The 40,600-nt window shown below is 56.2% G+C and carries 37 protein-coding genes and 7 tRNA genes; 5 read left to right on the forward strand and 39 right to left on the reverse strand.

The window, feature by feature from the left end; genetic code table 11:
* The 9 genes from rnr to ACFSW5_RS23595 form a co-directional block, all read right to left on the reverse strand.
* Positions 1-2,317 (reverse strand): ribonuclease R (rnr, locus tag ACFSW5_RS23555; protein ID WP_379278852.1); only part of this gene is annotated, 2,317 nt, incomplete at its 3' end.
* 349 nt (positions 2,318-2,666) lie between these two features.
* Positions 2,667-2,900 (reverse strand): preprotein translocase subunit SecG, encoded by a 234-nt coding sequence (gene secG, locus ACFSW5_RS23560; protein ID WP_379278857.1) that lies wholly within the window; start codon positions 2,898-2,900, stop codon positions 2,667-2,669.
* Positions 2,901-2,979: 79 nt separating this feature from the next.
* Entirely contained in the window at positions 2,980-3,756 is a 777-nt protein-coding gene (locus ACFSW5_RS23565) for a sugar phosphate isomerase/epimerase family protein (protein ID WP_379278859.1), read from the reverse strand.
* Positions 3,757-3,973: 217 nt separating this feature from the next.
* Complete coding sequence (gene eno, locus ACFSW5_RS23570) at positions 3,974-5,266, reverse strand: phosphopyruvate hydratase (RefSeq protein ID WP_379278861.1); 1,293 nt, start codon at positions 5,264-5,266, stop codon at positions 3,974-3,976.
* A gap of 113 nt (positions 5,267-5,379) precedes the next feature.
* The gene (gpmI, locus tag ACFSW5_RS23575; RefSeq protein ID WP_379278863.1) at positions 5,380-6,912 is read right to left on the reverse strand and encodes a 2,3-bisphosphoglycerate-independent phosphoglycerate mutase; all 1,533 of its coding nucleotides are present in this window, start codon (positions 6,910-6,912) and stop codon (positions 5,380-5,382) included.
* Position 6,913: 1 nt separating this feature from the next.
* A complete protein-coding gene (gene tpiA / locus ACFSW5_RS23580; RefSeq protein WP_379278865.1) occupies positions 6,914-7,666 on the reverse strand; it encodes a triose-phosphate isomerase in 753 nt (250 codons plus the stop codon).
* Between the two features lie 82 nt (positions 7,667-7,748).
* Positions 7,749-8,930, reverse strand: coding sequence for a phosphoglycerate kinase (locus ACFSW5_RS23585; RefSeq protein ID WP_379278869.1), 1,182 nt, complete (start codon positions 8,928-8,930; stop codon positions 7,749-7,751).
* 387 nt (positions 8,931-9,317) lie between these two features.
* Entirely contained in the window at positions 9,318-10,322 is a 1,005-nt protein-coding gene (gene gap, locus ACFSW5_RS23590) for a type I glyceraldehyde-3-phosphate dehydrogenase (RefSeq protein ID WP_379278873.1), read from the reverse strand.
* A gap of 111 nt (positions 10,323-10,433) precedes the next feature.
* Positions 10,434-11,471, reverse strand: coding sequence for a sugar-binding transcriptional regulator (locus ACFSW5_RS23595; protein ID WP_379278876.1), 1,038 nt, complete (start codon positions 11,469-11,471; stop codon positions 10,434-10,436).
* A gap of 258 nt (positions 11,472-11,729) precedes the next feature.
* On the opposite strand from ACFSW5_RS23595, the gene ACFSW5_RS23600 reads away from it, so the two are divergent.
* From ACFSW5_RS23600 to ACFSW5_RS23615, 4 genes are all read left to right on the forward strand, one after another.
* A tRNA-Arg gene (locus ACFSW5_RS23600) sits at positions 11,730-11,804 on the forward strand.
* A gap of 585 nt (positions 11,805-12,389) precedes the next feature.
* Positions 12,390-14,072, forward strand: a complete 1,683-nt coding sequence (locus ACFSW5_RS23605) for a glutamine--tRNA ligase/YqeY domain fusion protein (RefSeq protein ID WP_379278879.1) — start codon at positions 12,390-12,392, stop codon at positions 14,070-14,072.
* Between the two features lie 101 nt (positions 14,073-14,173).
* On the forward strand, positions 14,174-14,767 hold the full coding sequence (gene clpP, locus ACFSW5_RS23610) for an ATP-dependent Clp endopeptidase proteolytic subunit ClpP (protein ID WP_379278941.1): 594 nt from the start codon (positions 14,174-14,176) through the stop codon (positions 14,765-14,767).
* Between the two features lie 116 nt (positions 14,768-14,883).
* On the forward strand, positions 14,884-15,459 hold the full coding sequence (locus tag ACFSW5_RS23615) for an LOG family protein (protein WP_379278882.1): 576 nt from the start codon (positions 14,884-14,886) through the stop codon (positions 15,457-15,459).
* A gap of 95 nt (positions 15,460-15,554) precedes the next feature.
* Here ACFSW5_RS23615 and ACFSW5_RS23620 read toward each other — a convergent pair whose 3' ends face one another.
* The 24 genes from ACFSW5_RS23620 to ACFSW5_RS23735 all read right to left on the reverse strand — a co-directional run bounded on the left by ACFSW5_RS23620 (position 15,555) and on the right by ACFSW5_RS23735 (position 38,674).
* A complete protein-coding gene (locus tag ACFSW5_RS23620; RefSeq protein ID WP_379278885.1) occupies positions 15,555-15,824 on the reverse strand; it encodes an HPr family phosphocarrier protein in 270 nt (89 codons plus the stop codon).
* 189 nt (positions 15,825-16,013) lie between these two features.
* The gene (whiA, locus tag ACFSW5_RS23625) at positions 16,014-16,943 is read right to left on the reverse strand and encodes a DNA-binding protein WhiA (protein ID WP_379278887.1); all 930 of its coding nucleotides are present in this window, start codon (positions 16,941-16,943) and stop codon (positions 16,014-16,016) included.
* Between the two features lie 3 nt (positions 16,944-16,946).
* Positions 16,947-17,921, reverse strand: coding sequence for a gluconeogenesis factor YvcK family protein (locus tag ACFSW5_RS23630; RefSeq protein WP_379278889.1), 975 nt, complete (start codon positions 17,919-17,921; stop codon positions 16,947-16,949).
* A gap of 24 nt (positions 17,922-17,945) precedes the next feature.
* Positions 17,946-18,833 (reverse strand): RNase adapter RapZ, encoded by an 888-nt coding sequence (gene rapZ / locus ACFSW5_RS23635; RefSeq protein ID WP_379278893.1) that lies wholly within the window; start codon positions 18,831-18,833, stop codon positions 17,946-17,948.
* 103 nt (positions 18,834-18,936) lie between these two features.
* Positions 18,937-19,893: an ROK family glucokinase gene (locus ACFSW5_RS23640; RefSeq protein ID WP_379278896.1), complete on the reverse strand. Its 957-nt coding sequence runs from the start codon at positions 19,891-19,893 to the stop codon at positions 18,937-18,939.
* A 295-nt stretch (positions 19,894-20,188) separates the two neighbouring features.
* Entirely contained in the window at positions 20,189-21,136 is a 948-nt protein-coding gene (trxB, locus tag ACFSW5_RS23645) for a thioredoxin-disulfide reductase (protein ID WP_379278899.1), read from the reverse strand.
* Positions 21,137-21,213: 77 nt separating this feature from the next.
* The gene (locus ACFSW5_RS23650) at positions 21,214-22,962 is read right to left on the reverse strand and encodes a tetratricopeptide repeat protein (RefSeq protein ID WP_379278902.1); all 1,749 of its coding nucleotides are present in this window, start codon (positions 22,960-22,962) and stop codon (positions 21,214-21,216) included.
* Between the two features lie 153 nt (positions 22,963-23,115).
* The gene (locus ACFSW5_RS23655; protein WP_379278904.1) at positions 23,116-24,057 is read right to left on the reverse strand and encodes a ribose-phosphate diphosphokinase; all 942 of its coding nucleotides are present in this window, start codon (positions 24,055-24,057) and stop codon (positions 23,116-23,118) included.
* Positions 24,058-24,332: 275 nt separating this feature from the next.
* A complete protein-coding gene (gene hisIE, locus ACFSW5_RS23660) occupies positions 24,333-25,025 on the reverse strand; it encodes a bifunctional phosphoribosyl-AMP cyclohydrolase/phosphoribosyl-ATP diphosphatase HisIE (RefSeq protein ID WP_379278907.1) in 693 nt (230 codons plus the stop codon).
* Entirely contained in the window at positions 25,022-25,780 is a 759-nt protein-coding gene (hisF, locus tag ACFSW5_RS23665) for an imidazole glycerol phosphate synthase subunit HisF (protein WP_379278909.1), read from the reverse strand. The genes hisIE and hisF overlap by 4 nt, the downstream gene beginning before the upstream one ends.
* Positions 25,781-25,967: 187 nt before the next feature.
* The gene (gene hisA, locus ACFSW5_RS23670; RefSeq protein WP_379278911.1) at positions 25,968-26,699 is read right to left on the reverse strand and encodes a 1-(5-phosphoribosyl)-5-[(5-phosphoribosylamino)methylideneamino]imidazole-4-carboxamide isomerase; all 732 of its coding nucleotides are present in this window, start codon (positions 26,697-26,699) and stop codon (positions 25,968-25,970) included.
* A gap of 17 nt (positions 26,700-26,716) precedes the next feature.
* Positions 26,717-27,337 (reverse strand): imidazole glycerol phosphate synthase subunit HisH, encoded by a 621-nt coding sequence (gene hisH, locus ACFSW5_RS23675; RefSeq protein WP_379278914.1) that lies wholly within the window; start codon positions 27,335-27,337, stop codon positions 26,717-26,719.
* Positions 27,338-27,937 carry an imidazoleglycerol-phosphate dehydratase HisB gene (hisB, locus tag ACFSW5_RS23680; RefSeq protein ID WP_379278916.1) on the reverse strand — a complete coding sequence of 200 codons (600 nt, stop codon included), beginning with the start codon at positions 27,935-27,937 and terminating at the stop codon, positions 27,338-27,340. It abuts the gene before it with no gap.
* Positions 27,938-27,977: 40 nt separating this feature from the next.
* Positions 27,978-29,267 (reverse strand): histidinol dehydrogenase, encoded by a 1,290-nt coding sequence (gene hisD, locus ACFSW5_RS23685; RefSeq protein ID WP_379278918.1) that lies wholly within the window; start codon positions 29,265-29,267, stop codon positions 27,978-27,980.
* 167 nt (positions 29,268-29,434) lie between these two features.
* A complete protein-coding gene (hisG, locus tag ACFSW5_RS23690; RefSeq protein WP_379278921.1) occupies positions 29,435-30,085 on the reverse strand; it encodes an ATP phosphoribosyltransferase in 651 nt (216 codons plus the stop codon).
* Positions 30,082-31,296, reverse strand: a complete 1,215-nt coding sequence (locus ACFSW5_RS23695) for an ATP phosphoribosyltransferase regulatory subunit (RefSeq protein ID WP_379278923.1) — start codon at positions 31,294-31,296, stop codon at positions 30,082-30,084. The genes hisG and ACFSW5_RS23695 overlap by 4 nt, the downstream gene beginning before the upstream one ends.
* A 201-nt stretch (positions 31,297-31,497) precedes the next feature.
* A complete protein-coding gene (locus ACFSW5_RS23700; protein WP_379278925.1) occupies positions 31,498-32,013 on the reverse strand; it encodes an acyltransferase in 516 nt (171 codons plus the stop codon).
* Complete coding sequence (gene ppaX / locus ACFSW5_RS23705; protein WP_379278943.1) at positions 32,006-32,668, reverse strand: pyrophosphatase PpaX; 663 nt, start codon at positions 32,666-32,668, stop codon at positions 32,006-32,008. Before ppaX ends, ACFSW5_RS23700 begins: the two co-directional genes overlap by 8 nt.
* 111 nt (positions 32,669-32,779) lie before the next feature.
* Positions 32,780-33,763, reverse strand: a complete 984-nt coding sequence (lgt, locus tag ACFSW5_RS23710) for a prolipoprotein diacylglyceryl transferase (protein WP_379278927.1) — start codon at positions 33,761-33,763, stop codon at positions 32,780-32,782.
* A 20-nt stretch (positions 33,764-33,783) separates the two neighbouring features.
* Complete coding sequence (gene hprK / locus ACFSW5_RS23715) at positions 33,784-34,722, reverse strand: HPr(Ser) kinase/phosphatase (protein ID WP_379278929.1); 939 nt, start codon at positions 34,720-34,722, stop codon at positions 33,784-33,786.
* Between the two features lie 180 nt (positions 34,723-34,902).
* The gene (locus tag ACFSW5_RS23720; RefSeq protein ID WP_379278931.1) at positions 34,903-35,157 is read right to left on the reverse strand and encodes a hypothetical protein; all 255 of its coding nucleotides are present in this window, start codon (positions 35,155-35,157) and stop codon (positions 34,903-34,905) included.
* Between the two features lie 163 nt (positions 35,158-35,320).
* On the reverse strand, positions 35,321-36,442 hold the full coding sequence (locus ACFSW5_RS23725) for an ABC transporter ATP-binding protein (RefSeq protein WP_379278933.1): 1,122 nt from the start codon (positions 36,440-36,442) through the stop codon (positions 35,321-35,323).
* A gap of 91 nt (positions 36,443-36,533) precedes the next feature.
* Positions 36,534-37,655, reverse strand: coding sequence for a PucR family transcriptional regulator (locus tag ACFSW5_RS23730; protein ID WP_379278935.1), 1,122 nt, complete (start codon positions 37,653-37,655; stop codon positions 36,534-36,536).
* 71 nt (positions 37,656-37,726) lie between these two features.
* Positions 37,727-38,674, reverse strand: a complete 948-nt coding sequence (locus tag ACFSW5_RS23735; RefSeq protein ID WP_379278937.1) for an MraY family glycosyltransferase — start codon at positions 38,672-38,674, stop codon at positions 37,727-37,729.
* A 382-nt stretch (positions 38,675-39,056) separates the two neighbouring features.
* On the opposite strand from ACFSW5_RS23735, the gene ssuE reads away from it, so the two are divergent.
* Positions 39,057-39,611: an NADPH-dependent FMN reductase gene (gene ssuE / locus ACFSW5_RS23740; protein ID WP_379278939.1), complete on the forward strand. Its 555-nt coding sequence runs from the start codon at positions 39,057-39,059 to the stop codon at positions 39,609-39,611.
* A 111-nt stretch (positions 39,612-39,722) separates the two neighbouring features.
* Here the strand turns inward: ssuE and ACFSW5_RS23745 are convergent.
* The 6 genes from ACFSW5_RS23745 to ACFSW5_RS23770 all read right to left on the reverse strand — a co-directional run bounded on the left by ACFSW5_RS23745 (position 39,723) and on the right by ACFSW5_RS23770 (position 40,287).
* Positions 39,723-39,798: transfer RNA gene (locus ACFSW5_RS23745), tRNA-Lys, on the reverse strand.
* A gap of 9 nt (positions 39,799-39,807) precedes the next feature.
* A tRNA-Tyr gene (locus ACFSW5_RS23750) sits at positions 39,808-39,892 on the reverse strand.
* 39 nt (positions 39,893-39,931) lie between these two features.
* Positions 39,932-40,007 (reverse strand) — tRNA-Phe (locus tag ACFSW5_RS23755).
* A 39-nt stretch (positions 40,008-40,046) separates the two neighbouring features.
* Positions 40,047-40,123: transfer RNA gene (locus tag ACFSW5_RS23760), tRNA-Asp, on the reverse strand.
* 5 nt (positions 40,124-40,128) lie between these two features.
* Positions 40,129-40,204 (reverse strand) — tRNA-Val (locus ACFSW5_RS23765).
* Between the two features lie 6 nt (positions 40,205-40,210).
* A tRNA-Met gene (locus ACFSW5_RS23770) sits at positions 40,211-40,287 on the reverse strand.
* Between the last annotated feature and the right edge of the window lie 313 nt (positions 40,288-40,600).

Below are 40,600 nucleotides of genomic sequence, written 5' to 3' on the forward strand. Positions count from 1 at the left end.
GGCCGGCGGCGCTGCGCTTCGCGCCACCCGCCGCAGCGGTGCCGCCGCGGCTGCGTCCGGCGCCCGCCGCTGCGCCCGGGCGCTCCTTCTCGGCGCGGAAGCCCCCGCGCCGCTTCTTGCGGCCGCCGTAGCCCGGGTCGGCCACGCCGCGGAAGCCGCTTCGCGGCTTCATGTCGACCATCTCGAAATCGATCGTATGGTCGTCCATGTTCACCCGCGCGACTCGGATTTTCACCTCGTCGCCGATCCGGTACACCTTCGAGGTGCGCTCGCCGATCAGCACCATATGCACCTCGTGGAAGTGATAATAATCGTCCGTCAGCTCGCTGAGACGAATGAGCCCTTCCACGGTGTTGTCCAGCTCCACGAACATGCCGAAGCTCGTCACGCTGCTAATGATGCCGTCGAACTCCTCGCCGACCTTATCGAGCATGTACTCGCATTTCTTCAGCCGTTCCGTGTCGCGCTCCGCGTCGACCGCCACGCGCTCGCGCTCGGACGAATGCTGCGCAATGTCCGGCATGCGCGCCGCCAGCGCGTCGTGGCGCGCCTCCGGCAGCATGCCGCCGTTCTCGAGCACCTCGCGGATCACCCGGTGGATGACAAGGTCGGGATAACGGCGGATCGGCGACGTGAAATGCGTATAGAACTCCGCGGCCAGCCCGAAATGCCCCAAGCTCTCTGCATCGTATTTCGCCTGCTTCATCGAACGGAGCATCATCGTCGAGATGACGGTCTCTTCCTTCGTGCCGCGGATTTCGTCCAGCAGCGTCTGCAGGGCGCGCGGATGAACCGAGTTGCCCTTGCCTTTGACGACATAACCGAAATTGGCCGCGAACTGCATGAAATGCATCAGCTTCTCGCTGTCCGGATCCTCGTGAATCCGGTACAGGAACGGGACGCGCAGCCAGTGGAAATGCTCCGCCACCGTCTCGTTGGCCGCCAGCATGAATTCCTCGATAATTTGCTCCGCGATGGACCGCTCGCGCTTCACGATGTCGACCGCTTTGCCTTCCTCGTCGACGATAACCTTCGCTTCCGTGAAATCGAAATCGACGGCGCCGCGTTTCATCCGCTTCCTGCGCAGCTTCATCGCCAGCTCTTCCATCAGCGCGAACATGTCCAGCAGCCCGGCGTAGCGCTCCTTCAGCTCGGTCTCCGGCTCTTCCTCCGTCGCGGTCAAGATTCGCCGCACGTTCGTATAGGTCATCCGCTCCGTCGTTCTTATGACGCTCGTAAAAATATCATGCCGCACCCGCTTCATCGTCTTCGGGTCAAATTCCATCTGGCAGGACAACGTCAGCCGGTCGACCCGCGGATTCAGCGAGCAGATGCCGTTCGAGAGCCGATGCGGCAGCATCGGGATGACCCGGTCCACCAGATACACGCTGGTGCCCCGCCGGAACGCCTCCTGGTCGAGAGCGGACTTCTCGCGCACATAATAGCCGACGTCGGCAATATGGACGCCAAGCAAATAATTGCCGTTCTCCAGCCGCTTCACGTGAACGGCGTCGTCGAGATCCTTTGCGTCTTCGCCGTCGATCGTCACGATCGTTTCGTTCCGCAGATCCCGGCGCCCCTGCTGTACGATTTCCTCTTCGCTGATCGAGTCCGGCGCCGCTTCCGCCTCGGCCATCACGTCGTCCGGGAACCCTTCCGGCAGCTGGTGCTTGCGGATAATGGACAGGATGTCGATGCCAGGATCGTCCTTATGACCGAGAATTTCGATAATTTCGCCTTCGGCGGCCGACCTTCCTTCCGGATAGGAGACGATCCGGACGACCACCTTCTGCCCCGTTACCGCCCCTTGAAAGCCATCCTTCGGTATAAAAATATCCCGGTTAATCCGCTTGTCGTCGGGCACCACGAAGCCGTAAGCCTCATGATTCTGGAACGTGCCGACCACCTGTTCCACCGCACGCTGGATAATGCGGACGACTTCGCCTTCCATCCGTCCGCCGCCCTCGCTTTTGGACGTGATGCGCACGAAGACGATATCGCCGTTCATCGCGCTTTTCAAATCGTTGGCATGAATGTAAACGTCGGGATGCTCCTTCTCGTCCGGGATGAGAAAAGCAAACCCTTTCGCATGGGCCTGCACCCGCCCGCGAAGCAGGTTCATCCGTTCGGGCACGCCGTAACGGTCGTTGCGGGTGCGCAAGATTTGCCCCGATTCCTCAAGCTCGTTCAATAATTTCAGAAACTGCTTAAACTCTTCCGCGTCCGCGATGCCGAAGCTTTGCTCCAGCTCGCTGTAGGTCATCGGTTTATAAGCGGTTTCCCGCATAAAATCAAGCAGCTCCTGCCCGCTAATCATATATTTGTTCCACCTCGATATCCGGGCCGCGCGAGCAATGCCTGTCTCTTGCATTCCTTGCATCCGGTTGATAGATTGTTATATACCATTTAGTATACACGAAAAAGTTTCCGTATATCCGCATTTCTCGTCCATTTTATAACCCGGCGGTCCAACCTGAAAATATACATAAAAAACCTGCCCTCAGCTTTTCGAAGATGTGCAGCCTTAAAAAGTTTGCAGAGCAAACTCGCTTCGAAAGCAGGGCAGGTTCGGTCTCCCATATCGTTCCGTTTCTCCCATTACGCGATTACCCGTATAACTTGCATATTAAAAAAAGCGGGAAACATCCCGCTTTCGGTATGGCGATTTATTTGACCAGATAAGCGACAATCAAGGCCAGGATAAAAAATCCGAAAGCCAGTCCGATCGTCAGGCGTTGCAAAAACAATTCCAAGCCGCGCGCCTTCGTTTTGCCGAACAGATGCTCCGCGCCGCCGCTGATAGCTCCCGACAAGCCTGCGCTTTTCCCTTTTTGCAAAAGAACTACGGCAATCAAACCAAGCGCAAAAATAATGAGCAAAATTTTCAGAGCGATTTCCACACATTCCACCTCCAACGACAGGAGTTCCGTCATAAACAGATAGTTTCAGTGTAACATATGCCCGTGCCCAATACAATAGTCAGCCTCTGGCATACCCCGCTCTTTGAAAGAAGGCGAAGCTTTTTTTGGCGCTTTCGATGGGGGTCCGGTCGAACTGCGTCTGCTTTACGATGATGTAAGGAATGTCGAGCTCCGCGACAAGCGGCAGCAGCTTGTCGTATCCGACGACGCCTTCCCCCACCTCCGTATCGATATGGCCCACCTTATAATCCCGGAAATGAACGATCGGCGCCCGCCCGGCATAACGGCCGAGCAGCTCTTCCATATCGACATCGGCATACTTCAGCCAGCCAAGATCAAACTCGATCACCATCTCCTCGGGAGAGGTTCGCTTCAGCACCTCTTCGAGAATCCTTTTGCCTTTGCCCAACGATTTCAGCTCGCCGTCCAGATGGCAAAAGCCGAACTGCAGCCCCGCTTCGCGTACCGCATCGCTGCATTGGCGCACAATGTCCACGTATTGGTCCACATCCGCCATAATCGGTTTTTTCGGAAGCGGAAACCAAGGGCTGATCATGTAAGGAATGCCGACTTCCGCCACGTAATCGGCTTGTTTTTTCAAATCGCTCACGATCTTTTTTTGATTCTCGTAATTGAGCGGCGTATGGGCGGAAATGCCGATAAGGCCGTAATCCTCCAAGGCGGCCTTCACCTTCTTCGCCTTCAGGCGGTAGAAGCCGTCAAATTCCACCGCTTCGTAGCCGATGTCTTTTATTTTCTTCAACGTGCCCAGAAAATCAATCTCCGCTTCGTTCCGAAGCATGCTCATTTGTATGCCGATCGTCGGGGTAACCATCCGTCATTCACCATCTTATCGTCAGTCTGGATCTATAAATGCCGTCACTTATTATTAGACGCAGCTTGGGCCCTTATACCAATCCGTTAAAAAAGCGCCTCGCCGGCGGAGCTCGCCATTCGTGTCCAAGCGATCTTCTAGTCTTTATCAAGAGACATGCAAAAAACAGCTCCCGTAGCCGATGCCCGGGAGCTGCCTGTCTCGTTATATGGAAAGCTTACTTGAAGCTTTTCAGGTTGTAGAACGCGGATTTGCCTGCATATTGAGCGGTCGAGCCCAATTGGTCCTCGATGCGGAGCAATTGGTTGTACTTCGCTACGCGGTCCGTACGGGAAGGAGCGCCCGTCTTGATCTGGCCCGCGTTCGTTGCCACGGCGATGTCCGCGATCGTGCTGTCTTCGCTTTCGCCCGAACGGTGGGAAATAACCGCCGTGTAGCCTGCGCGTTTCGCCATTTCGATCGCGTCGAACGTTTCCGTCAGCGTGCCGATCTGGTTCACTTTAACAAGGATCGAGTTGCCTACGCCCTTCTCGATGCCGTCCGCCAGACGGGCCGTATTCGTTACGAACAGGTCGTCGCCGACAAGCTGCACTTTGCCGCCCAGCTTCTCGGTGAGAAGCTTCCAGCCTTCCCAGTCGTCTTCGGAGCAGCCGTCTTCGATCGTGATGATCGGATATTTGTCAACCCACGAAGCGAGCAGGTCCACGAACTCTTCGGACGTGTACGATTTGCCTTCGCCTTCGAGGTGGTATTTGCCATCTTTGTAGAACTCGGTGGAAGCAACGTCCATGCCGAGGAATACGTCTTCGCCCGGCTTGTAGCCAGCGCGCTCGATAGCGGCAATGATCGTCGTGATTGCTTCTTCGTTCGAGCCGAGGTTCGGAGCGAAGCCGCCTTCGTCGCCAACTGCCGTGTTCAAGCCTTTGTCCTTCAGAACGGACTTCAGGTTGTGGAAGATTTCAGCGCCGATGCGAAGCGCTTCTTTAAACGTCGGAGCGCCGACCGGCAGAACCATGAATTCTTGCACGTCGACGTTGTTGTCGGCATGCGCGCCGCCGTTCACGATGTTCATCATCGGAACCGGAAGCGTCTTGGCGTTGAATCCGCCCAGGTAAGTATAAAGAGGCACGTCCAGCACGTCGGCTGCAGCGCGGGCAACGGCCATCGATACGGCCAGAATCGCGTTTGCGCCCAGCTTGCCTTTGTTCGGCGTGCCGTCGAGCTCGATCATTTTGCGGTCGATCGCCACTTGATCCAGCGCGTCGAGGCCGATCACTTCAGGAGCGATGATCGTGTTTACATTTTCTACCGCTTTCTCGACGCCTTTGCCGAGGTAACGGCCCTTGTCGCCGTCGCGCAGCTCAACCGCCTCGTATGCGCCGGTCGATGCGCCGGACGGAACGATAGCGCGGCCTTTGCCGCCGGATTCGGTCGTTACTTCTACTTCTACGGTCGGATTCCCGCGGGAATCGAGCACTTCGCGTGCGTAAACGTCAACGATGATAGACATTTAGGAACACTCCTTTTGATTTTCTTGGAATCTCGATTAGCCGATTGCATTAGCCGGTTTCGTCCCGAAACCGTGGCTTGTTACATGAGGTTGTGTCAAGCTGTTAAGCCCGATTACTTCTTGATCAGAGACGTACCTGTCATTTCGTCCGGCTTCGCCAGTCCCATCAAGTCCAGAACGGTAGGCGCCAGATCGGCCAAAATGCCGCCTTCGCGCAGCTCTACGCCTTGCTTGGTCACGATAACCGGCACCGGGTTCGTCGTATGCGCCGTGAACGGACGGCCTTGCTCGTCGATGACCATATCCGCGTTGCCGTGGTCGGCCGTAATGATGCAGACGCCGCCTTTGGCAAGCACCGCTTCCACGACCTGGCCGAGGCATTCGTCGGTCGCTTCGACCGCTTTGATCGTCGGCTCCAGCATGCCGGAGTGACCGACCATGTCCGGGTTCGCGAAGTTCAGAATGATGGCGTCATGGCGTTCCGCCTCGATCTCGGCCACCGCTGCGGCTGCCACTTCATATGCGCTCATCTCCGGCTTCAGATCGTACGTGGCGACCTTCGGCGAGTTGATCAGAATGCGCGTTTCGCCCGGAAGCTCGACGTCGCGTCCGCCGCTGAAGAAGAACGTGACGTGCGGATATTTCTCGGTTTCCGCAATGCGCAGCTGCTTTTTGCCGTTCTGAACGAGCACTTCGCCGAGCGTGTTGTCCAGGTTCTTAGGAGAATACGCAACGTAGCCTCCGATCGTTTCGCTGAACAATGTCATGCAGACGAAATGCAGATCTTTCGGTTGTTTCTCCCCACGGTCGAAGCCGCGGAAATCTTCGTTCGTAAACACTTGGCCCAGCTGAATGGCGCGGTCCGGACGGAAGTTGAAGAAAATAACCGCGTCACCCGATTCGACGAGGCCGACCGGCTTGCCGTCTTCGCCGACAATAACGGTCGGCATAACGAATTCATCATAAACCGATTTTTCGTACGATTCAACTACCGCTTGAATCGGATCGGCATATTGAGGGCCTTCGCCGTATACCATGGCGCGGTACGACTTCTCCGTACGCTCCCACCGCTTGTCGCGGTCCATCGCGTAGTAGCGGCCTTGAACGGTCGCGATTCGGCCTATGCCGAGCTCCTTGATTTTCGCTTGCAGCTGCTCGAGGTAGCCTTTCGCGCTGTCCGGCGCTACGTCCCGGCCGTCGAGGAACGCATGGACGTAAACCTCCGCCACGTTCTCCCGCTTCGCCAGCTCCAGCAGCGCGAACAGGTGGTCGATGTGACTGTGTACGCCGCCGTCGGACAGCAGGCCGTACAGGTGAAGCTTCTTGTTGTTCGCTTTGACATGATTGATCGCGCCGAGCAGCGTTTCGTTCTTAAAGAAGTCCTCGTCGCGGATCGATTTGCTGATCCGGGTCAGATCCTGGTAGACGATCCGGCCCGCGCCGATATTCAAGTGACCGACCTCGGAGTTGCCCATTTGCCCCTCCGGAAGCCCGACCGCTTCGCCGCATGCCGTAAGCGTCGAGTTCGGATACGAGGCCATATAACGGTCGTAGTTCGGCTTCTTCGCTTGCGCGACCGCGTTGCCGGTGACGTCGTTCCGAAGGCCGAAGCCGTCCAAAATGATTAATGCTACAGGTGATGCCATCTTACTTTGCCCCCTCAACCAGCGCAATGTAGGACGCCGGCTCCAGGCTGGCGCCGCCTACAAGCGCGCCGTCGATATCTGCTTCACGCATATATTCCGCTACATTGTTTGGTTTTACGCTGCCGCCGTATTGGATGCGTACCGCGCTTGCCGTCGTTTCCCCGTACAAGCTTGCCACGATGCCCCGGATATACCCGATTACATCCTGCGCGTCGGCCGCCGTGGACGATTTGCCCGTTCCGATCGCCCAGATCGGCTCATAAGCGATAACGACTTCAGCCGCTTGCTCTGCGGACAAGCCTTGGAACGCAGCTACCGTTTGCGTTTTGCATACGTCCTTCGTTTGACCCGCCTCGCGCTCCTCCAGCTTCTCGCCTACGCATACGATCGGCGTCAGGCCGTGCCGGAACGCGGCGTGAACCTTCTTGTTTACGATCTCGTCCGTCTCCGCGAAATAAGCGCGGCGTTCGGAATGACCGATAATGACGTATTTCACGCCAAGCTCCTTCAGCATGATACCGCTGACCTCTCCCGTGTAAGCTCCGCTGTCTTCGAAGTGAAGGTTCTGCGCGCCGATGGCGATCGACGTGCCCTTCGCCGCCTGCACAAGCGCGGGAAGCGCCGTAAAAGGAGCGCAGATTACGCTCTCCACGCCTTCGACCTCGGCTTTGCCCTTCACTTCGGAGAAGAACGATTCGGCTTCGGAAACCGTCTTGAACATTTTCCAGTTGCCTGCAATGATCGGCTTTCTCATCGTTATCCCTCCATAGTTTAACGTCCGTTATCTATGTTTGGTTCTCTCTACTCTTATCTCTTTGTATGGTTTTTATCTATAGTTATTTATCGTTAAGAGCCACGACGCCCGGGAGCGCTTTGCCTTCCATGAATTCAAGCGACGCGCCGCCGCCGGTGGAAATATGGTCCATCTTGTCCGCCAGGCCGAATTTCTCGGCCGCCGCTGCGGAGTCGCCGCCGCCGATGACGGTATAACCCGCCGTTTCCGCGCAGGCGCGGGCAACGGCTTGCGTGCCGTGGGAGAACGGTTCGATTTCGAATACGCCCATCGGTCCGTTCCATACGACCAGCTTGGAGTTTTTGATCACGTCGGCGTAAATTTCGCGCGTCTTCGGACCGATGTCGATGCCTTCCCAATCCGCAGGAATGCCGTCGATGCCTACCGCCTTCGTGTTGGCGTCTTTGCTGAAATCGTCGGTTACGATAACGTCAACCGGAAGCAGGAAGTTTTTGTTCAGATCCTTCGCTTTCTGAATAAAGCCGAGCGCCAGATCCAGCTTCTCGTTGTCGACCAGCGATTTGCCGATTTCATAGCCTTGCGCCTTGAAGAACGTGTAGGACAGGCCGCCCCCGATAATAATGTTGTCGGCGATTTCGAGCATTTTGTTGATGACGTCGATCTTGTCCTTAACCTTCGAGCCGCCTACGATCGCCGTAAACGGGCGCTCCGGATTGTTCAGCGCCTTGCCGAGCACGTCCAGCTCCTTCTCCATCAACAGGCCGGATACGGCCGGCAGATGATGCGTAATGCCTTCCGTCGACGCGTGCGCGCGGTGAGCGGCGCCGAATGCGTCGTTGACGTACAGGTCGGCCAGCTCGGCGAACGCCTTCGCCAGCTCCGGATCGTTCTTCTCTTCGCCCGGATAGAAGCGGACGTTCTCAAGCAGCAGCACGTCTCCGTCCTTCAGATCGGCTACTTGCGCTTTCACCGCGTCGCCGATCGCTTCATCGGCTTTCGCCACCGGCTTGCCGAGAAGCTCGGACAACCGCTGCGCAACGGGGGTAAGGCGCAGCTCTTCGACCACGGCGCCTTTCGGACGGCCAAGGTGGCTCGCCAGAATGACTTTCGCGCCTTTCTCGATCAAATGCTTAATGGTAGGCAACGTCTCGCGGATACGCGTGTCGTCGGTAATTGTGCCGTTCTCGAGCGGCACGTTGAAATCGACGCGGACAAATACCCTTTTGCCTGCAACTTCTACATCGCGAACGCTTTTTTTGTTCATCGGTAATCCTCCCGCAGCTTCTATATCTTGTACCCATTAAAGGATATCATATCCGTCAGAAAAGGGCGCTCCTTGTTACGGGAACGCCCTCTTCAAAAGGCTTCAAACGTCTCTCGCAAGCCGAATCGACTGCGCCGTCCTTATGGAAGGACAAACCGTTTCGGCAAGAAATATAAGGCGATGGATAAGCCGGGCTGAGAACCCCTTGTATTTCAAGCGGAATCCGGCCGCGCCGCCCTTCGGCGGCAAAAGCCCGCTCCCGCTGAAATATAAGAAGGTTTAAGCAATGGCTTAGACGTCCGTATATTTCGAATAACGCAGCCGGTCACGACTCGCGAAAGTCCGCTTATTCCGTACCAAGTCTGAGACGGTCAATTCGGGCTCGGCTTACAAGCCTTTGCTTGCGATGTAAGCGGCAAGGTCTACGACGCGGTTGGAGTAGCCCCACTCGTTGTCGTACCAGGAAACGACCTTCACCATGTTGCCTTCGACAACCATCGTCGACAGCGAGTCGATCGTCGAGGAAGCCGGATCGCCGTTGTAGTCGCTCGATACAAGCGGCTCTTCGGAGAAGTTCAGGATGCCTTTCAGCGGGCCTTCGGAAGCGGCTTTCAACGCCGCGTTCACTTCTTCGACCGTTACGTTTACTTTCAGCTCGGCCACGAGGTCCGTTACGGAAACGTTCTTCGTAGGTACGCGCATTGCCATGCCGTTCAGCTTGCCTTTCAGTTCAGGCAATACGAGGGCAACGGCTTTCGCTGCGCCCGTCGTCGAAGGAATGATGTTTTCGGCTGCAGCGCGGGCGCGGCGCAGGTCCTTGTGCGGCAGGTCAAGCACTTGCTGGTCGTTCGTGTACGAGTGAACCGTCGTCATCATGCCTTTTACGATGCCGAACTTGTCGTTCAGTACTTTAGCGAAAGGCGCAAGGCAGTTCGTCGTGCAGGAAGCGTTCGAGATGATCGTGTGCGCTGCCGGATCGTATTTGTCTTCGTTAACGCCCATAACGATCGTGATGTCTTCGTTCGTAGCCGGAGCGGAGATGATAACTTTCTTCGCGCCGCCTTTCAGGTGAAGCTCGGCTTTTTCTTTCGCGGTGAAGATGCCCGTCGATTCAACGACGATTTCAACGCCGTGAGCCGCCCAAGGCAGGTTCTCAGGGTTGCGCTCCGCAAATACTTTGATTTCGCGGCCGTTGACGATCAGCGCGCCTTCTTGCGCTTCAACCGTAGCAGCCAGTTTGCCGTGCGTCGTGTCGTATTTCAGCAGGTGAGCCAGCGTCTTCGTGTCGGTCAGGTCGTTGACAGCGACAACTTCCACGTTCGGGTTGTTCAGCGCTGCGCGGAATACGTTACGGCCGATGCGTCCAAAACCGTTAATACCAATTTTAACCATTGTTTAACTCCTCCTAAAAATTGAGATATGGAATATATGTTCAAGACAAAGCACGGCTTACAGGCTCCATGCCAAGCGTGCCTCATCAAGATGGCGTCTTCTTAGGGTCTGTCAAGCTTGACCGCCCTCGATCATCGCGACGATCTGCTGCGCGGCGGCCTCGTCGGTTACAAGCACGTCGTCATGGCCGAACCGCATGATGGCGGCGATCGCTTCGCCTTTGCTTTTGCCTCCGGCAATTCCGATAACAACCTCAGTGTTAACAATATCCTCCAGCCGTAACCCTACCGTTTGCATTTTGTGCACGACCGAGCCGTTCTTATCGAAATAAAAGCCGAATGCTTCCGCAAGCGCGCCGTCCTGGGTCATCGCGTCGATTTCCCGCCGGTCCAGCTTCCGCCGTCTCGCCATAACCGCCGCTTCTCCGATGCCGTGCACGACGATCCTTGCGCTGCGGATGACGTCCACGACCTCGCGGATGTTGGGCTCCTGCATAATCGAGGCGAACGCCTCTTCGCCCAGATGATCCGGAACGTGAAGCAGCCGGTAATTCGCTCCGGTGCGCTTGGCCATCGTCGAAGCAAGCGTGTTCGCTTGATAATCCAAGCTTTCGCCAAGCCCGCCTCTTGCCGGCACGAACAAGTTCGTCTTGAGCGGCTGCGGGGCCGTCAGCTGGTTGGCCACTTGCGCGATCGTCGATCCGCCGGTGACGGCGACGACATCGTTCGGCCGCAGCACTCTGCCGAGCACTTGGCTTCCCGCCTTGCCGAGCTCTTTCTTCGTTTGCGCGGAGCTGTCCGCATCGCCGGCTACGACAATCACTTGCTTTAAGCCGAAATGCGACCGGATTTTCTCTTCCAATTGCGACAGTCCGGTAAGCGATTTGTAGAAAGGCTCGAGCTTCTCTACCAGTTCCTTGCCCGCTTCGCTGATGCGCATGCCGTTCGGATATATTTCCAGCAAGCCCTGCGACTTCAGAAAATCCGTCTCGGCGCGCAGTACCCGCTCCGTCATTCCGAGTGCCGATGCGAGCGTCCGGCGGCCAATAAGATCGGAGAGCATAACCTGATGCAATATGGAATAGCGCTTCGACATGACATCCAACAGATCGGGCAGAAGCTGCTGCTGCAGTTCAAGGATCTGATGCATCTTTTCGTTTTCACTCCTGTTGGCCTGAAGGTTGGTCAGCCTCGGCATGTATGTACCGGGTCCGATTGCGCTTCAGTATTGGACGTTTTATGTCCCGGGGGAACATTTTAAGTCCCACATTTATCTTAGCTAAAATCGACAGGATGCGCAAGGGACTGAAAACGCTTGCCGTCACCTTTTATACAAAATTAATTTTTGAATTAGCCCTTGCTTTTTTCATTCCAAAGCTTTATAATAAATCTTGCTTTCGTTTTTTATGCGCCCGTGGTCCAATGGATATGACGTAGGCCTCCGGAGCCTGAGATCTAGGTTCGATTCCTAGCGGGCGCGCCATACATAGAAGAACACCGCCTTGATCCAAGGCGGTTTTTTTATTGCAACGGAAAAGAAGCCTTTCTGCCCATAACCTCAACCTTACATCGTCCGGCTATTCCTGCTTAACCGGCGGTGATGATTAGGTCGAGCGGATGCGCGTTATAAGGTCCTATCGGCCCGCGAACGGCATAACCATAATTGGGCTTGACTTCGGCCGGTCGTTCGTTTAAATTAATTGAAATATTCCAAATATTTCGGCGATGAAGAGAAGAGTACATAAACGCGAGCCTTCTCCAGAGAGCCCCGGCAGCTGTAAAGGGGCGAAGGACGGTTTATCGAAACAAGCCTCCGAGCCTCATACCGATCCTTGCTGCCTTGGCCTTGCAAGGGGAGGCTATGACAGGAGCTCCTGTTACAGAGCTAAGGTATCGTCTGTGCGAAGCCGCTAACGGCCGCTCGGCCCGTACCTGACAAGGCCGTCATGGCGACATGCCGGCGAACCGGGGTGGCACCGCGAAGCGAACTCTCGTCCCCAAGACTTTAATCGTCTTGGTGGCGGGAGTTTTTTTATTTTGCATACACTTTACGGAGGTGTTATTCAACATGAGCAGCCACGAAACGCGGGGGCGTACCGCTGCCGTATCCGATTTATTCGAAGGCCTGGAGCTCGACGAAAGAGGCATGCGGACGCGGTTCCCGCCCGAGCCCAATGGCTATCTGCATATCGGCAGCGCCTTTGCGATCCGGATCAACTATGCGCTGGCAGAGAAGTACGGCGGCGTCTTCCATCTGCGGTTCGACGACACGAATCCGCTCGCGGAGGACAGCGAATACGTCCGTGCGATTGTCGAGGACATGAAATGGCTTGGTTTCGATCCCGGGGAGCATATTTATTACGGGTCCGATTACAGCGAACGCATATACCGGTATGCGGTTGCCCTGATCGAAAAAGGCGCAGCCTATGTATGCGATTTGAGCGCGGAGGAAATGGCCGATTATCGGGGAACGCTCACCGAGCCCGGCCGCGACAGCCCTTACCGCAACCGGACGATCGAAGAAAATCTCGACTTGTTCGCCCGAATGCGAAGCGGAGAGTTCCCGGACGGCGCCCGCGTCTTGCGCGCCAAAATCGATATGGCCTCGCCCAATATGAATATGCGCGATCCCGTGCTATACCGGATAATTCATGCGCCGCATTACCGGACCGGAACCGGGTGGTGCATTTATCCGATGTACGACTTCGCCCATCCGCTCCAGGATGCGATCGAAGGCATTACCCACTCGTTATGCTCCGTCGAATTCAAGGAGCACCGGCCGTTGTACGAGTGGGTGCTGAACACGCTAGGCATCGCACCCGCTCCCGTTCAGCGGGAATTCGGCCGGCTTAATCTGACGCGCGCCGTTACGAGCAAACGCTATTTGCGGGAGCTGGTGGCCAACGGGCACGTGGAAGGCTGGGACGATCCGCGGCTTCTTACGTTAAAGGGGCTGCGGAGAAGAGGTTATACGCCGGCCAGCATAAAAGCGTTTCTCGAGGAAGTCGGCATCGCAAGGCATGCAACGACCGTCGACATCAGCCTTCTCGAGCATAAGCTCAGGAGCGGACTGATTGCCGCCGTCCCTTGCGTCATGGGCGTCCTTCGCCCGCTGAAAATCGTGTTGGCCAATTACCCGGACGGGCAAACGGAGGAGCTGGAGCTCCCGAACAATCCGGAGAACCCCGGCATGGGCAGCCGGAAGGTGCCCTTCTCGAAGGAGCTTTATATCGAACAGGACGACTTCGCGGAGCAGCCGGTCAAAGGGTTTCATCGCCTTGCTCCCGGCCAGGAGGTTCGGCTCAAGGGCGCCTATTACATCGCCCTGCAGGAAATCGTAAAGGACGATTCCACCGGGCAAATCGTCGAGCTCCGCTGCACATACGATCCGCTGACTAGAAGCGGCTCCGGCTTCACCGGGCGGAAAGTAAAAGGAACGATTCATTGGGTTTCCGCGAGTCATGCGGTTCGGGCCGACGTCAGGCTGTACGACACGCTGCTGCTGGAGGAGGACGAAAGCGGGGAGCCGCCGGCCGATTGGAAACAGCGGTTAAATCCCCATTCGCTGGTCGAGTTGAAAGGCTGCATGCTGGAGCCTTGTCTGGCGGGAGCGGCCCCCGAAAGCAAATACCAATTTATGCGGCACGGTTACTTTTCCGTCGACAGCAGGCTGTCGTCGCCGAGCACCCCCGTATTCGGCCGCATCGTACCGCTGAAGGATAGATGGAAAGACGGAAAAACCGGCGGTTGAACGCCGGTTTGACCATCTTTGACTTTTAACCGCGAATCCGTTATGATGAGTGTACATTACCAATCTCAAAGTGATAGATCGAGGAGGGAATACAAGTGGATATGAATTTCGTTCCAATGGTTATTGAGCAGAACAATCGAGGCGAGCGCGCCTATGACATTTACTCCCGGCTTTTGAAGGACCGCATTATTTTCCTCGGCACCGGCGTAAACGACGTAGTCGCCAACTCGATTATCGCGCAAATGTTGTTCCTGACGGCAGACGATCCGGAAAAGGACATCTCCCTCTACATTAACAGCCCTGGCGGTTCCATCACTGCGGGAATGGCCATCTACGATACGATGCAATACATCAAGCCCGACGTGTCGACCATTTGCGTCGGCATGGCCGCATCCATGGGCGCGTTCCTGCTCGCGGCAGGCGCGAAAGGCAAACGTTACGCGCTCCCGAACAGCGAGGTCATGATTCACCAGCCGCTCGGCGGCGCGGAAGGGCAAGCGAGCGACATCGAAATTCGCGCCCGTCGCATTCTGAAGATGCGCGACAAGCTGAACGGCATTCTGTCGGAGCGCACCGGCCAGCCGCTTGAGCGGATCGATAAGGATACGGACCGCGATTACTTCATGAGCGCGCAGGAAGCGATGGAATACGGTCTTGTCGATAAGGTGATCGAGAAAGTGAATAATCCGTCGTAACCAATCAAGCGAAAAAGCGTTTGTTCTTCGGGACAAACGCTTTTTTTGTTTTCTTTCAATCAATATATAGTATAATGAACAAGTGACAAAACTACATATAGTTTGGAGTGGAAGGTTTGAAAACGATTTGCGTATATGCCGGTTCCAATCTCGGAACCCATCCGGACTACAAGAGCAAAGCCGCCGAGCTTGGCGCGCTGCTGGCGCAAAGCAACATCCGCCTGGTTTACGGCGGCTCCCGCATCGGCCTTATGGGCGAACTGGCGAACGCCGTATTGGCCGGAGGCGGCGAAGTGATCGGCGTCATGCCGAGAGGATTGTTCAGCGGTGAAGTCAATCATACGGGCTTAACCGAATTTATCGAGACGGCGGACATGCATGAACGGAAGGCGAAGATGTCGGATCTTGCGGACGGATTTATCGCGTTGCCCGGCGGGTTCGGTACGTTCGAGGAATTGTTCGAAGCGCTCTGCTGGGCGCAGATCGGCATCCATCGGAAGCCGGTCGGCCTGCTCAATGTCCAAGGCTATTTCAACCCGCTTATGGATCTCGTCCATAGCAGCATTGACGCCGGCTTTTCGAACGAAAGCCATTTGAGCCTGATCAATCTGTCCAGCGAGCCGGGCGAGCTTCTGGAGCTGATGCGCCGCTACGAACCGCGTCAGCTGGAACGGAAATGGAAGCAGCTCTAAATCCTTTTACGCGAAGATAAACGTAAAAAAAAGCTCCGTCAAAAAGGAGCTTTCGGTTTCGGAATATATCGTCCTGTCGAGGCGCTGGAGACCTATTATTGGTTCTCCAGTTCCTCTTTGCTGACAAGTGCGACTAAAGCGTTTACAGCCTGATCCGCGTCGGAACCTTCCGCACTTATATATACTTCCGTGCCGGAGCTGATCGCAAGGCTCATAATGCCCATGATCGACTTAGCGTTTACTTTTTTATCATCTTTTTCCACAAATACTTCAGAGGAAAATTTGTTCGCTTCTTGAACGAACAACGCTGCCGGTCTTGCATGCAGACCTGTTTTCAACCGAACGACAACAGGAAGTCTTGCCATGGAATTACCCCCTATATCATAATCATCATTTCATGTTAATAACCGGTAACTTCAATTGCGGATTCGACCTTCACGGGCACCCCCGCGCTTCGTCCCGAACGAAGTTGTCCGTCCGCGAAGGCGATTGCCGGGAAATCGATGCACACATTATTATATCATTATAGCATCGGATGCACTAGGAGTAAAAGCTCAAGTGCTCCTTAATTTTTCAGCCAGCTCGTCGATTTTGCGCAGCCTGTGGTTGACGCCCGACTTGCTTACCTTTCCTTTCAGCAGCTCCCCGACTTCCTTCAAGTTCATATCGGGGTGTTGAAGACGGATTTCGGCCACTTCCTTCAGCTTCTCCGGCAAGTTCTCCAAGCCGACCTCTCGCTGCAGCAGCTTGATGTTTTCGATCTGCCGCACGGCCGCGCCGATCGTTTTGTTGAGGTTCGCCGTCTCGCAGTTGACGATTCGGTTCACCGAATTGCGCATATCCCGCATAATGCGAACATCCTCGAACTTGAAGAGCGCTTGGTGAGCGCCGATAATGTTCAGCAGCTCGATTATTTTCTCGCCTTCCTTCATGTAGAAGACGAAGCCCTTCTTGCGCTCGATGCAGCGCGCGTTCAGATCGAATTTGTTCGCCAGCTCCACCAGCGCCCCGCAATGCTCTTGGTACATCGAGGAGATTTCCAAGTGATACGAGGAGCCTTCCGGATTGTTAACCGAGCCGCCGGCGAGAAAGGCGCCGCGCAAATAAGCGCGTTTGCAGCACGGCTTGCGAATAATTTCCTTATCGATGCCATCCTGGAACAGGAAGCCTTCCGAGACGATCCTCAGCTCGCTTAATATTTCCTGAACGCGGTTTGGAATACGCACGATGTAGACATTATTTTTTTTCAGCCTCATTTTTTTCCGGACAAGGAGCTCGGTATGAACCTCGAAGAGCCGTTTGACAAGCGAATAAATACGCCTTGCGATAGCTGCGTTTTCGGTGGATATATCGAGAATGACCTTGCGGCTGGACAGGCTCACGGAACCGTTCATCCGAATAAGCGCGGACAGCTCCGCTTTCTCGCAGCAGGCATCCGCCTCGATCAGCGTCAGTTCCTTTTTGGTTTGTGCCGCAAACGACATCGTTTATCCCCTCTTTCGCAACATCCAGTTCTCTACTAGCTTATAAATATGATGGCTAAGGCGTTCCGTATCGTGACGAAGATAAGTCCGGAACAGGACGAGGCGGTCGGCAATCACCGTATAACCGCGCTTGTTCAGCTCCTCGAGATCAAGCGGGACCTCGTGGGCCCCTTTCTCTCCGTATTTGGCTTTCACCTCCGGAGGAATCTCGCCGTCGTTTACGATGACGTAATTAAACAGCCGAGCGCCGATATGCTTCTCGATGGCGTCCGCATGCATACTGACCGTGTAGCCGTCGGTCTCCCCCGGCTGGGTCATGACGTTGCAGACGAACAGCTTGACGGCCGTCGACCGGACAATGGCCTCCGCCAGCTTCGGCACGAGCAGGTTCGGGATAATGCTCGTATATAAGCTGCCCGGACCCATCAAGATGGCGTCGGCATCGTTGATGGCTTGAATCGCTTCCGGCAGCGGCTCCACGTTCTCGGGATCGATAAATACCCGCTTGATCGGCAATCCCGCCTTCGGGATCATCGATTCGCCTACGACGATCGAGCCGTCCGCCATCTCGGCCTTCAGCACGATAGCCTGGCCGGCGGCCGGCAGCACTCTTCCGCGGACGGCAAGCACCTTGCTCAGCGCGCGGACGCCGCTGACGAAATCGCCGGCAATATCCGACATGGCGGCCAGCATCAGGTTGCCCAGACTGTGGCCCGCCAGGCCGTTGCCGTTGTTGAAGCGGTACTGCAGCATTTCCGTCAATAGCGGCTCGACATCCGCAAGCGCCATCAGCACATTGCGGATATCGCCGGGAGGCGGCATTTGAAGCTCCTTGCGCAGAATGCCCGAGCTCCCGCCGTCGTCGGCCACCGTCACGATTGCCGTTATATCCATCGGCTTCTCCTTCAGACCGCGAAGCATGACGGACAGTCCCGTTCCTCCGCCGATGACGACGATTTTCGGGCGTTCCTGTTTCATCTTATTCTCCATACCCTCCCCCCGCTAATGCTTATCGCGGTCAGCATCCCTGTGGGTCACCCGCACGCGTTCGGTATCGCTGGCCCCAAGCATCCGTCCCAAATATTCCGAAATGGCGACGGAACGATGCTTGCCGCCCGTGCATCCGATGCCGATGACCACCTGGCTCTTGCCCTCCTTGCGATACAACGGAATGAGAAACTGGAGCATATCGAGCAGCTTCGTCAGAAACTGCTGGGTTTCCGGCCACTTCATCACATAGTCGTATACGTCCGGATTTTGCCCCGTATGGGGCCTCAGTTGATCGACATAATGCGGATTCGGCAAAAACCGCACGTCATAAATCAAATCGGCATCGATCGGGATGCCGTATTTGAAGCCAAACGATATGACGTTGACGGACAAGGTGCTCTGCCCCCCGCTTACAAAGCGGGATATAATCCGGTCCTTAAGCTGCGACGGCTTTAAGCTGCTGGTGTCGATGACGAGCGAGGCCGATCCTTTCAGATCCTGCAGCATGCGCCGCTCCAGATGAATGCCCTCGAGCGGCATGCCGTCGGGCGCAAGCGGATGCCTGCGCCGGCTTTCCTTGTAGCGCTGCACGAGCACGTCGTCGCGGGCGTCGAGAAAGACGATTTCAAAGCTGATCGTCGAGTTGTTTCGAAGAAAATGCAAGGATTCGGATAAGGCCGTAAAAAACTCCCGTCCGCGCAAATCGATCACAAGCGCCACTTTGCCGATCTTTCCGTTCGATTGATCAATGAGCTCGGCGAATTTCGGGATGAGCACCGGAGGCAAATTATCGACGCAGAAGAATCCGAGATCTTCCAGGCTTTGCACGGCGATCGTTTTGCCGGCGCCCGACATTCCCGTAATAATGACCAGCTTGGCCGTCGCTACCGTTGTATCCATGTGCTCCTCCTTTTATGCCTTCCTCTATATTTCCCAATAAAAGACCGTTCAAGCCTAACGGGTTTGCCGTCCTCGTCCAAGGACGATTCCCATGCTTATAAGGTTATTTATTATCCTTTAAAATAAGACCCGCCGCGCCGACCACGCCCGCGTTGTTGCCAAGTATCGCCGCGATAATCTTGACGTTCTCTTTCGCTTCGTCCTGCGTGTATTTCTCGAACACTTCGCGGATTTGGGCAAACAAGTATTCGCCGGCCTTGGACACGCCGCCGCCGATAATAAAGCATTCCGGATTTAAAACGACGGCGATTTGCGCCATCGAGCGGCCGAGATAATACGCCGCGCGGGCTACGATACGCGCCGCCACCTCGTCGCCTTCCTTCGCCGCGTCGATGACGTCTTTCGCCATAATGTTGTCCACGGTTGAAAGCGAAGTGCGGTCGCCGCGGGCAACCGCGTCCTTGGCCATCCGGATAATGCCCGTCGCGGACGATACCGTCTCGAGGCATCCCATCTTGCCGCAGCCGCATTGAATCGCTTCGAGATCCGGCACGATCGCCATATGGCCCAGCTCGCCGGCCATGCCGGAGAAGCCTTCGACGATCTTGCCGTTTATAATAATGCCTCCGCCGACGCCGGTTCCGAGCGTGTAGCATACGCAGTTGCCGATGCCTTTGCCTGCGCCCGCCCACGCTTCTCCAAGCGCCGCTACGTTAGCGTCGTTATTGATCAATACTTTGACCTGCAGCTTTTCTTCCAAAAAGCCTTTCAAGTCGACGTTTTTCAGCGGCAGGTTGGCCGAATATTTCACGAAGCCCTTCGGAATATCCAGAAATCCGGCGATTCCGACGCCAACGCCTTCGACCTGCTCCCACTCGAATGGAGATTGGTCAACGATGTCCCTCGCATACTGTGCGATATTATGAAGGATCGCGTCCGCGCCTTTGCTCGTTTCCGTTGGGCCTTCATACGTATGGAGGAGTGCTCCTTCCGCATCGCAGATTCCCACTTTAATTGCGGTTCCTCCGACATCTACTCCGACATAAATTTTCTGAGACATCAATTGTCCACCTCATTAACATGTTAATGTTCACTGTACTCACTATAATTGAACGTTATGCTCCGGTCAAGACAACAGGCCGGCCCTAAGAAGCCTTGCAGGACAAGCAGAAACGCATTCTCGACCTTGTTTGCGGACGAACCGTTTCGGCGGGAAATAGAAGACGATTTAAAAATATGAATCCTTCTCTTTCAATCGGAAGACGGATACTTTCATGGCATATCGCCAAAGTGAACAACCCCTCCGTGGAGGGGTTGTACCTGTCAACTCGCGTTCGCTTCGCCTAACGAAGCGTCTATAGCGATTGGCTCCAATCCTGCGTAATGCTGCCTTCGAGAAACTTCTCGCAATCGAGCGCCGCCATGCAGCCGCTGCCGGCCGCCGTAATCGCCTGGCGGTATTTGTTGTCCTGCACGTCGCCGCATGCGAAGAGGCCCGGCACGCTCGTTTCGGTCGATCCCGGCTTCGTCTTGATATAGCCGTGCTCATCCATGTCGAGCTGGCCGTTCAAGAAGCCGGTGTTCGGCGTATGGCCGATCGCGACAAAGACGCCGCTTGCTTCGATCGTCTCTTCTTCGCCGGTCTCGTTGTTACGGACTTTGAGCCCCGTTACCCCCATTCCGTTCGACAGCACCTCAATAGGGGTACGATTCAGGCTCCACGAGATTTTGTCGTTCGTGCGGGCGCGGTCCTGCATAATTTTGGACGCGCGCAGCTCATCGCGCCGGTGGACCAGCTCGACTTCCGACGCGAAGCGGGTCAGGAAACTCGCTTCCTCCATGGCCGAATCCCCGCCGCCGATGACGACGATCCTTTTGCCCCTGAAGAAAAAGCCGTCGCAAGTCGCGCAGGTGCTTACGCCCCGGCCGACGTTGTCCTTTTCGCCCGGAATGCCCAAATACTTCGCCGAAGCGCCCGTCGAAACGATAATCGTCTCGGCCTCAAGCTCGCCTTGGCCCTCAATCTGCAGCTTGAACGGACGCTTGGACAGGTCGACGCCGTTCACCCAGCCGGAGAGGAATTTCGCGCCGAACCGTTCGGCCTGCTTGCGCATGTTCGCCATCAGCTCGGGCCCCATAATCCCTTCGGGAAACCCGGGGAAATTCTCCACTTCCGTCGTGGTCGTCAGCTGTCCTCCCGGCTCCGGGCCTTCGATGACAAGCGGCTCCATGTTCGCCCGGGCCAAATAAATGGCGGCCGTCAATCCCGACGGTCCGGTACCGACAATAATCGATTTGTACATTTCGCGTGACCTCCTTGGATGAACCCTTGGATAGACTGCGTGTAAAAACAACGGGCAGGCTGCCGGAAGGCAGCCTGCTATTCGCTGGTGTCCGCACCTGCGAATACGGAACTTACGGTGCGCATTTTTTCCCGAATGCCGCACACCTCGTCGATTCGCTTAACGTTTCGGCTGACCGTTGTGATCGATACGCCGTAGCGTTCGGCGACCTCATGGTAGGAGACCGCTCTGCGGTGCATCTTGGCCGTCAAATATTCAAGCGCGGCCGACCAGCTCTCGATCCGGGTAAAGCGCGGAATGTCCGGATATAGACGCGACAGGAAGTCTCCCCACAACGTCATCAAATCGTACTGCTGAACCAGATCGTAACGCTTGTTCATGTTGGCCAAAGCGAGGTCGGCGATCTCCTGCCACTTCTCCTCCCATACCGGCATGCTGGCCGGAACGAAATGCGGCTCGATCACCGTTCTGCCGCCCTCCAGAATCGCCTCCAGCGGATCCTCCACGCCGATCATGCGAAGGACGAACACGGCCATGCGCTTCAATTCGTCGTCCTCGTCCGGTTCCAGCAGAAAAGCGGCCAGCACGTCTTTCACTTCGCCGTCGGCAATCATCCCCAGCGCCTGAATGACCTGCAGCTTCGTGTGCCGGTCGCCGTGGCGAAGCGCCCAGAAGAAGGAGGAACGGACGAGCGGATCCCGCTTCAAATGATCGGGCAAGCCCCCTCCGTCCTGCTCCCACAGCTTAAACTGCTCTTCGAAGGGCAAGTGGTAATGGTAGCTGATCGGAGCGTTATTGCCGCTGCCGCGCACAAGCTCCAGCTGCTCCAGATAATAGCTGGGGATGCCCGAGACCTCGTCAAGCTTCAGCGCTTGCCGCCACAGCCGTTCGGCTTCGTCGTAACGGCCCGAATTGCAGGCCGCGACCGCGGCGTAATGGTACAGGCTCGGCTCCCGCTCCAGCCGCGCTTCCTTCAGCAAGCGGCGGAATTGCCTGTACGCCGCGGCGTGTTCTCCTAAGATGCCCATTGTAGTCGCCAGTTTAAACACATGCTCCTCATGGAACGGCTCCGTCTTCCGAAGCAGCGCGAGAAGCTCGGCTAACCGGCCGTTCTCCCCGGCATGCTGGTAAAAGATCGCCAGATTGCAGAGGGCGTGCAAATTGCCCGGCTCGACTTCAAGCGCTTCGCCGATCGTCTCCATCGCCTTCTCGAACTTGCCCATATAATAAAAGGCTAACGCCAAGTTGTTGCGGGCGGCCATAAAATCCGGCTGGGCGGCGATGATCTGCTCCAGCAGCCTTACCGCCTCGGCAAACTTGCCTTCCTCGAGCAACGCGCGCGCTTTGTCGTGCTCGACGACGCCTTCGCGGGATTTAATGCTCATCAGCCGGGTCGGACGTTCGAGCTCGTAATGGAGCAGCTCCATCATCTCCTCCGCCTCGTCCAGAAAATGTCCGTCCGCGTCTTCCTCTAAGTATTGAACGAGCGAGCCTTCGGCCGCTTCGTAGTTTTCCATGTTCGCGTAATTGTTAGCCATATAGAAATAGCATTCCGTCATCGACGGATCCAATTCATCGACAATCCACTTCAGAATCCGGTTCGATTCCTCGTAGTTGCCCATTTCCGATAAAATGCCTGCCATATTGCAATGGTTGACCGGGTTTTCCGGCTCGTACTCCACGGCGCGCCGGAAATATTTCAGTGCCTTGTCGTAATGATAGCGATCAAGCGACCGAACCGCTCTCTCGAAAAAGAACGTTGCATCCCAGTGAATAGGTATGATATTGGATTTTGAGTCAACAGCAGCACGTTTCTTCCCTGTCATTTTGATACAAGGCACCCCCCCGAGCTTTACGAATTTGCTACGATTATACCATACACGGCATGTACGAACACGCAAGAATTGCAGGAAAAAAACGCGGGCGATCAGAAGATGCCCGCGATTGCCAAACGCGTATGCGATTTCGTTCCGTGCAGGTTAGCTTTTGAACAACGTGCTGATCGATCCGCCTTCGACGATGATGCGGATCGATTCCGCCAGCAGCGGGCCGACGGACAATACTTTAAAGCGGCTCGAACGGTTGGTCGGCAGAGCGATCGAGTCCGTTACGATAACTTCTTTTATGCCAGGATGGTCTAAACGCTCAAGGGCATTGCCGGAGAAAAGCGGATGGGTCGCGCATACGTAGACGTCCTTCGCGCCGCGTTCGCGCAAGCTCTCCACCACGTTAACGATGGTCGTGCCGGTATCGATCAAATCCTCGATAATAATCGCCGTCTGGCCTTCCACATCCCCGATGACGTGGGTAATGACCGATTCATTGTGCGCGGGGCGCTTCTTGATCATGATGGCAAACGGCGAATCCAGGAAGTTCGCCAGCTTCTCGGCCGTGGACGCGCGGCCCGCGTCGGGCGATACGACGACCGGGTTCTCGATGTTTTTGCTTTTCAGGTAATCGCTGATCAGATCCAGGCCCGTCAGATGATCGACCGGTATGTTGAAGAAGCCTTGGATAGCCGGAGCATGCAAGTCGATCGTCATTACGCGCGTTGCGCCAACCGTCGTCAGCACGTCCGCCACCATCTTGGCGGAAATCGGTTCGCGCGGAGCCGCTTTCCGTTCCTGACGCGCATATCCGTAGTACGGCATAACGACGTTGATCGTCTTCGCCGAAGCCCGTTTCGCCGCATCGATCATCACCAGCAGTTCGACGAAATGCTCGTTGATCGGATGGGAGAGAGATTGGACCAGGAACACGTCGCAGTTACGAATGGACTCTTCGTAATGGACGTAAATTTCGCCGCTTTTAAAGCGGGACATCTTGATCGAGCCGAGCGATACGCCCAGTTGTCTACAAATGTCCTGTGCCAGTACCGGGTTGGACGAACCCGAAAAAATACGCAAATTGTCGCTTAACATGATACCCTCCTGAGCGTTTAAACCCAATAATATAGACGTTGCTGCCGCCCGCGCAGCCGGCCGTGCCGGGCTGTTCGACGCAGGCTTGTTTACTCTTATTATACATCTTATTTACGAGAACACAAAAATGAATCGGTACTATTTTTCGACAATGTTATGCAAGCGGTCGACATTGAAGCGCCGGTAATTTTTGCCGCGAGCCGTATTTGGAAAAGACTGCACGAAAAATCCCATTCTTCTCGGCTATGCAGCAGATCGAAATGGGATGATTGTAATTAACGCATCTTGTTAGTCGTAGGCTTGCCGTGACGTTCGTCCAGCACCTTCATCAGTTCGTCGAACGGCAGCCCGCGCTCGCGCAGCAGCACCATGAGATGAAAGATAAGGTCGCTCGCTTCCATGCGAAGCTCTTCGTTGTCATTGTTTTTGGCCGCGATGATGACTTCCGCCGACTCCTCGCCGACTTTCTTCAATATTTTGTCCAAGCCTTTGTTGAAGAGGTAGCTCGTGTAAGAGCCTTCCGGGCGTTCCGCATGCCGCTTGGCGATAATCTCTTCCAGTCGTCCGAGGGCCGCGAACCGATCCGAAGAGCTCGCGCCGCTGTGCGCCTCGCCGCCGCCTGCGGTTTCGATCGCGTTGTGGAAGCAGCTGTAGCTTCCGGTATGGCAGGCGGGGCCTGTCTGCTCCACGCGCACCAGCAGCGCATCGCCGTCGCAGTCGTACGCCATGGACCGAATCCGCTGCTTGTGGCCGCTTGTCGCGCCTTTGTTCCACAGCTCGTTGCGGGAACGGCTCCAGAACCACGTCTCGCCCGTTTCAATCGACTTGGCCAGCGATTCGCGGTTCATATAAGCGAGCATCAGCACTTCCTTGCTTTGATCGTCCTGAACGATCGCGGCGACAAGCCCGTCCGCGCTCCACTTGATCCTCTCCTGCAGCGCCTGCTGCTCCTGTGCCGCTCCACTCATCTGACTTCCACTCCTTTGCTGCGCAAATCTTCCTTCACTTCGGCGATCGTCATTTCCTTATAGTGAAAAATCGTCGCCGCGAGTCCCGCGTCCGCATGGCCTTCGGCGAATACGGCATGGAAATCTTCGACCCGTCCCGCTCCGCCCGAAGCGATAACCGGAATCCCGACCGCATCCGAAACCGCGCGCGTCAGCTTCAGGTCGAAGCCGTCCTTCGTCCCGTCGGCGTCCATGCTCGTCAGCAATATTTCGCCCGCGCCGAGACGCTCGGCTTCCTTCACCCACTCGAGCGCCTTGATGCCGGTCGCTTGCCGGCCGCCGTGCGTATAAACTTCCCACTCGCCCCACTCGGGGTTATACTTCGCGTCGATGGCGACTACGATGCACTGCGAGCCGAATTTGCGGGCCCCCTCTTGAATAAGGGCCGGATTTTTGACGGCGGACGTATTGATGGCGATTTTGTCCGCTCCCGCCCGCAGCAGCCGCTTCATATCGTCGACATGCGAGATGCCGCCGCCGACCGTAAACGGTATCGTAATTTCGCCCGCCGTCCGCTTGACGACCTCGACCATCGTGGAGCGCCCTTCATGGGAAGCGGATATATCGAGAAAAACAAGCTCGTCCGCCCCTTCGCGGTCATACGTTGCGGCAAGCTCCACCGGATCGCCGGCATCGCGGAGGTTCACGAAATTAACTCCCTTCACAACCCGTCCGTCCTTTACGTCCAGGCACGGAATAATGCGTTTCGCCAGCATAAAGGCACTCTCCTTTTACGCGATACGCGCCGGTTGGCTCGTCGCGCTCGCCGTTGTGCGCGTATCGCTCGCTATTTGTTCGTTCGTGCGCCGCATTCGAACGCTGCGCCGCTCTCGCCGCCCACGCGCCGTGCTCGCCGCTCGGCGCGCCGCCGCGCCGCTTCAACGGCTGCAGCACGCGGCGCCGTTAGGCGAGACGCTCGATCGCGTCCGCCAAGTTGATGCTGCCCGTGTACAGCGCTTTGCCGACAATCGCTCCCGCGACGCCGTCCGCGCGGTGCTTCGCCAGCTTCACGAGATCGTCCATCACCGACACGCCGCCGGACGCAATGACATGGCTGCCGGATACGCGCGCCAGCGACACGATCGCTTCCGTGTTCGGTCCCTTCATCATGCCGTCGCGCGAAATGTCGGTGAAGATAAACGTCCGCGCCCCTTGCGCCGCCAGCTTAACCGCCAGCTCCTCCGCCTTGACCTCCGACGTTTCCAGCCAGCCGCGCGTGGCGACATAACCGTCCCGCGCGTCGATGCCGATGGCGACCTTGTCGCCGTAACGCGCCAGCACCCGCTTCACGAACTCCTGATCCTCGATCGCCGCCGTGCCGAGAATAACGCGGGATACGCCAAGATCGGCCAGCTTCTCCACGTCCTCCATCGTCCGCAGGCCGCCGCCAACCTGTACCGGAACGTTAACCGTCCGGGCGATATCACCAATGAGCTCCGCGTTCACCGGACGCCCTTCCTTGGCGCCGTCCAGATCGACCAGATGAATCCACGCCGCGCCGGCCGCCTCCCAATCCCGGGCCGCCGCAACGGGGCTATCGTTATAAACCGTCTCCTGATTGTAATCGCCTTGAATAAGGCGCACCGCCTTGCCGCCGCGAATGTCGATGGCCGGATATATGGTGAATGTAGACATTCTCATCGAACCTCCTGTTATCGCTCTTGCCCCGGCTTGCCCGTCATCGCCGCAAAATTGCGCAGCAGCTTCATGCCGACCTCGCCGCTTTTTTCCGGGTGAAACTGCATGCCGAACACGTTCCCTCTGCCGACGATCGCCGTCACCGGCTGATAATAGTCGGTCGTCGCCAGCAAGTCCGAAGCCTGCTCCGGCTTCACGTGATAGGAATGGACAAAGTATACATGCCCTTCCCCGATTCCTTCGAACAGCGGGCTGCTTTGCTCGAACTTCAGCTTGTTCCAGCCCATATGCGGCACTTTATAGCCGCCTTCGAACCGCACCGCCTTGCCCGGCAGCAGCGAAAGCCCGTCGTTGCGCCCGTGCTCGTCGCTTTCGTCGAACAACAGCTGCATCCCGAGGCAGATGCCGAGCAGCGGCTTGCCGGACGCGGCGTACGCCTTCGTTACTTTATCTAGACCCGTTTCGCGCAAATTGTCCATCGCGTCGCCGAAAGCGCCGACCCCCGGCAAAATCGCGCCGTCCGCGGCCATAATCGTCTCCGGGTCGGCCGTCACGACCGCTTCGTAGCCAAGCCGCTCCACCGCTTTGCTGACGCTGTGCAGATTGCCCATGCCGTAGTCGATAATCGCGATCATCTACAGCACTCCTTTCGTCGAAGGCACTCCTTGCACGCGAGGATCGATGGAGGTCGCTTCGTCGATCGCCCGGCCAAGCGCCTTGAACACCGCCTCGATCATATGGTGCGTATTGCGGCCGTAATGGACGATGACGTGCAGCGTAATGCGCGCCTCCAACGCCAGCTTCCATAGAAACTCGTGGACCAGCTCCACCTGGAAGCTGCCGACCTGAGACGAAGGATATTCCGCACGGTATTCGAAATGCGGCCGGTTGCTCACGTCGATGACCACCTGGGCAAGCGCTTCGTCCATCGGAACGAACACGTTTGCGTAACGCTTGATGCCGTTTTTGTCGCCCAGCGCCTCGCGCAGCGTCTGGCCGAGGCAAATGCCGATGTCCTCCACCGTATGGTGATCGTCGATATCGACGTCGCCGCGCGCTTCGACCTGCAGGTCGAACTGGCCGTGCTTCGTGAACAAATCCAGCATATGGTTCAGAAACGGCACGTCCGTTTCGATCTTCGTTTCTCCCGTTCCGTCTATCGCGAAAGTAAGGGTAATATCCGTCTCGTTCGTTTTGCGCGCCACCGACGCCGCGCGTTTTGCAATGTCCGCCATAACCGATTCTCTTCCTTTCTATTGTACCGATTCAGCTATATTAGTCAGCCTGTTGTTGCTCAAGACGCACCTCGATCGCCCGCGCATGCCCTTCCAGCCCTTCGTGGCGGGCCAGCGTCATGATTTTGCCGCCGTTCGCCATCAGCGCGTCCTTGCTGTAGTAGATCAGGCTCGATTTCTTCATAAAATCGTCCACGTTCACCGGCGACGAGAATCGCGCCGTGCCGTTCGTCGGAATAATGTGGTTCGGACCGGCGAAATAATCGCCGACCGGCTCCGAGCTGTACGGCCCGAGGAATATCGCCCCGGCGTTCTCGATTTTGCCGAGCAAGCTCATCGGGTCCTGCGTCATGATTTCCAAATGCTCCGGCGCAAGCTTGTTGATGACCTCGATGCCTTCTTCGAGCGATTCGACGAGGAGCGCCGCCCCGTAGCTGTCGATCGAGCTGCGGGCGATCGCCTCGCGCGGCAGCTCCGCCAGCTGGCGGTCGACCTCGGCGCCTACGGCATTCGCCAGCCGCTCCGAAGGCGTGACGAGGATGGCCGAAGCCATCTCGTCATGCTCCGCCTGCGACAGCAGGTCGGCCGCGACGTAGACCGGATTGGCCGAATCGTCGGCCAACACCGCGATTTCGCTTGGCCCGGCGATGCTGTCGATGTCGACCGCGCCGAACACCGCCCGCTTCGCCAACGCCACGTAAATGTTGCCGGGGCCGCATATTTTGTCCACCGGCGCGATCGTCGCCGTCCCGTACGCCAGCGCCGCGATCGCTTGCGCGCCGCCGACCCGGTACATCTCCTTCACGCCGGCTTCCGCGGCCGCGACCAGAATGTACGGGTCGATGCCGGCTTTGCCGCCGGTGGCCGGCGGCGTCACCATGACGATCTCGGGCACGCCGGCCACTTGGGCCGGGATAACGTTCATAAGCACCGACGACGGATAAGCCGCCTTGCCGCCCGGAACGTAAACGCCGACCCGCTTCAGCGGCCGCATTATTTGGCCGAGCTGCGTCCCGTCGGGCTGCAGGTCGATCCACGAATTGCGTTTCTGCTTCTCGTGAAACGACTTGATGTTTGCGGCCGCCTCGCGGATCGCTTCAAGGAACGCGGCGTCCACCTGTCCGTAAGCCGCTTCGATTTCCTGCTTCGTCACCCGAAGCGATCCCGCGTCCAGCTTCACGCCGTCGAATTGCTCCGAGAACCGAAGCAGCGCCGCGTCGCCTTCCTCCCGAACGGCCGCGACAATGGCCGCCACGGACGCGTTTTGCTCCGGAGTGCCGTACTCCACCTCACGCTTCAAGCCGAACTGCTCTGCCCGCATGATGCGCATCTGTCATTCCACCTTTTTATTTAACTTATGGATAAGTTGAACTTCATTATTAGCCCCCGTTCCATACCGAAGGGGATGCCCTTTCTCCATATCATTGGGCATAATCAAGGAAGCTCATTTGTCCAACTTAGATACCGTTCCGTCTTCTTCCGTCCTCTTACGTCTTCTTACACCTTCGCCGCCAGCGTCGCCTGCAGCCGGTCGCACAATCCTTGGATCGCTTCGTTTTTCATCCGGTAGCTGACGCGGTTTGCGATCAAGCGGCTTGTAATGGGGAATATTTCTTTCATCTCGACCAGTCCGTTCTCGCGCAGCGTCTGGCCCGTTTCGACCATGTCGACGATCCGGTCGGCCAAGCCGATAAGCGGCGCCAGCTCGATGGAGCCGTTCAGCTTGATCACTTCGACCTGCTGCCCCTGCTCCCGGAAATATTGCGAAGCGACGTTCGGATACTTCGTCGCCACGCGCGGATGAATCGTCGGCTTCCAATCCGGCAGTCCGATGACCGACATCCGGCATCTCGCAATGCCCAGGTCAAGAAGCTCGTAGACGTCCTTGTTTTCCTCCATCAGCACGTCCTTGCCGACCACGCCGATATCCGCCACTCCGTATTCCACATACGTCGGCACGTCGACCGGCTTAGCCATAATAAATTCCATCCCGGCTTCCGGCAGCTCGATAATAAGCTTGCGCGAATCGTCGAAATCCTCCGGAATCGGCAGCCCCGCATCCCGGAACAGCTTCGACGCCTGCTTGTAGATGCGTCCTTTCGGCATCGCAACCTTCAAAATATCTCCTTTGGACGGCTGACCGCTCATCGGCTCGTCCTCCCTTCTTCTCCGCCGTAAAACTCGAACTGCGAATACTCGTTGCCTCTATATATAAAAGTTCCGTTCGCCGTTTGCGCCGGCTCCCCGAATTCGCCGCTCCGCCGTTCCGTCACTGCGATGCTCCCTTCGGCTCTTAGCCGCTGCGCTTCGGCAAGCGCGGCTTGGCGCCCGGCGCCGTCGTACATCAGCAATACGCGCTTGTCGGCGCATTCCTCGTCCTCGCCGAGCAGCTCCAGGATGCGGTTCGTCTTCAGCGCGAAGCCGGTAGCCGGCGCCGGGCGTCCGAATTGCGCCAGCAGATTGTCGTACCTTCCGCCGCTCGCAACGGGAAAGCCGAGGTCGGACGCATAGCCTTCAAACGTCATGCCGGTATAATAGGAGAAATCGCCGATCATCGTCAGATCGATCAGCACATGCTCGCTCACCCCGTATTCCGCCAGCGCGTTCCAGATTTCGCACAGATGGCCGATCGAGGCGCGCGCCGTTTCGTTGGCGCTGAGCTTAAGCGCCTCCGCGCATATTTCCTGCCCGCCGCGCAGCCTCAATATCGCTTCAAGCTCGCTCTGCGCCGCTTCCGTCAGCGACAGCTTCCGAAGCAGCTCGCGGTAGCCGACGTAATCCCGGCCGAGCAGACAATCCTTCAATTGGCTCTGCGCGTCCTCGCGGCCCGGCAGCGTTTCGTCCAAGAGGCCTTTCAGGAAGCCCACATGGCCGATCGCGACTTTAAACTGCTTGACGCCGGCCGCCTTCAGCGAAGCGATCGCGAGCGCCACAACCTCCGCATCCGCCTCGGGAGACGGATCGCCGACCAGCTCCACGCCGGTCTGGAAAAACTCCGCATCCCTGCCCGCTTCCTCCTCGAAAGCGCGGAACACGTTCGCATGATACGAAATGCGGAGCGGAAACGGCGCTTCCTTAAGAAGCGACGATACGACCCGAGCGATCGGCGCCGTCACGTCCGAACGAAGCACCAGCGTTTGCCCCCGGTGATTCAGCAGCTTGAACAGCTTGGCGTCCGACGTCGAGCTTGCGGCCCCGACCGTATCGTAATATTCCAGCGTCGGGGTGATCATCTGCCGGTAACCCCAGCCGTTCATGCAATCGAGCACGCTCCGCTCGATATGGCGAAGCTTGCGGACCGCGTTCGGCAAATAGTCTTTAAGTCCGGTCGGCTTCTCGAACACTTTTGGTTTAGCCATCTATATTCACCTTCAGTTTACTTTAGTGTATTAAAGCGATACCATGTTACCATACTAACAAAATAAAGGTTAAACCAAATGTTAGCACGATTAAACCGGAAGCGTCAAGTCATTTGCGCCCGATGCCGGAACATGGTAACCGCCCTTTCCCGCAGACGGTTTCAAGCCCGGTTCCGCGTAAGAACCGGGCTTGTAGATCGCTTATTCGGCAGGCAAGCCTTCGTCCGAGCCTTCGCTTGTCCGCCTGCGGATCTCCCGCAGCGGATTGCCGCCGACGAACGCATGGGGCGGAACGTCGCGGTGGACGACCGAACCGGCCGCAACCACAGCATGATCGCCGATCGTCACGCCGGGCAGTATCGTCGAGTTGGCGCCGATCATCACATGGGAACCGATGCGCACATCGCCCAGCCGATATTCCTTGATTAAATATTCATGGGCCAGAATGGTCGTATTATACCCGATAATCGTGTTTTCCCCTACCGATATTCGCTCCGGAAAAAAAACGTCCGGCATGACCATCAGCGCAAAAGCGGCATCTTTGCCGACTTTCATGCCGATGGAGCGGTAAATCGCGTTCTTAACCGGCAGAATCGGACAATAGCGGGCCAGCTGGATCAGAATAAAATTGCGTACCCCTTTCCACGGGCTGACCGTCCGGTAAATTTGCCGGAGCGAGTTCGTCCCTTCCACCGGGAAACGTTCAACGTTACGCAAGCGGCTCCCGCTCCAATCCGACAAGCTCGTACAAATCCCGCATATCGCGGATGATATGCTGCGCCCCGCTGTCACGCAGCAGCCGTTCGCCCTTAAGCGACCAGGCGACGCCGACCGAGACGGTGCCGGCGGCCTCCGCGGACATTATATCGACGACGCTGTCGCCGACCATCATCGTGGAAGCCGGCTCGGCGCCCAGCAGCTCGATCGCTTTCAGCACCGGTTCCGGATGCGGCTTCGGATTGACGATATCGTCGATCGTCACGATCGCGTCTACATAGTCGCGGATGCCGATATAAGCCAGACCCTTTTCGGTCGTCATGCGGATTTTCGTCGTTACGACGCCGATCTGAATGCCGTTCTCGCGCAGCCGTTTCAACACTTCCGCCACATACGGGAAGGGCTTGACCAGCTCGTCGTGAAGACGAAGGTTCACTTTCCGATAAGCGGCCACCAGATGCGAAACGTCCTCCAGGCCGGAGAAATGCTGAAATTGCAGCTCGAGAGGCTCTCCCATCTTCGGAATGATATGCTCCCTCGTAAAGCCTTCGGGTACGACGTCCTTCAACACCTCCATAAACGATCGGATGATCAGTTCATTCGTATCCAGTATCGTCCCGTCCAAATCGAACAGCACGGTGCGTATGCCCGTCATATTGTCGTCCAACTCCTTCTCCTTGCAAAAAGGCCGCCCTCTCGAACCGGCGCCGCCCCTGCCGGGAGCGGCAGCCGTTTCTCGGCGGCTTTGTCCTTAATGCCTGTTTATTTAAGGCTGCTCCGTTTTCGCCGTCTTGTCGGCCGAAGCGTTGGCCGAGCCGCCGTCTTGTCCCGCTTCCTTCGTCGATACGATCGGGTCGGAATAGCGGACGTTGGCCCAGCCGTTCACCCGGCGCACCACGATAAAGACGATGCCGATAATGACGAGGAACAACGCCAGCAGCTGCGAAATGCGGATATTGCCGTACGCCGGGTCCAGGTATCCTTGCTCGAACAACACCGTCATCGGCGACCACAACGCGTTAATGAGGCTTTCGAGCCAAGCGGGACCTTGGTAAGCCAAGCTATCGGTACGAAGCGCTTCGATAAAGAAGCGGCCGATGGAATACCAGATGAAGTAGCCGGCAAGCAGCTCTCCCGCGCGCAGAAACTTCTGGCGGCGGATTACGAGCAGCAGAATGAGCCCCACGAGGTTCCAGAGCGATTCGTACAGAAACGTCGGATGATGGAACACGCCGTTCACGTTCATTTGATTGACGATAAAACCGGGCAAATGCAGCGTATCGCGAAGGAAGCTTTCTTCCACCGGACCGCCGTACGCCTCCTGGTTCATAAAGTTGCCCCAGCGGCCGATCATTTGGCCAGCGATGAGCGAAGGCGCGCAGATGTCGGCGATGCGCCAGAAATTGTAGCCCTTGTAGCGGAAGTACAGAATCCCGCAGATGAACGCGCCGATCAGCGCGCCGTAAATGGCGATGCCGCCTTCCCATATTTTAAAGATGGCGCCAAGGTTGTTCTTATATTCGTCCCATGTGAAGGCGACGTAATAGATACGGGCGCCGATAATGGCGGAAGGCACGCCGAGCAGGAGCAGATCCATGAAGAAATCCGGCTTGATGCCGAACCGCTTGCCCTCCTGCACCGCGAGCAGCAAGCCGACAAGGGCGGCCGTGCCCAATATGATGCCGTACCACCGCACTTCGAGAGCGCCGAACGAGAAGGCGACGGGATCAATGAGAAACGGAAAATTCATCTTTTACAATCTCCTTTGGCTCAATCGTAATCGTCGATATCGTCCGATATCGTCTCCGTAAGCTTGTTCGTAAATTGAAGGGCCGCATTGTAGCCCATCCGTTTCAGCCGGAAGTTCATCGCGCCGACCTCGATAATGACGGCCAAGTTTCGTCCCGGACGGACCGGCACGGTCAAGAGCGGCACGTCGGTATCGATAATGCGCGTCGTCTCCTCGTCCAGCCCGAGGCGGTCGTATTGTTTGTCCTGCTGCCAGTTTTCCAATTTGACGACAAGGCTGATCCTCTTCTGGTTGCGGATCGCGCCCGCGCCGAACAAGGTCATGGCATTAATAATGCCGAGGCCGCGAATTTCGAGCAGATGGCGGATCAGCTCCGGCGCGCTGCCGTGCAGCTGGCCGTCCGACGTTTGGCGAATTTCGACGGCGTCGTCGGCGACCAGCCGGTGGCCGCGCTTCACGAGCTCAAGCGCCGTTTCGCTTTTGCCGATGCCGCTGCCGCCCGTAATGAGAATGCCGACCCCGTAAACGTCGACCAATACGCCGTGTATCGTTGCGGACGGTGCGAGCTTTTTCTCCAGGAAATCCGTCAGCCTGCTGTGCAGAATCGTTGTGGCCACGTTGCTCCGCAGCAGCGGAATATGCTTCTGGTTCGAATATTGAACCAGCTCCGCAGGCGGCTCCAATCCCCTTGTAATAATGATGCAAGGCGTGTCTTCATGGCACAATCGTTCGAGCCGCAAGTTGCGCTGCTCGCTCGTAAGGGTGCTTATGAAGGAAATTTCCGTTTTGCCAAGCAGCTGCACGCGCTCGCTTGGGTGGTATTCAAAATAACCGGCCATCTCCAGGCCGGGGCGATACAAATCGTCTACCGTAATCGTACGTTTCAATCCGTCCTCTCCAGCGACAATTTCAAGCTGAAACTGATGGACGAGTTCGGATACTTTCACTTTTTTCGCCATGATGATGCCCCCTCTTGCCCTTGATCAATGTATGACAAACGATCTATGCGTTATTTCCAATGCTTTCATCGTAAATGAAAAAAGCGCCGAAAGCAACGTTTCCGCCCTCGGCACCATTGGAATTGCTATTTGATTTTGACTTGGAACGGCTCCAGCACGTATCCCGGGTATTGATAGACCTCAAATGTGAGCGGCTGTTTGTAATCCGCCTTCGGGATCGTGTAGTACTGCAGGCTTTCCTCGCCCATATGGCTTGAACGGGTGCCGCTGCTGTCCGCGGCATACCGTCTCCTGAATCGCTTCCAGCGCATCCGTTTCATTGCGCAAATACGCATACGCGATACCGTACATTTTTCGCTTATCGAGTTCGATTCGCTGCAGCAGCGCATGCTCGTCGCCTTCTATGCCTGCCGCGGCCAGCTGATCCGCCTCCATGCTTCCCCTCCCGACTCCTGCAACCATTAGACGCTTTAGCCGGCCAAACGGTTTTGACCCGGACGGTTTTTCTTTTACTGTCTCATAAAAATAAAAAAACCACCCCCGACAATGCCGGAGATGGTTGGGGTGGGTTGGTTTAAGCTGAACTGAACGCTTAAGCTTACACTTCGAAAACGTTTTGTTCCGTTTCTTTGTCGAAGATGTGCGCTTTGTTCATGTCCAGAGCAAGCTTCACGCTAGCGCCGTCGCGGAGCGTCGAACGGCCGTCGACGCGGGCGATAACCGTGTCGGTACCGATGCCGTTCAGGTACAGGTACATTTCGTGACCGAGGTTTTCCGCAACGTCAACATGTGCGTTTACAACTGTGTTAGGCGATGCTTCCAGGAACACAGGCTCTTCGTGAAGGTCTTCCGGACGAATGCCGAGAATCACTTCTTTGCCGATGTAGCCTTTCGAGCGAAGGATCGCAGCGCGGCCTTCCGGAACTACGATGTCTACGCCGGTTGCTTTGAAGCGTACGGCACCGCCGGATTCCGACAGCGAACCGCTGATGAAGTTCATCGAAGGAGCGCCGATAAAGCCTGCAACGAAGATGTTAATCGGATGGTTGTACAGATGCTCCGGCGTATCCACTTGCTGGATGAAGCCGTCCTTCATAACAACGATACGGTCGCCCATCGTCATAGCTTCGATCTGGTCGTGCGTTACGTAGATCGTCGTCGTTTCCAGACGTTTCGTCAGTTTGCTGATCTCGGCGCGCATTTGGCCGCGGAGCTTAGCGTCCAGGTTGGAGAGCGGTTCGTCCATCAAGAATACTTGAGGTTCGCGGACGATAGCGCGTCCCAGAGCGACACGTTGACGTTGACCGCCGGACAGCGCCTTCGGTTTACGGTCAAGCAGGTGCTCGATATCGAGAATTTTAGCGGCTTCACGAACGCGTTTGTCGATGTCCGCTTTTTTGAATTTGCGAAGTTTAAGGCCGAAAGCCATGTTTTGATATACGTTCATGTGCGGGTACAGCGCGTAGGATTGGAACACCATCGCGATGTCGCGGTCTTTAGGAGCCACGTCGTTCACAAGGCGGTCGCCGATGAACAGCTTGCCTTCGGAAATTTCTTCAAGGCCTGCGATCATCCGCAGCGTCGTCGATTTACCGCAGCCGGAAGGACCGACCAGAACAAGGAACTCCTTGTCTTTAATATCAAGGTTAACGTCGGTAACCGATGCTTTGTCCGCTCCCGGGTATTTCTTGTAAATATGCTCTAAACGTACGCCTGCCATTGTGATTTTCCCCCTATACGAGAATTTCGTTGATGTAATCATATTAGCTCATTTTGTAAGCGTTTGACTATGCACAAACCTTACAAAAAATTTATATGCTTTTCGTCACTTTGTACAATAGCAATATGATTTTGACCAGAACGGCATCGCGAAACACGCGGACGTCAAGCCCCGTCTCGTTCTTCAGCTTATCCAGCCGGTACAGCAGCGTATTGCGGTGGATGTAGAGCCGTTTCGCGGTTTCGCTTACGTTGCAGTCCAGCGCGAAAAAGGTTTCCAGCGTGCTTAGCATTTCGGATTCCAGGAAGAGATCGGTCCGTTTAAGCGCCTGCTCCAAAAAGCGCGCGCGCATGTTCTCGGGAATGCTGTTCAAGATCCGCTCCAAATGCAGCATCCACGGAAGGTGAATGTTCGAGCCGACTTGAAACTTGCGCCCGAGGCTGATCGTCTCCCGCAGCAGCATGGCGGCCTCTACCATTCCTTTAGCGGGGGCCGCCGGATGCGACACGGCCAGATGGCAATCCCCGATCCATTCGCTGGCCAGCATTTCGTACAGCCCTTGGCAGATCGAAGCCAAGCTTTCCTCGATCGTTTCTTCCCCGTCTTTCATATCGTAATCGGTATCCGTCAACAAAGTCGAAGGTCCCCATATCATCCATTCGCGTGTATCGAGGGGGATGAGCAGCATGTCCTCGCCGAGAAACGGGACAAGCAGCTTCTCCAGCTCGCCGTAAGACGCTTGTTTGGCATTGGAGTATTCGGTAATAAGAAGAAAAGGTATCATTTCGGCAAAAAGTCTGCCCTTGTTCGCAAGCTGGTCGGGCAGTGAATAGGCCGGCTCCGTCGAACGGAGCTGGGTAAGAAGCCAATTGCTAAGCTTTAGTGCCGCCGCCTCGCTTTCGGATACGGGCCGCCTGGTTCCGCCGGCGTCTCCCGTATGCACACGAAGCGTCCAGCTGATCAGCTCCTTCTCCTTATCGCTTAGATCGGCGTTATCGACTTGAAGCGCTACGACCTGCTCCTCGTCCGCTTGAACGACGAACCAGACACTCTCGCCGTTCTCTACCCGATCGCCTTCGGCGGGCATCGGCTCGTCTAGCCTGTATCCCGATTGAGCGAGAAGATCGTTCCAAGCCGCCACTTGAAAAGCTGCCGTCTGAATCGGACAGTTTAAAATGTGTTGAAGCGGTTTCAACCAGTCTGTCGTGCCCATGTCGCCACTCCTGTCTGCCGCTCGTGAAAGAACGTCTTTTTCGCCATTGTACCACAACGAAGACGCCCGTTTCAGCCCGTCGTAAGCAGAAGAAGAAGCGAGAGCAGCGAGAACAATGCCGCGATTAAGTAAAGAAAGGATACGGTCTGGACTTGGTTTAACCCCCAGCGCATCAGCGCGTGATGGGTGTGCATTTTGTCCGCCACGTGAAGCCCTTTGCCGGATAATAGCCTGCGGGTCATCACGATGGCGGTATCCATTATCGGTACGCCCAGCGCCAGCAGCGGCACCAGCACCGTAATGAAGGTCGCCTTCTTGAAAGCGCCGTCGACGGCAACCACGGCAAGCGTATAGCCGAGGAAAGTCGCTCCGGCATCGCCCATAAAGATTCGCGCCGGATAAAAGTTATAAGCGAGAAAACCGATGCTGGCTCCCGCCAGGCTTGCGGCGACAAGCGCGGTATCGTTTTGCCCTTTGACGAGAGCCGCGATCAACAGCGTCGTCGCAGCCATCGTGCAGACGCCCGATGCCAGACCGTCTACGCCGTCAATGAAATTGATCATATTAATCAGAGCAAATATCCAAATAAAAGTCGCAATCGCCGATGACCAATCGGGAAAATTGATATAGACGCCGGATGCGGGATTCCGGATCCCCATAATGACAATGTCGAATAAAAGCGGAAAAGCGGCCACGGCGGCATAAACGATAATGCGGGGCCATACCGGGAAGTCCTTTCCTTTCGACTTGAACGCGTCGTCGAGAAGGCCCGTCAACACCAGCGCACCCCCTCCCGCAACGATCGTAATGCTTAGAGGCTGCAGCCCCAAAAAGGCTAGAATCGCCAGCGAGCAGCTTAAATAGATCGCCGTTCCGCCCATTAACGGTATCGGTTTATTGTGAATTTTGCGTTTGGTGGGACGGTCGACAAACCCTAACCGAAGGGCCAGCTTCCGGAACATCGGAACGAATAGAGCGGACAATACCAAGCTGCTTACGGCAGCCAGCCAGTAAACCATGTTGTTCTAGTCCCCTTTTGCGTTAGTGTTCACATTGTTCCCCATTATCGTTAAAATACAAGCAGAAAACGATCCGTTGTCTCTGTCCAAAGGACGAACCGTTTGAGCGAGAAATTTAAGGCCATGAAAGAAATAAATAAATTCCTAAATGCTTATATTTCAAGAAAAAAGTTCTAACTTACGTTTGACGGCTATTCGCGCTCGTGCTAGGATTTATTTGCAAGTAGGTTCATCGGAATAATGATGAAAATTCTATTGAAGGCATTCGAGGAAAAACGACCGTGCTTCATCTACAATGTCGATAGCCGGCCGAAAAGCAAGTTTTTCGAAGTCGTAAAGCTATACCTTTCTGAGCAATAAAAAACAAATAGGAGTGTTCGCCATGCCCAAAGCCGTTATCGTTTCCGGGAGCCCGAACCTTAGCTCGAGATTAAACGGGATGATTCAATACGTCGAGCGGCAGCTGTCCGCCCAAGGAATTGCCGTCGAGCGAGTCACCGTTGCCGAATTGCCGCCGGAGGATCTGATCTTAACGAGGTTCGGCAGTCCTGCCATTGTTGCGGCCAACCGTCTCGTCGCCGAGGCGGATGCCGTCCTGTTCGCCAGCCCGGTGTACAAAGCCTCCTATACCGGAGTGCTTAAAACGTTCATCGATTTAATCCCCGAGAAAGGATTGTCCGGCAAAGTCGTAGCCCCCCTCTTTATCGGAGGCTCTTACGCCCATCTGCTGTCCATGGACTATTCCTTCAAGCCGGTCGTCTCCGCGCTTGGCGCCCGTATATTCGCCAGCGGCGTCTATGCGACGGACCAGCAAATCGAACGGACCGGAGATGCCGAAAGCGGCTTCCGCTTCGAACTCACCCAAGAGCTGCAGGACAGACTCGATGCGGCTGTTCAAGAGGTAATCGAGGAGATCTATTTAAGGAATAAGCAGTAGGAACTAAAAAAGGAATCCTCTTATCCGGCTCGGATAAGAGGATTCCTGATCAAATTCATATAAAAAGCAAAAACCGGATGCCGCTGCATCCGGGTCCATTTGCGATAAAAATGGTGAGCCATGAAGGACTCGAACCTTCGACACCCTGATTAAAAGTCAGGTGCTCTACCAACTGAGCTAATGGCTCTTGCTGTAATGGTGGAGGGCGATGGATTCGAACCACCGAACTCAGAGAGAACAGATTTACAGTCTGCTGCGTTTGGCCACTTCGCTAGCCCTCCACGATATTATTTCCGTGTGCCATTAGCACAAGAAATAGATGGTGGCTCGGGACGGAATCGAACCGCCGACACGAGGATTTTCAGTCCTCTGCTCTACCGACTGAGCTACCGAGCCGTTATGAAGATATAGTGCCAAATTCATCAAAGATGAAGGTGGCGGAGCTGACGGGATTCGAACCCGCGGTCTCCTGCGTGACAGGCAGGCATGTTAGGCCTCTACACCACAGCTCCTTAGATGGTGGAGGGTGAGGGGATCGAACCCCCGACCCTCTGCTTGTAAGGCAGATGCTCTCCCAGCTGAGCTAACCCTCCGGAATATGGTAGCGGCAGAGGGGATCGAACCCCCGACCTCACGGGTATGAACCGTACGCTCTAGCCAGCTGAGCTATGCCGCCACATTGTCCCCTATTATAACAAAAAACTGCAAGCAAGGGAACAGACATAAATATACCAGGGAATGATGTCGCCAAACATCATGCCTCAAGTTTATTTGCCCTTAAGCTCTTGGCCTAAGATCAAATAAAGCTTGCAACCCTGAAAACTGGATGCGAAAGGTTATGAACTTCTTTAGCTGCTTTTTGGGGTCCCCGCAAAGTACTCGGATTATGTTCCGGAAGCCTTCGCTTCACTTTGTGGGGTACCTATTAGGATAAGCCCTCGACCGATTAGTATTCGTCAGCTGCACGCATTGCTGCGCTTCCACCCCGA

Origin of the sequence: Paenibacillus thailandensis, from assembly GCF_042685365.1 — a bacterium.
Classification (GTDB): Bacteria; Bacillota; Bacilli; order Paenibacillales; family Paenibacillaceae; genus Paenibacillus_AP; species Paenibacillus_AP thailandensis.

Bases quoted from the DNA above. Each gene is read 5' to 3' on its own strand.
- hisD (WP_379278918.1), bottom strand. From the start codon at position 29,267: ATGCGCATCATGCGGGCAGAGCAGTTCGGCTTGAAGCGTGAGGTGGAG.
- hisB (WP_379278916.1), bottom strand. From the start codon at position 27,937: ATGGCGGACATTGCAAAACGCGCGGCGTCGGTGGCGCGCAAAACGAAC.
- ACFSW5_RS23585 (WP_379278869.1), bottom strand. From the start codon at position 8,930: ATGAACAAAAAAAGCGTTCGCGATGTAGAAGTTGCAGGCAAAAGGGTA.
- gap (WP_379278873.1), bottom strand. From the start codon at position 10,322: ATGGTTAAAATTGGTATTAACGGTTTTGGACGCATCGGCCGTAACGTA.
- clpP (WP_379278941.1), top strand. From the start codon at position 14,174: ATGAATTTCGTTCCAATGGTTATTGAGCAGAACAATCGAGGCGAGCGC.
- hisG (WP_379278921.1), bottom strand. From the start codon at position 30,085: ATGAGCGGTCAGCCGTCCAAAGGAGATATTTTGAAGGTTGCGATGCCG.
- lgt (WP_379278927.1), bottom strand. From the start codon at position 33,763: ATGAATTTTCCGTTTCTCATTGATCCCGTCGCCTTCTCGTTCGGCGCT.
- hisA (WP_379278911.1), bottom strand. From the start codon at position 26,699: ATGTCTACATTCACCATATATCCGGCCATCGACATTCGCGGCGGCAAG.
- hisIE (WP_379278907.1), bottom strand. From the start codon at position 25,025: ATGAGTGGAGCGGCACAGGAGCAGCAGGCGCTGCAGGAGAGGATCAAG.
- ACFSW5_RS23595 (WP_379278876.1), bottom strand. From the start codon at position 11,471: ATGCATCAGATCCTTGAACTGCAGCAGCAGCTTCTGCCCGATCTGTTG.
- ACFSW5_RS23735 (WP_379278937.1), bottom strand. From the start codon at position 38,674: ATGGTTTACTGGCTGGCTGCCGTAAGCAGCTTGGTATTGTCCGCTCTA.
- ACFSW5_RS23565 (WP_379278859.1), bottom strand. From the start codon at position 3,756: ATGGTTACCCCGACGATCGGCATACAAATGAGCATGCTTCGGAACGAA.
- ACFSW5_RS23650 (WP_379278902.1), bottom strand. From the start codon at position 22,962: ATGACAGGGAAGAAACGTGCTGCTGTTGACTCAAAATCCAATATCATA.
- trxB (WP_379278899.1), bottom strand. From the start codon at position 21,136: ATGTACAAATCGATTATTGTCGGTACCGGACCGTCGGGATTGACGGCC.
- hprK (WP_379278929.1), bottom strand. From the start codon at position 34,722: ATGGCGAAAAAAGTGAAAGTATCCGAACTCGTCCATCAGTTTCAGCTT.
- tpiA (WP_379278865.1), bottom strand. From the start codon at position 7,666: ATGAGAAAGCCGATCATTGCAGGCAACTGGAAAATGTTCAAGACGGTT.
- hisF (WP_379278909.1), bottom strand. From the start codon at position 25,780: ATGCTGGCGAAACGCATTATTCCGTGCCTGGACGTAAAGGACGGACGG.
- ACFSW5_RS23655 (WP_379278904.1), bottom strand. From the start codon at position 24,057: ATGTTAAGCGACAATTTGCGTATTTTTTCGGGTTCGTCCAACCCGGTA.
- gpmI (WP_379278863.1), bottom strand. From the start codon at position 6,912: ATGGCATCACCTGTAGCATTAATCATTTTGGACGGCTTCGGCCTTCGG.
- ACFSW5_RS23730 (WP_379278935.1), bottom strand. From the start codon at position 37,655: ATGGGCACGACAGACTGGTTGAAACCGCTTCAACACATTTTAAACTGT.
- ssuE (WP_379278939.1), top strand. From the start codon at position 39,057: ATGCCCAAAGCCGTTATCGTTTCCGGGAGCCCGAACCTTAGCTCGAGA.
- ACFSW5_RS23725 (WP_379278933.1), bottom strand. From the start codon at position 36,442: ATGGCAGGCGTACGTTTAGAGCATATTTACAAGAAATACCCGGGAGCG.
- ppaX (WP_379278943.1), bottom strand. From the start codon at position 32,668: ATGACGGGCATACGCACCGTGCTGTTCGATTTGGACGGGACGATACTG.
- ACFSW5_RS23695 (WP_379278923.1), bottom strand. From the start codon at position 31,296: ATGGCTAAACCAAAAGTGTTCGAGAAGCCGACCGGACTTAAAGACTAT.
- ACFSW5_RS23640 (WP_379278896.1), bottom strand. From the start codon at position 19,893: ATGTCTCAGAAAATTTATGTCGGAGTAGATGTCGGAGGAACCGCAATT.
- ACFSW5_RS23605 (WP_379278879.1), top strand. From the start codon at position 12,390: ATGAGCAGCCACGAAACGCGGGGGCGTACCGCTGCCGTATCCGATTTA.
- ACFSW5_RS23630 (WP_379278889.1), bottom strand. From the start codon at position 17,921: ATGAAACAGGAACGCCCGAAAATCGTCGTCATCGGCGGAGGAACGGGA.
- whiA (WP_379278887.1), bottom strand. From the start codon at position 16,943: ATGTCGTTTGCGGCACAAACCAAAAAGGAACTGACGCTGATCGAGGCG.
- ACFSW5_RS23720 (WP_379278931.1), bottom strand. From the start codon at position 35,157: ATGGAGGCGGATCAGCTGGCCGCGGCAGGCATAGAAGGCGACGAGCAT.
- ACFSW5_RS23620 (WP_379278885.1), bottom strand. From the start codon at position 15,824: ATGGCAAGACTTCCTGTTGTCGTTCGGTTGAAAACAGGTCTGCATGCA.
- hisH (WP_379278914.1), bottom strand. From the start codon at position 27,337: ATGATCGCGATTATCGACTACGGCATGGGCAATCTGCACAGCGTCAGC.
- eno (WP_379278861.1), bottom strand. From the start codon at position 5,266: ATGTCTATCATCGTTGACGTTTACGCACGCGAAGTGCTCGATTCCCGC.
- rapZ (WP_379278893.1), bottom strand. From the start codon at position 18,833: ATGGATACAACGGTAGCGACGGCCAAGCTGGTCATTATTACGGGAATG.